The sequence below is a fragment of the Chitinophaga sp. genome (genome assembly GCF_017745275.1).
Classification (GTDB): Bacteria; Bacteroidota; Bacteroidia; order Chitinophagales; family Chitinophagaceae; genus Chitinophaga.
This window is the reverse complement of the sequence record NZ_JAGHZS010000007.1, coordinates 658,448-705,158: the sequence shown is the minus strand read 5'-3', so window position 1 is coordinate 705,158 and position 46,711 is coordinate 658,448. Positions and strand designations below refer to the sequence as shown.

Below are 46,711 nucleotides of genomic sequence, written 5' to 3'. Positions count from 1 at the left end.
GTAATCCGCTGGTGCTGGTAGCATTGAGTGTAAACGCTGCCGCACCGTATGTTTTACCCGTAATAGCCGGGAAGGTGATGGTTTGAGCCGTTTGGTTAGCCTGTCCAATCGTTAAGGTACCATTTACCAGTGTGAACTGGTAGTTAGTAGCGCTCAACGAGCCAATAGCTACTGTGATCGGATAAGTGCCTGGCGTGCTGTTGGTAGTAGCGGTAGTGCTAAGTGCAGCCGTACCAGTTACCACGCTGTTATTTTCCCCATTTACAAATCCGGTGATATTATAAGTAAACGCCGGGTTAGGCTGTTGATATACTTTGGAAGCATTCACCGCAGTTACCGTCAGCGTTGCTTTGCCTACGGTGAAGCTTTGTGTTACCTGCGTAGCCGGTAAGTAAGTAGCATTACCTGCCTGGTTAGCCGCGATGGTCACATTGCCAGCACCGGTGATGGTAACGGTGTTACCACTGATGGTAGCTGGTCCGCTTACGATGTTGTAAGTCACCGGTAATCCGCTGGTGCTGGTAGCGTTGAGTGTAAACGCAGCTGCACCGTATGTTTTACCCGTAATAGCCGGGAAGGTGATGGTTTGTGTAGTTGGAGTAACTGTTAAAGTGCCATTCGCCGTTGTGAACTGATAATTAGGGGCGCTTAATGATCCCGCAGCTACAGTAATTGGATAAGTACCAGGTACACTGCTGTTGTCCGCAGTTGTGCTGAAGGTAGGTACACCAGTTACCACGTTGCTGTTATCGCCATTTACAAAGCCAGTGACAGTATAAGTAAATGTCGGGTTAGCAGTACCTGTTACTTTCTGTTTATCATCTGCTTTCACTGTTAATGTAGCTGGTGATACAGTGAAGGATTGTGTTTGCCTTGTAGCACCCTGGTAGTTGCCATTTCCAGCCTGATCGGCTGCAATGGTTACATTGCCAGCACCGGTGATGGTAACGTTATTACCATTGATGGTAGCCGGCCCGCTGAGTACACTATATGTAACAGGTAAGCCTGCACTGCTGGTGGCGTTTAAGCTAAATGCGGCATCTCCGTATGTTTTAGCCGGAATCGGCGTAAAGGAAATGCTCTGTCCGGCCGCTGTTACGGTGAGTGAATTATTCTGGAAGCTGAAGTTGTATTTGCTGGAACTTAATGTACCCTGAGTGATGGTAATCGGATAACTACCCGGAAGGCTATTAATATCAGCCGTAGTAGCAGTTTGAGCGATACCTGTTACAGCGCTGGCGTTATCATTATTTACAAAACCGGCAAAGGTATAGTCCAGTGTTGGATTAGCTTGCTGATATGCTTTGGTTTTGCTGTTCGCTTTTACGGTGAGCAGGGCTTTAGCAACGCTGAATGATTGGTATGCCGAATTTGCAGGTGCATAGTTACCATCACCAGGTTGGATGGCCGTCAATGTCACGTTTCCTGCATCAAGAATGGTAACCGTATTACCATTTACGATGGCTTGACCGTTGAGTACATTGAAGCTCACTGGTAAACCGGCATCGCTGGTGGCAGTAATGGTAAATGGTGCGTCACCATATGTTTTATTTGGAATAGGATCAAAAGTGATCGTTTGTATTGCAGTATTCACATACAGGGTACCGCTTTGGAAACTGAAGGTATAGTTAGGCGACGCAAGTCCACCAAGACTTACGTTAATCGGATAAGTGCCTGTCGGACTGTTGATGTCTGCAGTGGTGCTGATGTCCGGGATACCTGTTACCACGCTTTTGGTATCACCATTTTTGAAACCGCTGATTTGGTAATCCAGTGTCGGATTCGGCTGTTTGTAATTTTTTGACTGGTCAACTGCCCGCACAGTGAGTGTGGCAGGAGCAACAGTAAAGGATTGAGTTTGTTGGGTGGCTGCGCCGTAGTTAGTGTTGCCTGCCTGGTCAGCGGCAATAACCACAGTACCGGCACCGGTAATGATAATAGTATTATCAGCGTTGGTGGCCGGACCACTGACTACACTGTAAGTAATAGGTAAGCCTGCGCTGCTGCTGGCGCTTACCGTAAATGGTGCATCTCCGTAAGTTTTACCCGCAATCGGGGTAAAGGTGATGGTTTGAGCAGCCGGTGTTACTGTCAGATAATCATTCACAAAATCAAAATCATAATTGACAGCGGTTAAATTGCCTGATCCAACAGTAATAGGATATTGTCCTCCGGGGCTGTTAACATCTGCAGTAGTGCTGATTGCCGCTATTCCTGAAACAACACTGCTGTTTTCGTTGTATACATAGCCTGTAATGCTATAATCCAATGTTGGATTAGGTTGTAAGTAAACCTTGGTTTTTGGCTTAGCCGTTACCGTGAGTTTCGCTTTGGCGATGTTGAAGGTTTGTGTGGTTTGAGTAGCTGAATAATCGTTGCTACCTGCCTGGTTAGCGGCGATAGTTACATCTCCGCTACCCGTAATGGTCACGGTATTGCCGCTCACAGTTGCAGACCCGCTCACTATACTGAAAGTTACCGGTAAACCTGCATCGCTGGTAGCGTTAACGGTAAATGGTGCATCACCATATGTTTTACCGGAGATAGCGCTAAAGTCGATAGTTTGTGCAGCTGCAGTTACCTCCAGGCTGTCATTCACAAAAGCAAAGGTATAGTTAGGGGCAGATAATCCGCCTTGTGTTACTTCGATCAGGTATTTGCCTGCAGCACTGTTCACATCAGCAGTGGTGGTAATGGTGGCATTGCCGCTTACGATACTGCTGTTTTCATTCTTTACAAAACCTGTGATCGTATAATCCAGTGTTGGATTCGGTTGTTTGTATACTTTGGTTTTTGGATTAGCCGTTACCGTGAGTGTTGCAGCATTTACAGTAAAGGACTGTGTTTGCTGTGTGGCACCCTGGTAATTACTATTGCCCGCCTGATCAGCAGCAATGGTAACGTTGCCGGTACCCGTAATGGTTACGGTATTGCCATTGATGGTAGCGGGACCGCTTACTACGCTGTAGGTAACCGGCAGGCTGGCATCGCTGCTGGCGTTTACAGTAAAGTCGGCATCACCATATGTTTTATTGCTGATAGGAGCAAAGGTGATGGTTTGTGTGGCCGGCGTTACTTCCAGTGAATCATTTACAAACTGGAAGCTGTAGTTCGTAGCCGTTAAGCCGCCTTGTGCTACGGTGATGAGGTATTTATTTACCGGGCTGTTTACATCTGCTGCGGTACTGATGTTTGCAATGCCGGAAACAACGCTGCTGTTTTCACCATATACATAACCACTGATCTGGTAGTCCAGTGTTGGATTAGGTTGTTTGTATGCTTTGGTTTTCGGATTAGCTGTTACTGTGAGTATCGCTTTGGCGATATTGAATGATTGGGTAGTTTGTGCGGCTGCATAATTACCGTTGCCCGCCTGGTTGGCAGCAATAGTTACCTGACCGGTACCGGTGATGGTGACGGTATTACCGCTCACAGTTGCAGGTCCGCTTACTACGCTGAAAGTAACCGGTAAGCTGATATCACTGCTGGCATTAAGCGTGAATGACGGATCACCATAAGTTTTATCAGGGATAGGACTAAAGGTGATAGTTTGTGTAGCCGGAGTTACTTCCAGGCTGTCATTAACAAAACTAAAGGTATAGTTGTTGGCAGTCAATCCACCCACTGCTACATTGATAGGGTATTTGCCCACGATGCTGTTAACATCAGCAGTGGTGGTGATATCAGCTGTGCCGTGTATCACATTGTTATCTTCATTGTATACAAAACCTGTAAACGTATAATCCAGTGTAGGATTAGGTTGCAGGTAGACTTTTGTTTTTGGATTAGCCGTCACCGTGAGGTTGGCTTTGTTTACTGTAAAGGATTGTGTCGCTTGTCCGGCAGAAGAGTAGTTATGGTTACCATCCGCGTTGGCAGCGAGCAGAATAGAGCCGGTACCAAATATAGTAACTGTGTCACCGCTGATACTGGCTGGTCCCGTGAGTACACTGAAAGAAACCGGTAAATTGGCATTAGTGATGGCGTTTAATTTAAACGGTGCATCACCGTATGTTTTATTAGCAATAGGATCAAAGGTGATCGTTTGCGTGGCTGGCATTACTTCCAGTGAATCATCTACAAATTTAAGGTTGTAGTTGGAGCTGGTAAGAACCAGGGTGCCTTGTGTTACGTGGATGACATATTTGCCGGCGTCACTGTTATTATCCGCAGGGGTGCTTACATTGGCAATGCCGGAGGTTACCTCGTAATCTTTCTCTCCATATACCATTCCTGAGATATAATACCGTAATGTCGGATTCGGTTGTAAATAGAACCTGGAATCAGGTGCTGCAATAACGGACAGTTCTGCTTTGGCAATGTTGAACGACTGTCTCGCTTCAGTTGCAGCATGGTTACCATCACCTGCCTGATAAGCCGCAATGGTGACGCTGTCGGTACCTGTAATGGTGACGTTGCTGCCATCCCAGGTGGCGTTGCCGCGGATTACTGCGAAGGTAACCGGTAAGCCCGTACTGCTGCTGGCGCTGAGTGTAAATGGTGCATCGCCATAAGTTTTATCAGCGATAGGGGAGAAGGTGATGGTTTGTGTAGCCGGAGTCACTTCCAGGCTGTCGTTCACGAAAATGAAAGTATAATTTGCTGCAGTTAATCCGCCCCGTGTTACATTAATGAGATATTTACCTGCATTGCTGTTAATATCGGCGGTGGTATTGATGTTGGCGTTGCCACTTATTACGCTGTTATCTTCATTATTTACAAACCCGGTAATGGTATAATCCAGTGTTGGATTTGGCTGCCCGTAAACTTTTGTTTTCGGTGTAGCCGTTACCGTGAGTATCGCTGAATCTATTGTAAAAGATTGTGTTTGTTGTGTAGCTGCCAGGTAATTGCTGTTACCTGGCTGGTTGGCAGCAATTGTCACATTACCAACACCGGTAATGGTAACAGTATTACCGGCAATGGTAGCGGGCCCGCTAACCACGCTGTAAGTAACCGGCAGGTTGGCATCGCTGGTGGCATTTACGGTAAACGCTGCATCACCGTATGTTTTATTGGCAATCGGGTCAAACGTAATTGTTTGACTGGCCGGTATTACAGTGAGAGAATCATTTACAAAGCTGAAATTATAATTAGTAGCTGTTAATCCGCCCTGGGTTACTGAAATGAGATATTTACCTACAGCGCTGTTGGCATCTGCAGTAGTACTGATATCCGGGATTCCACTGAACGCGCCACTGTTTTGTCCATATACATAACCTGTAACCGTATAATCCAGTGTTGGATTCGGCTGTTTATAGGCTTTCGTTTTTGCATTAGCCGTTACCGTGAGGGTTTTAGGCGCTATATAGAAAGTTTGCGACACCGGTGTGGCGGCAAGCACGTTGCCATCCCCTCCCTGGTAAGCGGTGATTGTCACACTATCAATTCCCTGAATAGTGACGGTATTGCCAAGTATAGTCGCATTCCCGCTGGTTACATTGAAGATGATTGGTAAACCTTCACTGCTGGTGGCATTGATGGTAAATGGTGCATCTCCGTATGTTTTGGCAGGGATAGGCGGGAAGGTGATTGTTTGCGATCCCTTTACAATAGTAAGCGTGCCTGCCTGGGTATTCAGGTGATAGTTAGGCGCTGTGATGCCGCTCACGTCTGGTTGTATCTGGTAAGTACCTGTTCCGCTGTTGACATCTCCGCCAAAGGTAGCTTTTAAGCGTCCTGTAATGACCTGTGTAGAGTCTTCACCATTCACAAAGCCGGTAATGGTAAAGCTGGTGTCGCTATTCGGCGTATGATATGCACGTGTAACATCATTAGCTTTGATAAGCAGATCTTTGGGCTTAACGGTCAAATTCTGCATTTGTGCCGTGGCCGGCAGATAAGCATTCGTGGCCGGCGCATTGGCTGTAATGGTAGTGGTACCTACCTTTTTTATATGAATTTTACCGGCTACGGTATCCGCCACTGTTATATCAGACGAGGAGTAAACGATGGCTGTATCTCCGGTAGTAGTTGCTCCCGGATTAAAATCGGCATCGCCATAGGTCACCGGCGGTATTATAGGGAAAGTGATGGTTTGGGCAATGGCCTGGTATTCGTATGCCCCCAGGTCAATGACTGTATTATTGATACGGGTTTTGCCGGCTAAGTCCAGCGAACCCGCTTGCGGGTTTAACGGGCCAACATTAGTCTGTGGATCGCCATGATTGATGGCGAAATTATTTTTTGTCAATTGCAGATTACCAGCAGCGGCATCTACAAACTCCACAGCCGGTATCGTCTGTGGAGTGAGAACGGAGGTACTATAGTAGCTGGTTCCGACAATAGAATACCTAAGAAAACCTCCTGCACCGCCACCATAATTATAGTCGGGGATGCTTGAAGGGAGGTTGCCATAGAGGATACAGTTATTCCCCCCTATACTACCACTATTAATATATACTGCGGTGGAAGTGCTACTACTTCCAATTAGGGTATTACCTGTTATCGTAACATTGGTCAGCCTCAAATTAGCTAAATTGGTTCCATAGATACCTGCTGCTGAACCTGATTGGTTTCCAAAAATAGTACTGTTGATAACATATACAGACCCATTATTGATACCAATAGCACCACCTCCGGAAATGGCGGAATTGCCGCTGAATTGTGTATTGTAGATTCTTATAAATGCACTATTAACGTCTAAACCACCACCCCGGCCACTGGATTGTCCTGCTGTTATAATTACACCATCCAGTGTATCGTTGCCTACGTTGGTAGCAGTAACTACATGTAAGCTGTTAGTACCGTTAATACCGGAGATATTCAGCAGAACGCTATCAGCGTCATCTCTTCCCAGGTCGCCACTTAGTACTACCCGGTTGGCAGGAATATTCCGGTTAGCAATGGAGGTTTCAAAAGGTTGCCCCTGAAATCCGCCATAGATAGCAATATTAGAAGGCATCACAAAGCTCGCATTGGGGTCTGAGCTGGCAGACGGCGTGTAGGTACCTGCTGCTACCCAGATTTGTTTGATTCCATTGAGTGGATCTGCAGCAGCGGCCAATGCATCTCTTAACTCTGGCAGTGGAGAAGTCCAGCTGCTACCGTCACCCTGCACATTCTTTTTAACATATACAACACCCGCCGTGCTTGGATTTACGATGGTCAAATTACAGGGAGTAGGACTATTCAGGTCAAAGCCCGCGGGTACCGGGAAAGATAAGGTGTTATCCTGGTTCCACTTGGATGGATCATTAATTAAGGCGGTTAATCTTGCACGGGTACCTGCTGTTCCTGATAAACAGTTATACCTGGCGTTAACGGCAGGTATGCTGGGAAACGTTCCTGTACCGGGCTGCATAGATTGGGAAGAAGTAAAGTCGCAGTCATTTAAAGTAGCATCCCAGGTGGTGCGGTTGATGTTAATACCGGCAATGACCGTTGGATTGCTGATGTTAGCAATGGCGCCTGAGATAGCAAAGAGCTGATCACCTGCTTCTCCAATATTGATATAAACATTGGGATCACTGGCAGTAGCTGTTTTATGGCTAATTGTTCCTAATGAAGCAACCGGATTGTATTTACAGGAAATTACTACTTGCTGGCCGGCACGGATTTTACTCCCGGTCGTGTTTCTCCATTCAATCACACCATCTGTTTGCGAGCCGTTGCCAGCACCGCAGGACAGCGATTGAAAATGGTTGGCTGCTGTCCAGCCCAGATCTGTAAAAGTGATGTAGTCACCAATAGGGCAATCCTTGAGCAGCACAAAGGAGAACTTATCGTTCTGTGTGAGCCCATTGGTATTGTCGTCATAGGAGTTAAAACCGGTAAATAAGATGTCGCCTGGTCCCAGTGACTGTGCTTTGGTATAGTGTGCTAAGCCAGTCAATAAGAGCAGCATGATTAAAGTCCTGCGTAAAGGGAGCTTCATATAAGGGGATTATCTTGGGATAAATAAAAATATAAATAACACCCTGTTTCCAGGATGAAAAATGATTCAGTCAATTCTCTGATCTGTTCTAAGCACAGAGATAAGTATTAATCCAACCGGTGGCGACGCCTCTTTTCTCGTTTACAATTTCCTGCCATAGGGGGGCGGTATTATCAATTCCACCAATTACTTCCATCTCAAAGTCTTCATTGGTTTGCACCAGCCAGGCCGGCGTTATCATGTAGTTGGTAGTAGTATCCATCTGTAAGGCACCTCTGGGGCTATCCAGGGTGATATGCTGCAGGGCAGCCAGTATTTCTCTCGCACGAAAACGATGTATATCTCCGGTATTATAAATGTGTTCGAGGATCATCCCGGTATCCCAGCCATGCATGCCGGGTAAATTCACTTCTCTGCCGGTATAATGTGTAAACTGTTCTTTTAACAACAGATTTGCCTTATTGTTGAGGGTAGATACCCAGGGCACATAGCCTGTGATACGAAAAGGTAATTTTAATGAACCGTGTACGCTGGTAATTGTTTCATCCAGCAGCATAGGACTACCGAATATCTGCAGTGGCTGTGAAATATTCGCCTGTTGTAATTGTTGCAGAAAGCAATGCGCCAGTTCACCATTGTAAATAGCCAGCAAGGTTTGTACATCCGGCCGGGTATTTAAAAACTGGTGCAGTGGTGTTGAATTAAAATCACGAACCGTATACTGGCTCACGAAATTATATTCCACCTGGCCGCCAAGGTTTTCGAATGGCTGTACCATCGAATGACAAACAGCATAGCCACCATCATAAAAAGAGGTGCATACTGCTGCTGATGTGGCATGTTTGGCTGCATACGCGCTGGTTAATCTGCATTGAATCACATTGTTCAAGGTATGTGATAATACCACCGGATGCGGCTCCCATTCATGCTGATATTTAGCGCCATTATTTACTACCAGTACAAGCCGGTTTAAAGGTTTGGCGAGATTGGCAATTTTGCTCACTGTTATTTGATCGGCATACACTATCAGTACCTGTACCTGTTGTTCCAGCAACAGCTTTTCGGCCTGCTCCACCAGCAAGTCTTCATCGGTACCGTATCCAATATTGGCGGTGATGAATTCAACGTTGATATTCCTGTATTGCAAATACGCCTGCATGCCTTGCAGGAAGTCGTGTTGCAGTAAAGGATGAAAGGTAGATTTTGGTAATAGTACTCCTGTTTTCATATTTATTTACCCTCCATTATTAGGTTTGTGAAGGGAAAACACCATACAGTGAAATGATAAAGTTGATAACCAGGTAAGGCTGCATATTATATTTAGGTAAGCTTCCACCGGCGCCTTGCACAGTCATCATGGTAGTGGCAGTCGTCTCCACTACTGTTAATGGCGCCAGTCTATGGATAGGGGTAGTAGCAAGGTCTTTCACAGTACTATATACCTTGTTACCACTGGTAATAGCTGGATAGTTACCTTTTGCCGGCAGTTGTGTACCTGGATTAGCGCCCATTACCGGAATAAATACATCTCCTTCTATATTGTGCCTGTGTGGAGGGAGCTGGTTGGCCTGAATCGTTACTTCTTCCAAGCCCCCTGCTGCTGCAAAGGCATATCCATTCCCGAAGTGAAGAGGTACTCTGCCCTGTAAATCGGGCAGGGCAAATGTGGTTTGACCATCTCCTCCAAACTTGTCGCCGATCAGAGCAAAAAGTGTGTCATTCTCTGAGATAGGTAGTATTTGTCCCTGACAAAAAGCCCACCCGGCTGGTGGAAAATCTCCTGCAAATATTCTTATTTCACCTATAAATGGCATGAAGGGGTATTTTAGTGGTTATGTTCTGGGAGGAAATATTCCATATAAACAGATCAGGAAAGTAATAGGAACTGTCGATTGCATATTCGTGAACGATTGCGTTTGATATCCTGATTGAGCTGCCTTCAAGACAGGCTTTATATCCGGTAGCATACCAACATTAGCAGTTTTCAAGGCATAGAGCGGGGTAGTAGCGGCTACGCCCGGATAATGTCCGACAGGATTATGCGTATCATTAGCCACTCCAACAGGAAAGGCTAAATCTCTCTTATTAATAATATGGGAATGAGCCGGCATTTCTCCAATGGTCAACGTTACATCCGTTACACCAGCTGTTTCTCCGAGGTCTCTAGAGGTAAGACCTTGCCCTTGTCCGACGCCTATAGGAACCTTTGCCTGTAAATCAGGCAGCCCAAAGGTAGATTTTCCATCTCCTCCATATGTAGATCCCAATATGGAAAATAAGGCCGTATTACTTGATATCGGAAGTAATTGTCCGCTGCAAAAGGCGAAGTTTTGAGGTGCAAAGTTACCTCCAAACATAATAATTTCACCGACAAATGGATCTCCTGTAGACATTAGGTATAGTTAAGATTGTGAAGGGAATACACCTTGTAATGCAATGATGTAGTTCAGGCCCAGGTAAGGCATCATATTGTTGATCGGTGAATTCGAACCGGTTATTTCTGTTTTCAGCACACCGTTGCCTGGATCCGTTACTAATTCAGATACCGGCACTTTAGACATTTGGTCGTCTGCCTTACTGCTATATCGGGGACTACCACCTGCTGCATCGGCGGGCAATGCATCCAGAGGCGATAATTCAGTAGCTGTTGCACCTACCGGTTGTTGCAACGTAGCCACTACATTGTGGCTGTGGTCAGGCATATTAGCGGGACTGAGCGTGACGGTATTTGTCCCGATATTTTGGCCCTGTATATAGCCGCCTCCCCAATGCATGGGAACACCCCCCTTTAAATTGGGGAGCGCGAAATTGGTTTGACCATTGCCTCCATACATGGTACCCAATAGCGAAAACAACGCCTGATTCTGATTGATTGGTAATAACTGTCCGTTACACTGCGCATAACCTTTTGGGGCAAAATCAAAAGCGACAATTGAAATTTGAGCAAGGAATGGATCTGCCATGACAAATTTTTATCTGGTGTAGTTAGGGATAATAAATGATTCTGTGTTCAAGGAAATTTCGTCAAAAATAAAAATTATTTCTATCTTGACAACAAATTTCAATCAGCAAAACAAAAAAGCGTAGAAATACGCAAGGCAGCAATACATTTTTCTATACCCCCTATAATATGACTACATCACGCCGCTCATTTCTCTGTAATGCCTCACTGGCAACAGGTTTGTTGTTATTACAAAAGCCGTTCAAATCTCTCGGAGCCATTACTGATAATACTACCTATCTATCTGGTAACAACCGGGAATGCATGATCTGGTACACCAATGATATGCATGGACAAGTATCTTGTTTACTACCTGCACAACGGGAAGGCCTGCTCCTGGATGCTGGTGATTTCACCGATCACGCGCATAGCCTGGACATGTCGTTAAACATGATTCACGCGATGAACAAAGCCGGCTATCATGCTGCTACGATTGGTAACCGGGAACTCGCCAATGGTCAGGCTGCGTTAGCCTCTTTGCTGCCTCATATGCAGTTTGTACTGGTGAATTGCAACTATCGTTTTACAGATCCCGTACTTCGTCGCGGGGTACTTCCTTATAAAATAGTGTACGCCGGATCTATCAAAATTGGTATCACCGGCGTAGGCCCGCAACTAGCCTCCAATACCGGTGTTGCCTGTTTACCTCCGGTAGCTGCTGCCAATGCAATTGCCGCCAGTCTTAAAAAAGATCATGGTTGCCAGGTGGTCATCTGTTTGTCGCATCTCGGTGATCAACAACTTCCCGGTAACAAGCAAATGGCGACTGATAGCACACATATTGATTTTGTAATAGGTGGTCATCAGCAACAACTACAAAAAATGATGATCTACCGGAATCAATTAAACAATGAAGTTTACTTTAGCCAGGCCGGATGGGATGGTATGATGGTAGGTCATATGAAGATGTTGTTCAATGAAGACCGTCAGGGCTGCGGTATACGCCCGGGACATATCATGAAAGCCTAAGATTTTTTCGATATGTGGGCTATATTTTCATGTGATGAAATATAGCCCGCTTTTTATGCCATACTCATGGCTGTTTTTCATTGTCTCAATAGAAATCCCTTTTTTCTCTCTGCTAAGAAATATGTCTGTCTTACCTTTAGGTAGATACAATTTGTCTATCTGATGAAAAAATACCTTCTATTATTTATTGCAGCACTGGTCCATGGATTATATGCATTGGCACAGCAGCAAGTAACTTTTGGCCTGAAAGCCGGATTTAGTATTGCCAATTTTTTATTAAAAGACGAGGGCATCACTAAAAAAAGGACAGATACCAAAATATGTCCTGCATTTCAGGCTGGCGTGATTGCAGATATTCCATTGGCTGAACAACTGTCATTACAACCCGGGTTGTTTTTTAGCCAGAAAGGTGCCGTCATAAATGATATTGACAACGGCCTTAGCAATCAGAAGGTCAAATCAAAAGTTCGTTTAAATTACCTTGAATTTCCTGTAAACTTCATTTATAGGTATCAGGCAGGCAATGGAAAGTTATTTGTAGGGCTGGGCGCCTATGTTGCTTATGGTTTGAGCGGGACCATGAAAGTCAGCACAGACACGGGTAGTATTCCCGTTAAATTTAGAGATATGCCAAACTGGACAATCAACGCGCTATTCGTAAAGCCTTTCGATGCGGGTGCCAATTTTATGATTGGATATGAGCTGAAGAAAGGCTTGTTGTTCAATATTAACTATAGCCTCGGTCTCGTGAATACAGATTCTTATCTGGAGGAAACACAAAAGCAACGCTACATAAGCGTGTGCATTGGTTATCTGTTTAAATAATAGTATCTCATTGATATTTTAACAAAAAGCCGGTACTTATCCAGTGCCGGCTTTTTGTTAAAATAAGTCCAGTAAAAGTCACTTATGTTTCAGAACAGTTGCCACGCTTCTCTTACTTTTATTTTTTCGATTTTGTAAAGTAAGATAATCATGAGAACCGTGTTACTCGCAACCCTGCTGGCATGCCTGTATAACTTCAGCCAGGCACAGGTACTGCAACCATCTGCTAAGCCCAATGCTGCACAGCAACGCATGATTCAACGGGGCTACGGTATGTTCATCCATTTTGGCATCAATACCTTTGCAGACGTAGAATGGTCAGATGGTACACTCCCTGTGGAGACCTATCATCCTACACAACTGGATCCCGATCAATGGGTACGTACCGCCAGAGACGCCGGGTTCCGGTATGTATTGCTGATCACCAAACACCACGATGGCTTCTGTTTATGGGACAGTAAATATACGACGTATGATGTAGCTACATCCCCCGTGAAAACCGACGTGGTAAAGGCTGTATCTGATGCCTGTAAAAAGTATGGACTACAGTTTGCGATCTACTATTCTTTATGGGACCGGCATGAACCATCTTACAAAGATCCCGATAAACAAAAATATGTTGACTATATGCTGCATCAGTTAACAGAACTGTTTACCAGCTATGGCAACATCTGCGAACTGTGGCTGGACGGGGGCTGGGACCGCAAGCCAGGTGAATGGGGCATTGACCAGGTATACCAGTTGGTGAAGAAATTTAATCCCAATTGCGCTGTCAGTGTAAACCACACCATCGTAAATGAAGAAGGCAAACGGCAGGCTACTATACCCGGTGAAATGACGGAGGATAATAAATACTTCTTCCAATATTTCCCTTCAGATTTTCGTTTATGGGATCCGCAAATGATCACCCGCTTTGATAAAAAGCAGTACCTGCACAATGGAAAATCTTACTACCTTCCTTTTGAACACACCATTTGCATCAGCGATCGCTGGAACTGGTTTGAAAAATCAGCGCAGTTGCCGGTACGTGAGCTGGATGAACTCGAAGAACTGTTTTACTGGAGCACAGATAATAACAATTGCCTCGTTGTAAATATTCCACCTGATCAAACCGGACGAATCAGGGAGTATACCGCCTTGCAGGCTATCAGCCTGGGAAAACGACTGGGATTGGCCTTGAATAAACCGTTGCCTAAAAATGGCCGTTTTATTTCTTCTCACAAACCAGCTACTGCTACCAGTGTTTATGCCGATCCTAAAAATCAATATGCCGCCGGAGCGGTGAACGATGGAAGCCTGAGCAGTCGCTGGGCAGCCGCAGATAAAGATACTGTTGCTACATTGGAAATGGAATTGTCGCCTGCAGATGCATTCAATAAGATCAGCATCTTTGAATATAAAGATGCCAAAACACTGCCAGATGGTTTCTCCCAGATCAGGGAGCCTCGTATCCGGGAATATGCAGTAGACATACTGACCAACGGCGTTTGGGAAACTATTTTCATGGAAGCAAAACCAATGGGCGATTGTAAAGTGATCCGCTTGCCACGTAGTTATCATGCCTCCAGGCTGCGGTTCCGCGTAATTAAAGCTACTGCGCCGCCATCTATCTATGAAATCAATGTAATAGATAAGTAGGCAAAAAGAAGTTCAACATAGAAAAAGCCCATCAAATGGGCTTTTTCTATGCGTCTAACCCAAAAAAAGTGATAGTTGTAAGTTTATGGATACTTTGTGCAACGAATAGGATAAATCTTTACCATGAACTTACGTGTTGCCCTTATAATAGTTTGGTCGCTTTCTTTTCGTATAGCCGTTGCCCAAACAGAAACGCCTGCCAGTAAATCCGCTATCGCCAGCTTTCAGCAATACTACAACGCAGGCGCATACGACAGCATTTTCGCCCGCTTTTCTGAAGCCACCAAAACCGCGCTGCCACTGGATAAAACCACTGCATTCCTGAGTCACCTCAATAAACAGTTTGGAACTATCAGGAACACCGCGTTTATGTCTTACAAAAACGGGTTTGCCGTGTATAAAGCAGCCTTAGAAAAAGGTACCATTTTACTACAACTGGCCACCGATCAAAATGATGCGATTACTGGCTTGTTTGCCCAACCATATGCACCGGATACCCTGCGGAATAAAACCCCCATGCACCTGCCTTTTAAAGGCGAATGGACCGTGTTTTGGGGCGGTGATACCCAGGAACAGAATTATCACGTGGTGGTGCCGTTTCAGAAAAACGCCTTTGATATCGTCATTAATAACAAAGAAGGTCGCAGTTATAAAACCGATGGCAAAACCAACGATGACTATTACGCATTTGGTCAGCCCATACTGGCGCCCTGTGATGGCGAAATTGTAATGGCTGTAGATGGTGTGAAAGACAATGTGCCCGGCGTTATGAATGCCCTCTATATTCCCGGCAATGCGATACTGCTGAAAACAAAAGATGAAGAATATATCCTCCTCGCGCATTTTAAACGAAACAGTGTAAAAGTGAAGCAGGGGGATGTGGTGAAACAGGGACAACTGCTCGGCCTTTGCGGTAATTCAGGTAATTCATCTGAACCACACCTGCACTTCCATATACAACATGTCGAAGACTTCAGTCACGCAACTGGCATAAAGTGTTACTTCGAAAAGCTCACCGTTAATGGTGTCTTAAAAAATGATTATTCGCCGGTGAAAGGGGATAGGATTATGGGAGATGAGTAACGCCGCGGGCAAGCTGTGCTAAAAAAATCCGGCCATGGTAGCTTTACTGTTAAAAGCCATCATGGCCGGTTTACGTAAAGGCAACAAAAAAGGCGGTGGCGCTTAAATGATTAAGTCCTAATTTTGCCGGGAACGAATCAATAGCTACTTAAAAATGACTACCAGCACAATTACGACCCGGCCCATCAAAGAAGGAAATATCTGGATCGCTACTTTACTCGCCTTTGCGATGATACCTATGTCAGGTCTTGCTACCGACATCTACATACCTTCTTTACCCGGAATGGCCGCCGATCTGGGCGTTACGGGCAGCCAGGCCCAGTTGACCCTGAGCCTGTTCCTGATCAGCTACGGTGTTTCCCAGTTGTTTGTGGGCAGTATCCTGGATAGTTATGGCAGATACCGCCTTGCTATGTGGTCCATGTTGATTTTTTGTATTTCCTGTGTGGTGATTGCCAATACGCATAGCATCTATGTGATCTATGCCATGCGGATCATCAATGGTATTACTGTTGCTACCATGGTAGTGGCGAAGCGGGCGCTGTTTGTGGACTTATATTCCGGAGATAAATTAAAAAGTTATCTCAGCATTTTTACAATTATCTGGTCTACAGGCCCTATAGTAGCACCTTTCATTGGTGGTTACCTGGAAGTGAGCTTTGGATGGAGTGCTAACTTTTATTTCCTCGGTGGTTTCGCCGCTATTTTATTTATACTGGAACTTATTTACAGCGGGGAAACGATTAAGCATAGCACTGCTTTTCACCCGGGAAAAATCCTGTCCATTTATGTGAATATGCTGCGCACCCGGAGCTTTACATTGGGCATTTCTATGTTGGGACTGGCTTACTCCATGGTGATGGTGTATAATATGTCGGGGCCGTTTATCATCGAGCATTACTTTAATTTTTCACCGGTGGTAACGGGCTATTGCTCGTTGGTATTGGGATTTGCCTGGATGGTAGGTGGTTTTCTGGGAAAGTCGCTGATTAATAAACCCCTGCTTGGAAAAATGAGTGTGAATGTGGCCCTGCAGCTATTGTGTGCGTTGGGGCTGGCCGTTGCTTTTTATATATTCCGGGAGATATGGACCGTATTGTTGTTTGCCTTCCTCGTGCATGTGTGCGCGGGTTTTACTTACAATAACTATTTTACTTTCTGCCTGCAGCGCTTTCCCAAAAATGCGGGTATTGCCGGCGGATTAACCGGTGGTTTGGTGTATGTGATGGTTTCTATATTGAGTTCCCTGCTGCTGTACCTGTTGCCCGCAAAAGATGGGATGAACCTGGCCTTTAGCTATACCACCCTGATCCTGGTCAGTGGGGTAGTGATGTACCGGGTATTTGTGCTGAGCAAAAAAGAAGGGCCGGAAATGGCAGGATAAACGGGATCGCATATACGTTGTGGCCATATTTTCAGATCCCGGAAAAGGGTTGTCGTAATCCCCCCGCAAATTGGCGTTTTGACAACCCTTCCGCCTCGAAATTCCGGAGTAAGTTTGTGGCTCAAACAACGAATTTATGAAGTACAGATTAATTTTATTGCTATGTGCTATCCTATGTACCTCACAACTGGTAACTGCGCAACAGAAAGGGCACTATGCTGCAATCAATGGCCTGCAACTATATTACGAAATCCATGGCAGCGGTAGCCCGCTGGTATTGATTCATGGAGGAGGGTCAACTATTGAATCCAGCTTTGGACGTGTTTTACCGGAGCTGGCTAAAACGCACCAGGTAATAGCGGTGGAAATGCAGGCGCATGGCCATACCCGTGACATCGATCGCGAAATGACTTTTGAACAGGATGCCGATGATATTGCAGCCTTGCTGCAGCAACTTCACATTGCCAAAGCCGATATTCTTGGATTCAGTAATGGCGGCACTACGTCGTTACAGGTGGCCATTCGTCATCCGGAAGTGGTGAATAAACTGATCCTCTGCTCTACACTGTATAGCCGTGCCGGCACACCTCCCGGCTTCTTCGATGGATTCGCCCATGCTACACTGGACGTAATGCCGAAAGAATTAAAGACAGCCTATCTCAAAACCAATCCCGATCCTAAAGGATTACAGGCAATGTTCAACCGGGACGTTGCCAGGATGAAAGCCTTTAAAGATATCCCGGAAGCAGCTATTAAAGCGATACAGGCGCCGGCACTGGTGATAAATGGCGCGGCGGAACTGATATTACCCGAGCATGCGCTCGCGTTGTCCCGTACGTTATCACACGGACAGTTGGCTATTTTCCCAGGCGGTCATGGGGAGTATATGGGAGAAGCAGGTGCGCCGGATAAGAGTAGTAAAGAACCGGAAGCATTTCTGATCGTCGTGAATGAATTTTTGGGTAAGTAAGCGCAAGTGGTTTTTCACGCAAAGCAGCAAAGAGGCAAAGCTATTTTAATCTTTGCTGCTTTGCGTAAAAATCATTCGTCATCTAATCCTTTTCCGGCAAGGATGTGATCTATATATTTCTCCACCCTGGATTCACGGGTTTTGGCTTGTTTGGCGCCACCAAAAAAGAGGAGATAGCCTCTTTGTCTGCCGGGTGTTAATGCTTCAAAAGCCTTTTTCAGCTTAGGCATTTTATCCAGTTTGATTTGGAACTCTTCCGGCATGTGGAACTCCGCTACTTTTTTATACTTCACGGTCAGGCCGGCTTTTTCTACTTCTATGGCTTCATAGATATAAGCTTTAATTACGGCCTGCATAGCGGTTATTTCCTTTGCACTGGTAAACCGTATTTGCCGCGTTGCCTGCGTGTTTTCGGATTGTTGTACCAGTATCCCTTCCGGGTCATGGAGCAGTGCACCTTTGAAAAACAAGATGGCACAGTATTCTTTGAACACGTGTATTAACACGATGTTATTGTTGTTATACGTGTAACAGGGAGAGCCCCATTTTACTTCTTCGGTGAGTCCGCAGTCCAGCACAATGCTTCTGAGCTGAATGGTAGCCTTCTCCCATTGTCCGGCTTTGTCGAAATAAAAATCTGCTTTTGGATTCATACGATGGAATTATTAAAGTGAGCAATGGAAAGTTTTCTGTCGGCCGGGCGGAAGTACCAGGAGGTCACCGTCAGCAGCACTAACAGGATGGAGGGAAACATATCTTTGAAGGCGTCGTGCGATATCACATGCGATGCCAGTGCACCGGAGGTCACAAAGAAGAAACCGGCGTATGCCCATTCTTTCAGCAATGGAAATTTAGGCAGGAGGATGGTAATGATGCCGAGTAATTTCCAAGTACCCAATATCTTTAAAAAATAAAGGGGGTAACCCAGGTGGGTGATGAAATCATTTTCCGCTTTTAAACCCAGCAGTTGTACGATTGCGCTGGAGCCCATTCCCAGTGAAAGCCAAAGGGTAGCAATCCAGTAAATAATTTTGTTTCTCTTTGTCATAACGAATTACTTTAGTTTGTTAACAGTTTCCTGGAGTCGGTTATGTGCCATGTTTATGCCTTTGGTCATGCCCATTTTCAGCATCAGGTCCCGGTGGTCGTTGGATTTATAGATGATGTGCATCGTGAGTTTGCTGGTGTCTGCGCTGAGAGATTCAAACTGAAGGAATTCCAGTTGCACTGAAAATGGACTGTTGGCCATTTCAAATGTCCGCGTGATGCTTTCGTTCTGGCGGAATTCGTGGATGGTGCCGCTCATTCCAAACGTGTTTCCTTTAGGATCCGTGGTTTCAAAAGAAAAACCACCATACTTTTTATTTTCCAGTTTCAATACTTTGGTACCCATCCATTGTTCTACTATCGCAGGTTCTTCATAGGCTTTAAAAAGGAGTTCTACCGGCAATTCAAATTCACGGGTAATCGTGAGATCCTGTTGCCCGTCTGCGGCGTCTATTTTCGTTTTCAGTTCCATGGTCAATCTTTTTTCTTTGCCTGGTAGGTTTTCATAATTGTTTCCAGTGCATTAAATCTGTCATCCCACAATTTGCGGAATGGTTCTATAAAATCGGCGACTTCTCTCATTTTTTTTGCGTTGATATGGTAATGAATTTCCCGACCGGTTTGTTTTTGCTCCAGCAGCTCACACTCAGTGAGGATCTGGAGGTGTTTGGAAACGGTGGGCCTGGCGGTGTTGAAATTAGCCGCAATAGCGCCTGCCGTCATAGCCTGTGAAGCCACCAACAGGAGTATCGCCCGCCTGGTGGGGTCTGCGATGGCCTGAAATACGTCTCTTCTTAAATTCATTATGTAGCTATTTGACTACACAAATATATGTGTAGTTATTTGACTACGCAAATTTTTTTTTTGAGCAGAAAGCAGAAAGCATAAAGCTATTGAAGCGAATGATATGAGCGAGTATTTGATTACTTATTTGCGCTTTTCATTCGCTTCAATAGCTTTATGCTTTATGCTTTCTGCTTTCTGCTCAAAAAGATGTGTGTAGCGGGCTATTGAGCCAGTATCTGCGAAGCAGGCGCGCGGCAGTATTTATTTTCGTTATGCTGACCCTGGCCACAGTGGTCGTCTACCTTACTCTTGCCGGCGCCGGTACCTTTGTTTTTTATGGCATACGCCTGTTGCTGGGATTCGCCATCGGCTACTGGGCGTTATTTGTAACCATTGCGGCAGAACAATTCGGTACCAATATGCGTGCTACGGTGGCTACCACTGTACCTAACTTTGTGCGGGGCAGTGTAAATATATTTACGCCATTATTCCTGTTGCTAAAGGTACATACCAGCATCGCCATGGCTGCGGGCATTATTGCATTGGGAACTATTATACCGGCACTGCTGGCATTGTGGCGCATGGAGGAAACGTTTTCGAAAGATCTGAATTATATGGAGTAAGCAGTAATTACGGAGGAGTGAGGTGTGACGAAGAAATAGAAATGCACCTCGTCAAATCCGCTGCAACACTGAATTAGCGTAAAAATAACACGTTTCCGTTCATACCAAATAACTGCTCACTTCTCCATTATTTTATTATTTTCCAGCCTGACCAATATTTTTTTCGGTGTATGGCTAACTTAAACCTTAAAGCAAAAGGGTTAAATACATTTGATGCAATTGTAGTAGGCTCCGGCATTTCAGGCGGCTGGGCGGCAAAAGAATTATGTGAAAAAGGCCTGAAAGTATTGTTGCTGGAACGTGGCCGGCAACTGGAGCATGTGAAAGATTATACCACCGCTTTGAAAGCTCCCTGGGAAGTAACACACCGCGGATCCACCACCATAGCGCAATCCAAAGAACATCCTTACCTGGTCCGGGACCGGGTGTATACAGAGTTTAACGAAAGCTACTGGGCTAAAGACACGGAAAGTCCGTATACCGAAAAGAAACGTTTCGACTGGATGCGGGCGGATATTGTGGGTGGACGCTCTATCATGTGGGGCCGCGGTTCCCTGCGTCTCAGCGACCTCGACTTTGAAGCCAATATCAAGCAAGGTATAGGAATTGACTGGCCCATCCGGTATAAAGACCTCGCACCCTGGTATGATCATGTGGAAGCATTTGCCGGCATCAGCGGACAGAAAGAAGGGCTGGATCATTTACCAGACGGCGTTTTTCAACCACCCATGGAGATGAATTGTTTTGAGAAGCAATCCAAGCAACGCATCGAGGCCGCATTTCCCGGCAGAAAAATGACCATCTTCCGCACTGCTAATCTTACACAACCTATCGGCGACAGAGGCAAATGTCAATACCGGGATCGTTGCGCCCGCGGATGCCCTTTCGGCGCTTACTTCAGCTCACAGTCGTCTACACTGCCGGCTGCCGCCAAAACAGGTAATCTCACGTTGGTATCAGATGCTATTGTGAACAGTATCATTTACGACGAAAGTAAAAATAAAGCGACCGGCGTGCGGGTCATCGATAAACATACCAAAGAGATGCAGGAGTTTTACGCGAATATTATTTTCCTGAATGCGTCTACACTCGGCAGCACTTTTGTGCTGATGAATTCTGTGTCTAACCGTTTCCCGCAAGGTATCGGCAACGATCACGGTGTACTGGGTCATTACCTCATGGATCACCATTTTCATGTAGGTGCCAGCGGAACTTCCGATGAGTTTAAAGATAAATATTACTACGGCCAGCGGCCTGCAGGCTTCTATATTCCCCGCTTCAGGAATGTGAATACCGACGATAAACGCGGCTACATCCGTGGCTTCGGTTATACCGGCTACAGCAGCCGTTCCGGTTGGGCCAGGGGTATTGCAGAACTGGGAATCGGCAATGCTTTCAAAGATTATTTATCGGAACCCGGACCCTGGCAAATGGGCCTGATGGGCTTTGGAGAATGCCTGCCTTATGAAGATAACCAGGTAATACTGGACCACAGCACGAAAGATGCCTGGGGCCAACCTGTACTCCAGTTCAATTGTGAATTTAAAGATAACGAAAAGCAAATGCGGAAAGACATGGCCGCAGATGCAGCAGCCATGCTGGAAGCAGCCGGGCTAAAAGACATACAGACATTTGACCGCGATTCCTACCCGGGTATGGCCATCCACGAAATGGGAACCGCCCGCATGGGAAGAGATCCGCGTACCTCCGTACTCAATGAATGGAACCAGGTGCATACCGTAAAAAATATATTCGTTACCGACGGTGCCTGCATGACATCTTCCGCCTGCCAGAATCCTTCACTGACCTATATGGCCATTACAGCGAGGGCAGCGGATTACGCCGTAAAAGCGCTGAAGCGACAGGATTTATAACAGGCAGAAAGCTGAAAGCATAAAGCAGAAAGCTATTGTAGCGGATGATGAACCTGAATATCCGCTAATGTCATCCGCTGCAATAGCTTTCTGCTTTATGCTTTCAGCTTTCTGCTCAAACAACAAAACACAATAATATGTCTGGATCAATGAAACCTATTCGGGTATTAGTAGTAGGGTGTGGTAATATGGGCGCTTCTCACGCCACTGCTTATCATACGCTGGATGGATTTGATATCTGCGGTATAGTATCTACCGGCAATAGTAAGCAGGTATTAAACGACAAACTGGGTGGCGGTTATCCTTTGTACAGTGATTACGAAACGGCGTTGACGGCCACACAACCGGATGCTGTATGCATTTCCACCTATCCGGATACACATGAAAGCTTCGCGATCATGGCGCTGGAAAAGGGTTGTCATGTATTTATCGAGAAACCATTGGCCGACTCAGTAGCAGGAGCGGAGCGGGTAGCCGCCGCTGCGCGCAAAGCCGGTAAAAAGCTGGTGGTAGGATATATATTGCGCCATCATCCTTCCTGGCAGCGGTTTGTGGAGCTCGCACAACAACTGGGCAAGCCGCTGGTGATGCGCATGAACCTCAACCAGCAAAGCCAGGGCAGCAAGTGGACGGTACACCGCAACCTGCTGCAAAGCCTGAGCCCTATTGTGGATTGCGGTGTGCATTATATTGATGTGATGTGCCAGATGACCCGCTCTAAACCCATACAGGTATACGCTATCGGCGCCCGTCTTTCTGACGACGTACCGGCAGATAATTATAACTACGGTCAGTTGCAAATACGTTTTGAAGATGGCTCAGTGGGTTGGTATGAAGCCGGCTGGGGCCCCATGATGAGCGAAACCGCCTTTTTTGTAAAAGATGTTATCGGGCCGGAAGGCTCCGTTTCTATCGTTGCCAAAGATGCAGGCGCCACCGGTAACTCTGATAACGTAGACGCACATACGAAAACTGAGTCACTCCGTTTTCATCACGCAGCATTGGATGCCAACGGCAAGTTTGCGAAAGAAGATACCTGGATTACCATGGAAGGAGAACCGGATCACCAGGGCTTATGTGACCGGGAACAACTGTATTTCCTAAATGCTATCCGCGAAAATATAGACCTGACTGATCACGTTGAAGACGCCCTGAACAGCCTGCGCATCGCCTTTGCCTGCGACGAATCGGTGCGCACGGGGAAGGTGGTAAGCCTATAGTAGCTTCTAGCCATTAGCTTTTAGCTTTTAGCAAATGCAGCGAAGATTATGTTATTTGGGTCTTCGCTGCATTTGCTAAAAGCTAAAAGCTAATGGCTAAAAGCTTTCTCACAATTTATCCCGAAATGTTTTAGGCGATAAGCCCATTACTAATTTAAATGACCTCGAAAAAGTATACTGGTCCGGGTAACCCATTTCTCCCGCAATTTCTTTCACAGATAAATTTGTTTCTCTTAGCAGCTGACTGGCCTTCTGCATACGCAGGGAGGTAAACAACTGTATAGGTCCGTAGCGCGTTTTTTCTTTGAATAAAGCGGAGAGGTAAGAAGCGGATAACCCCATTTCTTTGGAAAGATCTGCCAGCGTGAGATGCTGATCCAGGCGTTGTTTCATTAACTGGATACACTGTTCTATAATATTATCTGCCCCATGTTTCATATAATTAAAAACACTGAGGCGGAAAGTGCCCAGAAAACTATAGAAGCGAAAGTTAGCGTACAACAGGTTTTCAATATTATTCATCAGGTCCAGGTGATGCAGGATATCATCGAACTGTGCGTTCCTGCCTACCAGCGGCGGAATGGTGCGGGGCTTGTCGGTGGTGTCCAGGTACTGGTAGATGGCTGCCGCCAGTTGCCCGGAAAACTGTACGGTATAGAGCTGCCATGGATCGTCAGGTGCCGCGCCGATGCGAAAAGCGGTGTTGGCCGGGATTAGCAGGTACTGGTTAGGTTTGATGACCGTTTTTTTATCGCGTGTTTCTATCCAGCCTTTGCCATGTGCTGCATATAACAGCGTATATACCGCGCTCCCTTTTACTTCTACCGGTTCCCTGGCAGTATTTTCAGGATAGCGTCCTATATTGGTAATAAAAAGGTTTCTGCCAAGCGGATGTTTTTCCAGCTTGCGTTTCAGGTGGTCCGGTAAAATCCATGTACTGGGCGTGTTGGTGGCAAGGTGATTCATGGTAATAGTAATTTAAGCCATTCTTTTCATAACCTGCAACATTGTTTGATCCAAAAAAAAGGGCAACCTTAGTAGTAGCAAGTAGCACAACTGTTTTATTTTCCACGTATGAAATTATCAACCAATAGCGAATTTTTATGCACCAAATGCCTTTAATTGATCTGGCTGTGATTGTGATGTACCTGCTTTGTATGATTTTAACGGGGTTGTGGTTTTCCAGGAAAAACAAAAATGCCGCGCAGTTTATCACCGCTTCCGGAACCATCCCTGGTTGGGCATTGGGGCTATCATTGTACGCTACTTTTTTGAGCAGCAATACCTTCCTGGGTGTACCCGGGAAATCGTTTGGCAGCAACTGGAATGCTTTTGTTTTCAGTTTGTCGATGCCGCTCGCTGCATTTATTGCAGCTAAATATTTTGTACCGTTTTACAGGCATAGTGGAGAAGTAAGTGCATATACCCATTTGGAGCGCCGCTTTGGGCCATGGGCCCGGACTTACGCCACGGTCTGTTTTATATTAATGCAGTTGGCCAGGATGGGCACTATCTTTTTTGGGGTGGCGCTGGCATTACAGGCGCTTACGGGCCTGGAAATGCGTACTATCATGACCGTTACTGGTATCTGTATTATTATTTATACTGTGCTGGGAGGAATGGAAGCGGTGATCTGGACGGAAGTATTACAGGGCATTATCAAAACAGCCGGGGCATTGATTATCCTGGGACTGGTGATTGCCGGCATGAAAAATGGCATCGCGGATATTTTTAGTATTGGTAGCAGTGAAGCAAAATTTTCGCTGGGTAGTTTTAATCCAACGGATTTTAATACCCCTACTTTTTGGGTGGTACTATTATATGGGTTCTTTATTAACCTGAACAACTTCGGGATGGACCAGAATTATGTACAACGTTATCACACGGCGCGTTCCCGGAAGGAGGCCTCGCGTAGTATCTGGTTATGCGTGTATTGGTATGTGCCCGTGAGTATGGTATTCTTTTTTATTGGTACGGCATTGTTTGCCTACGCGCAGCAGCATCCGGAAGCGTTGTTAGCGGTAAAGCAACAGGTGGCGGCGGAACGGCATGTGCCCGTAGCATCCCTGGTGCCGGCTGATTACGGCGATAAGGTGTTGCCCTGGTTTATGGTGACGAAGGTGCCAAAAGGATTACTGGGCTTAATTGTAGCGGCCATTTTATCTGCTGCAATGAGTACTGTGAGTAGTGGAATGAATAGTACTGCAACTGTTTTTTTGAAAGATATCTACCAGCGCTATATCCGCCGGGAAACCAGTCCGCAAAAGGAGATGCGGGTATTGTACATTGCTACTACGGTGACTGGTTTGCTGGCTATATTTTTTGGTATCTCTATGATAGGGGTGAAGAGCATCCTCGATATCTGGTGGGAACTATCCGGCATTTTCGCCGGGGGAATGCTGGGATTATTTCTCCTGGGCATTGTATCTAAAACAAAGAATGCGGCGGCAGTTGCTGCTACGGTCATAGGTTTGCTGGTCATTCTCTGGATGTCGCTTTCCAAATACCTGCCTGCTGCCTGGGAACAGTGGCGTAGTCCTTTACATGTGCATTTGATTATTGTGGTAGGCACTTTATCTATATTCCTGGCGGGCATGCTGTTTACCCGGTTGCAACGCCGCACACTCCCTGAATCTTAAACCTGTTTGTTATGCAAAAGAAATTTGTTCCGGTGATGATCACGCCGTTTAATCTGAAAGCACAGATAGATCATGATATGATAGAACAGCTGATTGATTTTTACCTGGAAGCCGGGGTGAAAGGCTTTTTTGCCAATTGTCTTTCTTCTGAAATGTACAGTATCAGTGAAGATGAGCGCCTGGAGCTGACACGTCATGTGGTGCGTTATGTCAATGGTCGCGTGCCGGTAGTGGCTACCGGGTCCTTTGGGCTAACCATCCCTGATAAGGCACTGTTCACGCAAAAAATGTACGATACCGGCGTAGACTCTGTGATCATGATTACCGGCCACTTTGCCAATATCGATGAATCAGATGAAGTGCTGCTGCAAAGATTTGAGCAATTGTTTTCGCTGACCGGTAGTATTCCGCTGGGATTATATGAATGTCCGGCGCCATATAAAAGAGTGATTAGTCCGGAAATTTTAGGTACCTTACTGGCCACCAACCGGCTGATTTATCATAAAGACACGTCCTGTAATGTAGAGAATGTACGCGCAAAGCTGGCCGTGACAGCCGGGAGCAGGCTGGAGTTTTACGATGCGCACACTCCTAACGGTGTCGCCTCTATGAAAATGGGTGCTGCGGGGATGTCTTCCATTTCCGGAAATTTTTATCCTGAGATATTGGTCTGGTTATGTAATCATGTAAACGATGAAAGTAAGCAAACAGAAGTAGAATGGATACAATCGGAGCTGCAAAGGGTAGATCCGCTGATCCATATGGCTTACCCGTTGAGTGCCAAGTATTTCCTGCAGCAGCGGGGACTGCCGGTGCGGACTATCAGTCGCGCGCACGCACTGGAGCTAACACCAGAACAGAAGACGACTTTACAACAGATTTATCGTGATTTCAAGGGGTGGTGCGACCGGTTACAGATCAAAGAGGTAGCTACCGGTACTTTGTCGGCACATTAAATCGTTGTTATTTTCAGGCAGGAAATTATGATGGCAACCGGCCAATGTGTAGTTTAGAGAAATCTTGTTCCTAATTCACATAATAGATGTCAACCAGCCTTTATAATTCGCAGCAAGATGAGATGTTCCTGTGGCGCCGGCTTTGTGACGGGGATAGAGATGCTTTCGGGGAAATATACCGCCGTTATTTTCCGCTGTTATTCCGGTACTGTATCCGGTTTACCACGGATCGTAGCCTGGTAAAAGACATGTTGCAGGACTTCTTCTCACAGTTATTCCTGCAACGTGCCGGCCTGTCGGCGCCGGTGAACCTGAAAAGTTACTTGTTGGTTGCCGCCAGGAGAAAGTTGTTCCGTTATCTTGGTAAGTCGGCCAAAATAACCGGCATGCCGGACGAACAGGCAGCCTCCCTTTTCGACCTGGAGCTGTCGCCTGAAAGTATTTTAATCAATCGCCAACACAACGAACACGCTGCACGCCTCTTACAGCAAAAACTGCACGCGCTCACCCTCCGCCAGAAAGAAGCGGTATACCTCCGCTTTTACGAAAACCTTACCTACGAAGAAATTGCAGAGATTATGGGGTTGAAAGAAGTAAAATATGCCCGTACCTTAATATATCGTGCTATCGCTGAACTAAAAGAGTTGCTGGCGCCTAATGAATCGGCTTTAATGCTCCGCTAAAAAATAATTTAAAAAAAGTCTGATTTTCCTGAGGGTATTTTCCCGGTTCCTGTCTCTACTATAAGTACAAGGTACTTTTTTATGAACTATGGTGGATACGATGCAGCAGATTTTGCTGCAGATGCCGACTTCCGGGCATGGGTACTGGAAAATACAAATGCCGCCTTCTGGATACAGTGGCAGGCCGCACATCCTGAACAGGAACCTGTATTGCAGGAAGCACGCGCCATGGTGCTGGCACTACGGTTCCGGACCAACGAAATAAGTACAGAGGAGATGGCCGCTGTCAAGTACCAGGTAGATGAGCTACTGAATGATGCCGCCGTTAAAAAAAATAACGGACCATCGCGCAGAAGATGGCTCTATACCCTGGGCGCCTCTATCGCCGCTGCCACACTCACTTTGCTGGCGATTACCTGGTATCGGACCAGTCATACTACACCGCAAAAAATAATCGTACAAACAGGTTTCGGTGAAACCAAAATCATACATCTGCCGGATGGTTCCGTGGTACAACTCAACGCCAACTCGACGGTAGCGTATCCCGCCAAATGGGAGCAGGATAAAATAAGAACAGTAGCACTACAGGGCGAAGCCTATTTTAATGTCTCTAAATCGCCTGCAGGACTGCATCCTAAGTTTAGGGTGATGATGCCGGCGGTCACCATCGAAGTAAAAGGAACGGCCTTTAATGTATATCATCGTCACAACAAAGTGATGGTATTATTAGAAGAAGGGAAGATCGTAGTAAATGATAGTTTACAGATGAAGCCGGGAGACATGATGCTGTTTGCATCCGGTACTTCTCAACGATTAACAGGTAATGCCGCACAACTAACCGCCTGGAAACAACACCGGTTGGTGTTCCATGAAGAAACACTGCTGAATGTAGCCCAGCAGTTATCGGATATATATGGGTATCATATTGAGTTTAGGAATAAGAGGATGGAAGGCCTGCTCTTTACCGGTTCAGGTCCTGCTGCTGATCCTGCCTTGCTGCTGAAAGCAATGACCACTGTGCATCAGCTGAAAATGACACAGCACAATTCAGTTATCATTTTTGAATAAGGATCTTAAAATTTACAGTTATGCAAAAGAGCTTTACGAAGCTTTATGCTCCATGGAGCGCCATGCTGCTGTTATTGTTAACACTGGGCACCCACACCAATGCGCAGCAGTTAATGGTAAGTAGCGGAAACTCTTCAGGGGAAGCAGGTTCCATCTCCCTACGCCAAATGCTGACCGACCTGGAAACCAGGCTGATGGTCAGCTTCAACTACTCACCTGCACAGGTGGCCAACAAATTTGTGACCACCAAACCTGGACGGCTAAACGCTGAAAATCTCGATGTGCAACTCGCCAAAATGCTCACGCCATTGGGATTGCAGGCAGTAAAACTCAGTGAACACGATTACGCGATCCGCGCCACTACCGCCACCAAAGCTATTGCAGCGGCGGCAGACGTACAGGTGAAAGGTACCGTCACTGATCAAAAAGGTACGCCATTACCGGGTGTAACCGTGCATGAAAAAGGAACGACTAACGGTACGATCACCGATGCAGACGGACACTTCACCCTTCGCGTGGCTGATGCCAACGCGGTGCTGTCGTTCCGCTTTGTAGGCTATGTAGCACAGGAGCAGAAGGCCGGGAATGGCAACATACAGGTACATTTGGTACCCGACGTACGCAGCCTCGATGATGTGGTAGTAACCGCACTGGGTATTAAGCGCCAGGAGAAAGCATTGGGTTATTCTATTGCCACGATTAAAGGTGATCAGGTAAGTACCGTAAAAGAAGTGAATGTAGCCAATGCGTTATCAGGTAAAGTAGCAGGGGTGAATGTAAGAGCGACGAGTTCTGATCCTGCTGGTACTGCCCTCGTAACCATCCGTGGTCAAAGCGGTTTCCAGGGTTATAACCAACCTTTGTATGTACTAGATGGCATTCCGATTTCTTCCGGTGTGCGCGCTCCCAAACAAACCGTAGGACAGGTAGTGGTGGATTACGGCAGCACCATAGCAGATATTAACCCGGATGATATTGCCAGTATTACAGTGCTGAAGGGCGCCAGTGCATCTGCCTTGTACGGCTCCCGTGCCATTAACGGGGTGATACTGATCACCAGTAAATCAGGCTCAGGGCTTACGAAAGGTCTCGGTGTTTCTGTGAACTCCAGTGCGATGTTCGACCAACCCTGGTTGTTTCCCAAGTTCCAGAATGAATTCGGTTCCGGCGACCGGGAAGGATCTGATGAAACTATTTCTGACGCCAGTTGGGGACCACGACTGGATGTCGGCACCAAACATGTACAGTGGAACAGCCCTAAGGATGCCAATGGACAGCCTATTCCGACAGACTGGGTATCTTATCCGAATCGCCATAAGGATTTCTTCCGTACAGGATCTACTTTTACCAATAACATTGCCGTTACCGGTAATAACAAAGATGGTAGCTTCCGCCTGTCTTTCACCAACCTGAAAAATGAAGGTATTATTCCAAACACAGACTTAAAAAGGAATACCCTGAACCTGGCTGCAGCCTACAATCTCAAGCCGAATATCAAGGTGAGCACCAATGTTGGCTATACGAAAAATGTCAGCGACAATCGTCCTACATTTAACCGGGGCAGTGTCAGTAATATTGTATATACCACTACGCCAAACGTAGATATCAGGCAACTGCGTAACTACTGGCTGCCTGGCAGAGAAGGACTGCAACAGTTTTCTCATGTGCCGGGGTCTACTGATAATCCTTACCTGGTGGCGTATGAATTCATTAACGGATTTGATCGTGATCGTATGACTGGTAACGTGCAGATTGATTTCCAATTCACAAAAGAATTGTCACTCATGGTACGTACAGGTATGGATCTTTATTCTGAAACCCGTGAAAGTAAACGTCCTTTTAGCGCAGTGAAGAATAAGACAGGTGCTTATGCTTTGGAAACAGAATACTTCCGTGAGCAGAACACAGACTTCCTGTTGAGCTATAAAAAGAATATCAACAAAGATTTCTTTGTTTCTGTATCTGGTGGTGCTAATCGCATGAACCAATTTGGAAAAGGTTCTTCCCAGAAATCTGAAGCGCTTGTGATTCCTCAACTATATACCATTGCCAATGCGAAAGCAGGTACAGTCGTAAACAACTCTTATAGGTCCAATCGAAGGATCAACAGTGTGTATGGTATGGGACAGGTGAGTTTCCGGAACTATGCGTTCCTGGATCTTACTGCACGCAACGACTGGTCCAGTACACTACCTATGGCGAATAACTCCTATTTCTATCCATCCGCTTCATTAAGCCTGATTGTGTCAGATATGTTGGCACTCAAATCAGATGTATTATCTTTTGCTAAGCTCCGGATCAACTGGGCGCAGGTGGGAGGAGATACAGATCCTTACCAGCTGTTCAATACCTTTAACTTTGGGCAGGATTGGGGAGATGTGAAACAAGCTAACATCAGCGACATACTGAAAAATAACGAGTTGAAGCCATTGATCGCCACCTCACATGAATTTGGCGCCGACCTGCGTTTCCTGAAAGGACGTTTAGGGCTTGACTTTACTTACTATAATACCGTTAACCGTAACCAGATTATTAATATCCCCGTTACCAAAGCTACCGGCTATTCCAGTATGATTACAAATGCAGGTAAAGTTCAGAACAGGGGTATTGAAATTGGCTTAAATGCTACCCCGGTGGCTGGGCCATTCCGTTGGGACCTGCAATTAAACTATACCCGTAACCGTAACAAAATAATTGAACTCAAAGAAGGCCTTACCAATTATATGCTGGGTGGTGCAGAAGGCGTTCGCTTCCTGGTAAAGGAAGGTACAGAAATGGGAGATATGTATGCACAGACATGGCTAACCGTACCTGATGGTGAATTTAAAGGGCAGCCTTTACTGAGCGATGAGGGAGGCTATCAGAAAGTGAATGATTATGTAAAGATAGGTAACTATAACCCTGACTTTATGCTGGGAATCAGCAACTCATTTACTTACAAAGGCTTTACACTGAATGTACTGATCGACTGGCGTCAGGGAGGACAGTTCTTTTCTTACGTGGCAAAGAACCTCCTGAGTGATGGCCGTACATTAACTACAGTACCAGGCCGTGATCCGAAAACAGGTGGTCTGGCATGGACAGACGCTGATGGAAACAAACGTAACGATGGCATGATCCTCTTTGGATATGTGAGCGATGGCAACGGAAAATACAAACTCAATGATGTAGTGACCGATCCGGAAAATTACTATGGCGAATACTATTGGGACTTCCCTGGCCGCTCTACTTTCGATGCCAGCTATGTGAAATTGCGGGAAGCTTCGCTGACCTACGCTTTTCCAAAGAAAATGTTAGGTAAAGCACCATTGAATAATCTGACTATTTCATTGATCGCACGCAATCTCTTTACCTGGACGGCGGCTGAATCCGGATATGATCCTGAAACAGCCATGACCCTCACCAATGGTAGCTTCTCGCCGGGTGTTGCCAGCTGGGGGCTGCCTTATACCCGTTCTTTTGGTGCTAAAATAGGTTTCAATTTCTAAACCAAAAATTGTATGGTTATGCAACGCATACCTTTTAAATATTATGTACTGGGACTCAGCTTGCTGCTGGCATCCTGCAGAAAGGGATTTGAGGAGATCAATACCAATCCCAATGAATCAGAAGTGATCAGCCCGGAATTCCTGATGTCTAACGTGATCATTAATACTGCGTATGGTTATCAGAAGGAAGCGTACTTCGATAAACCCGCTTCTGCCGGCCGTTATATTACAATGGTACGCAATGAGGGAAATGATAAATTCGACTGGGGACCGCAAAGCTGGGACGACTACTACGGAAGACTCTCTGCTAACCAGGAGATGATGGCCCTTGCTACTAAATTGAATATGCCTCAATATCTCGCGATAGGTAAGGTCATGGCAGCTTTTAATTTTGCCTATATCTCCGACCTCTTCGGTGATATACCATATACAGATGCGCTGCGCCTGAAACAAGACAGGCTTATTCATCCAAAATATGATCAACAGCAAACAGTATATCCTGCTTTATTACAAACGCTGAAAGAGGCCAATAACGACCTGTCAAATCCGCCGGGTAGTATTGATCCTAAAGCGGATGTACTATACGGTGGTGTGCCTTTACAATGGCGAAAATTTGCCAACTCCCTGCGCCTTCGGATGCTGCTCCGTATTTATAAAAACTATTCGCCTGCCTTTACAGAAATGCAGGAGATCCTGAACGACAAAACGAAGTATCCCATCTTTGAAAGCAATGCAGATAATGCAGAAATTATTTATCAGGGTACGGTAAGCGCCAATAGCTGGCCTGGCAGTCCACAGGGAAGTTCAGCAGACGAATTTGATAAACGGAAGCCCAGTAAGGAAATTGTAGATGCATTGCTGCAACGTAATGATCCTCGTTTAGCGGTATGGATTGCGCCGGTGGATTCTGCCAACGGATGGAAAGTAGACCCAAATACTTATGTAGGTGTTCCTAATGCTATTCCCGCGCCGTATGACTATAACGGTGGTAAAACTCATATTTCCCGTTTATCCTCATTGTTCAGTAAAACCAATGCGGCGATGCTGAAGGCCAGCATGCTTACCTACGCAGAAGTATGCTTCATTCTCGCGGAATGTGTACAGGCAGGGAAAGTAACGGTACCCGGTAAAACAGCCGAAAGCTTGTATTACGATGGTATTCACGCCAACATGAAGTTTTATGGCGTAGAACAGACGGCTATTGATGCGCATTATTTTGATCAGCCACTGGTAAAATATAACAACACGCTGGAGCAGCTGATCGGCCAGAAATGGATTGCCGGCTTCCTGAAAGGAGCAGAGGCCTGGTTCGACAACCGTCGTACCGGTTTCCCAAAATTTGTCCTGGGGCCGTTGTCCTCTACATCGGTGTTGCCTAAACGCTATGTTTATCCAACCGGTGAACGTGATACTAACGAAGCCGAATACCAAAAAGCCGTTGCTGTATTTGGCGCCGATAACCAAACTACTCTTATGTGGTATTTAAAATAGCTGTTAGCCATTAGCTTTTAGCTTTTAGTAAATGCAGCGAAGTATATATTATGCTGACCTTCGCTGCATTTACTAAAAGCTAAAAGCTAGCTGCTAAGAGCTTTCTTGTCCTGCTATTCCTTTTTTGTTAAGCCGATTCAAATGACATGATGAAAGGATTTTTAGCTATAGTTTTTTTTATTCCCCTTTTATGTACTGTTTACGCCAGGGCACAGGTAATAATTGTTACAAAAGATAAACAGGTGGCCGCCCAGGTGTTACAGGAAGAAGTACAACGCCGTACCGGCATCACCTGGCCAATCACCGACAAAATGCCTGGAAAAGGGCAGGTGATTGTATTTGCCAGTATTCCCTGCGCTGCCGAATCTTATCATATCCATACTGTTTATGAGAAAAACAGGCAAATCATTAAAGTAGAAGGCGATGGTACCCGTGGGCTGTTATATGGCGCGGGCTATATACTCCGCAATGTGCAATACGACCGGCAGCAGGTAACGTTGGCGGATATACGGGATATTGACGCTGTTCCTGAAAAGGCCATACGCGGCCACCAGATCGGCTATCGTAATCTCGCTAACTCGTACGATGGATGGACGGCGGAACAATACGAGCAATACATCCGTGACCTCGCCATTTTTGGGGCCAATACTATTGAGGCGATTCCCTTTATGCCACCATCTCCCCATTTTCACCTTCCTTCCCTGGACATGAACCTGCGTATCAGCGGTTTCTGTAAAAAGTATGACCTGGACTTCTCCGTCTGGACGCCCGCCACGTTTGACCTGAAAGACATTGATAAAAGAAAACATTATCTGCTGCAATTTGATACCCTGCTCCGGCAGGCGCCACGCCTCGATGCCGTATTCTTTCCCGGCGGCGATCCCGGTGACAATCCACCGCAACAAGTCATCCCGTTGCTGGAAGATTTATCCGTTGCCTTAAAAAAGTATCATCCGAAAGCACGTATCTGGCTGTCGCTGCAAGGCTATACCCCAGATCAGTGTGCGTTCGTTTATTCCTATATCCATCAACATCAGCCAATGTGGTTAAGAGGGATCGTTGTAGGTCCCTCCAGCCCTTCGCTGGAAGACACACGGGCGGCCTTGCCTGCAAAGTATCCTATCCGCCACTACCCGGATATCACACACACCGTTCGTTGCGATTACCCCGTGGCCTGGTGGGATCCGGCATTTGCGTATACCCTTGGCCGTGAGCCGGTGAATCCGCAGCCGCTATACTACGCGGCTATCTATCGCTTTATTGCACCCACCATGGACGGCTTTGTCAGCTACTCCGATGGTGCGCACGACGATCTCAATAAAATGGAATGGAGCATGCTGGGCTGGAATAGCCAGTCTAATGTAAGAGACATGCTCATTCAATATTGCCGTTACTTTTTTGGCAGCACCTTCGCAGAAGAAGCCGCCGACGGTATACTGGCGCTGGAAAAAAACTGGGAAGGCCCCATCGCGGATAATGGCGGTATACCCGCCACGCTTACCCTGTGGCAAAAGCTGGAACAGCAACATCCGGAACTGGGAGGTAACTGGCGCTGGCAGATGTGCCTGCTCCGGGCTTACTATGACGCCTATACGAGACAACGCGCTATTCGTGAAGCAGCCCTGGAAGCCGATGCCAATCGTACCCTGCTGGAGGGCGGCGATGCCATGGGTCGCGCTGAAAAAATATTACAACAGGCCGATAGCATCATCATGCCCCACTGGCATGACCGTATCATCGCCCTGTGCGACGACCTTTTTAACTCGGTGGCTTTACAAACCAGCGTCGCCAAATATAAAGCCGCCGGCCCTGAAAGAGGTGCAGTACTGGATTTCCTCGACCATCCATTGAATAACCGCTGGTGGCTGGAAGATAAATTCAAGTATATCCGTACACTATCGGAAACGGATCAACGAAAAGCACTGGATACCATCGCCCGCTGGGAAAACCCCGGTCCCGGCAGTTTTTACGATGCCGTGGGCAATATTGGGAAGTCGCCGCACGTAGTGCGTACAGAGGACTTACACACCGATCCGTTGATACGCCGCAGCGATGCGCCGGGATTCGATTGGTGGGAGAGTGGCCGCAGCCGGAAACGGATGTCGTGGATGATCAGCCTGCGCTGGCCTTCCGCCATGCGCTACGAACATCTCGACTCCACTGCTAAATATGTTGTACAGGTAACCGGCTACGGCGAATGCCTGCTGCGGGCCAACGGCGTATTATTAACGCCCGGCCGCTATGATAAAGGCATCGGCGAACGCAAGGAGTTTGCAGTTCCCGCGGCATTGATTAAAAACGGCACTCTCGTACTTACCTGGGATCCAATAGATGAAGAACACCTTAACTGGCGCCAACATTCAAGGGTCACCGAGGTGTGGCTGATTAAAATATAAAACAACTGGAATGAAGAAATTATCAATCCTCGCAGCAGGCCTGCTGCTGTGGTGTACTTCCCATGCCACGCCTGACCAGCCTTTCACACAGGCTGTGTCTGTGAAATACCAGGTTCCGGCAGGACTGCAACTGCTCAAAGTAATCACTGATTACAACGATAATGTACAGGTACTGACCTCGCAGGGGTTCTACCGCCTCAGTGGGAATGATCTTGTACGGGATGTCCGCTTCCGTCCATTGGCACAGAAGATACCGGTAGACGTCACCACACAGGAAACCACCGGGCACCTGTATTACCTGTATGCAGATAAATGTTTGACCAACGGCTACGCTGGCATCCCTTATATCAATTTACCACTGAATAAATTTAACCGCGTGGCAGTAGACGCTTCCGGCCGCATGTTGCTGAGTGGCAACAACGCCCTGGCGTTAGGTGTTAACGGTAAGCTACAGGAACTGCCTGCATTGCCGGAGCATGTGCAAAGCATGGCCGCCTATGCCGGCACCTTCTTCATCCTCACCAACAAAGCGGTGTATCGTTTGGAGGGTGATCAGTTCAAACCTGTTCATACGGTTAAAGACGCCACTGCCATGACCTTCAACGGCAACGACGTTATACTCGGTACACACAACGGCTATTACGCCATCAACAGCCGTAATGGTGATACCACTTTATCACTGCAGGTGCGTGTACCCGTTCCCGATATCAACACGTTACTGGTGGTGAAGGGCCATATCTGGGCAGGCACGCCACAGGGTGCCTTCATGAAAACCAGCGGGGGCGACTATCGGTATTTCGCCTCCCGCCGCTGGCTGGACCAGGACGGTGTAAAATCCTTAGCAGCCGATAGTAACGGTGACGTATATATCTTAACTGCTACCGGTCTGAATAAAATCGCATTTATCCAACAAACATTCGCACAGAAAGCCGCATATTTTGAACGTAAGATCCGGGAACGCCATATCCGTTACGGCTTTATCTCCAATGTACACCTCCTCACGCCCGGCGATATTGCTACTGCAGAAATGGCGGATACCGACAACGATGGCCTCTGGAGTAGCTTCTATCTGGGCAGCCAGGCTTTCCGTTATGCCACTACGCATGAACCGGTAGCCAAACGCTACGCCTGGGAAGCTTTTGAAGCCTTCGAAAGAATCCTGTCTATCAACCAGCTCACCGGGTTTCCTTCGCGTACCTTCGAAAGAAAAGGCTACAAAAACTCTGATCCCGAAAGATGGCGCGATTCTCCGGACCCTGAATGGGAATGGAAGGGACATACCAGCAGCGATGAATTTGTAGCCTACATCTGGATTACAGCAGTACTGCATGAAATGGTGGCAGAAACCCCGGAAGAAAAGCAACGAGTCACCGCTTTTATTGATAAGATCATGACGCATATCCTCGACCACAAATACACGCTGGTGGATATCGATAATAAACCTACACTATGGGCCCGCTGGGGACCGGAATACATCAACTGGTATCCCGAAACCATTGGGGATCGCCGGCTGGGAAGTACCACAATCATTGCGGGGCTGCAGTTGGCGTATGCCCTCACCGGCAAGGAACGTTATAAAACCGAAGCGTATAAACTGCTGAACAAATATGGCTATCTGAAAAATATCCAGATAGATTATCACAAAATAAAATCTACTCCCGGCTACCTGCACATGGGCATTGATATGGGTACCGGCGGCTGGAATCACTCTGACGATGAAATGGCCTTTCTTACCTACTGGGTATTAAATAACTATGCCTTTACCGATGAGTTAAAGCAGCAGTATAAAGGAGCTATCCGTAACCACTGGGAAATGGAACGTCCTGAAAAAAATGGACTCTGGAACCTGATCACCCGCGCCACTGCCGGTGATTACGATGCCGATGCAACTACCTGGTGGCTGCAAACCTTCCCGATGGACCAGGTCACCTGGACCATCAAAAACGCTCACCGGAAAGATATCACGCTGTTGCCGGCCAACTTCCGCAACCAAACCACGGAAGTACTGTTGCCGTTGGATGAACTGCCGGTACATCGTCATAACGCTAACGCCTTTACGCTGGATGGTGGCCACGATGGTGATTCCGAACTGGCAGGAGATGAATATTTGTTACCCTACTGGATGGCGCGCTATCTGAAAGTAATTGAATAAAATTCCATGTTAGAAAAAGGATATTATCACTCATCGCTGCCAGCATATGTTTGCTGGCAGCGATGAGTGGTGTTATTTCCCTTTCAACGCCAATCGTTCTATCTTACGCAGACATTTTTCAAGTGCTTGTGGCGAACGCAGTTTTATTTTATCCAGCACTGTTACTTTTACAGGAGATAAGCCACAGAATGCAAGCGTGGCAGTTTTCATGGCACGAATACCAGCCCGGCCGTACATCATGTAATCGTACCAGGCCGGTGAATCCATGGTAACGATCATACGGGCCGACTTATGCTTAAGCAGTTTATCCCAAAACACCGATTTTTCACTGCGGTACTTAAACGTTTTGCCAGGGAGAAATACACGGTCTATGAAGCCTTTTAACAGGGCAGGCGCCGTTCCCCACCAGATAGGGTATATCCATACCAAATGATCGGCGGCTTGTATTTTAGCCCATGCATCGTGCAGGTCTGGTTCCCATTCTGTTCGTTGCCGGTACCCGTGACGCAGGCTCAGGTCAAAATTTAAATCATATAGATGGATCAGCTCTGCCTGGTGTCCTGCCAATCCCGCTGTTTGCTGATAGGTGGTGGCTAAGGCGCTGCAATAACTTCCCGGATGTGGGTTCCCCTGTATTATCAATATTTTCTTCATGTTGTATGTCTGTTACGCTGCGAAATTGCAGGATACAGACGCCTCATTTTTTGATATAAATCAAAAAGTGCAATTACTAATACCGGGCTCGCAAACGGCTAAGGGTTTCGGGAGTAATGCCCAGGTAAGAAGCCACATGACCAAGGGGGGCACGTTGTAATAATTCAGGTTGGAGGTTGAGTAAAGTTTGATAACGCTGTTCTGACGATTGAAACCGGATCGCCTTCAGCTCTTTTTCCTGGTCAAGATAATATTGCGTAATCATCATTCTTCCTAATCTTTCCAGGTCATGATGGGCATCATATAATGCTTCCATGGCGGCAAACTCCATGTAGAAAAGTTCACTTTCTTCCAGCGTTTCTATACTATAAGTCGCCGGCTCATACGACAGCAAACTACTCATGGCACACACCATACATCCCGGCGTACCAAAAGACGCGGTGATTTCTTTGTCGTTGTGCGTATAGAAACTCCGTACCAGTCCTGTATGTACAATGAAAATATGTTGCGCCGGGCGGTGCTGCTGTTGTATCATTGTTTTCTTCGGGTAGCGCTCCAGGTACAGGCATTGTTTTAAAGCTGCCTGTGCAGCAAGCGATAACGGCGTGATGGTATTGAAGTGCTGAAGGAGTGTTTGAACTGGCATAGACCCTGAATAAATGGCGAAGGTAGGGTATTGTAAGAAGGAAGTATTGTTGTATTTTTCAGTAAATCAGATATCATGGCCACCAGGTTATATTCGAGGCATTTGCCAGCGGCGAGTATCTGACATGGAAAGTAAGATCGGAAAAGGACAGTAGTAGTTATCGCCCTAAGCATATATTTTCTTCATTTTCCTCTTGATCCATATCGGCTGAATATTGTATTAAAGTAAAAAAATGATTTCTGCAATCATAGCATCAGTGCAGTACAACAAAGCGGCTGCAATCAGGTTTATTAGCCTTGTAACTACATAAGTATAAGAGAGACCTGGAGTTATTTCTAACCCGATACCCCGACGCTTAAATTTTGCTGTTATTGACAATGAATCTATAACTCAAAAAATTTATGAGAAAAACCCTATTTATCGTTGCTGCCATTGGAGCCATTTTCTGGGCATGTAACAAAAAGGAAGCTGCCCATCCATCTAATGACGAATCCGAAACAAAGCTCATTGACGAAGCATTTGATTATTTTACCGCAACCATTAATTCAGCAACAGATAAAATCCACCGCCCGGATAAGTTTCCACTATGGGGTGGCGCAAATGTTACTCAGGACATCAATGGCTCAGTGGTTACCGTTACTGCAGATGCTAAAACATTGCCCGGAGGCTATTATCCTAATGCTTACTCAAGAATAATTCTTAGTAACACTTTACAAAGAGACTAACTGGAAGCGAGCAGCCCCTGGTGCAGGACCAAACTTTGAAGTTTATCAACCCTTTGTCTACTATTACTATTATCTCATCCCATGCCCTGATTCTATTCCGGATAGCCGGATGAAAAAAATGTTTTTGGAGGACGTAAGTAAGAACGCAACAAAGATTCCGCAATTTCAGATCCTCCCAATGAGACTCAGGGCATATCAAATTCTTCAATAGTTATTCTCAGTACTTGCACTCAAATATTGAATTGAAAATCAGATTAAAGCAAAGCAATAATCAAGTGCGGCTACCTCTTCATGTTAAGGTAGTCGCATTTTAATATCGAATGCATAGTCTTATGCTGCTATCAGAGGTCGGATAAGTTGGCATCTAACCAGGCTTTCTTCATGCCTTGGCGTAACCAATGGCATTCGATATGGATTATCGCCGCCATTATCGATAGCACGCATAATTGGGTTGGCTGATCTGATTGAAATCGACAAAGTTTTCGGGTAATTAACCGGATGGTGAGGTGCAGCTGCGGAATAATCGTTGAGGGTTTTCCCGCAATTTAACCGTTGCGTACTTTTCCGGTTTTATTTTTTTGGGGAGATAATAACCGCTATGATAGCGCATTTTAACCGGTTTTGGTAAAAAGGAATCCTGACTTACAACGTTTGTAATAGGGAAAGTTTATTTAATGGATTTTGTATTGTAATTTATTTTGTCTAGTTTCATGTCTGGAAATAATCGATGCCCCAAAACCCCAATGTATCGACGATTTAGAATTGTAATTGTAACTCCCAAAAAAAATCACAAATGGTCACGTTGATGTTATGAACTTCGGAAGAGGTCATTTTTCACAGCTGAAATAGTTGCCGCTTTGCCGCGTTGCAGTTACTATTCCCTGTGTTTATCGGTTGTGAACTGTATAGGTTAACTATATAGTGTCGCATGTCTTCATGATGCCCTTGCATGGTGTGTCTCCCTATTTGACATATACATGCGAATGGAAATTTGTTGCCCTAAAATCAACATATATTATGATTGATCTATTGCTTGCAGAGATGGTAGCAACGCTGAATCTCTATTTTAGTCTGCGATCAAAAGGTGGCCCCGGCGATTTATTTGAGTGCATGATCGGAGATGTATCTATCCACGATAAAAGCGCCGAAGGCGGCGGAGAAGAACTGTTTCACGATAAAGTAATTCTGACGCTGGCATCAGTGGAAGAAGAAAATGCATTGAGAAATAATTATCCGCTACGTGAAGTAGGAAGCAGCTTCGTCCAAGAAAAAAGCGCTGTATATATTAATGCCTACCTGCTCTTCTCAGCGAAGTATGATTCTTATGTGACCAGCATGCAGGCTATCAGCCAGGTGATCGGTTGCTTTCAGGCGAACCGCCGGATAAGCATCACCGTTAATGGCGAAGAGCAGGATGCGATTATCAACCTGCACAACCTCGGCTTCGAAAATCTCAATAACCTCTGGACCGTGATGGGAGGCAGGTATCTGCCCTCGGTGATTTATAAAGCACGCGTATTAATGTTCCAGCAGGCACCTCCTGTAAATGGCTCACTGATCACAGATATCCATGGCGATGAAACTGTTTAACTGATGTTACATTTTAAATACACCCCACTGGTTTCCCTCGAGATAAAGCATGCATTCTATAGCAATGCACATGCAACAGATGTCCTGTTTATCCCTACACCATCTGCGTTGGCAGTATTGGATGCGTACGGAATGAAATTCAAACAATCAGATGGTAACCTGAAGATATACCTGAAGCGGGACGAAGCCGGAGATCCTTTTGTACAGCTGGACACCGTGATTGACCTGTTTTTCGGGATGCGGATAAAAACAGATCTCCTCAATATTACGCAAAGCTTTGGCAAAGGGCGTTATTGGTTTTCCAACCTGAAAGAAGACGGCACCTATCAACAACAACTGGTGCTGTCTGCCACCAACGAATTACCCGATATGGCTGGTCAGCAAACCATGTTGAATTTCCCTGCTGGTACAGTAGATAGCGTAACGCTGAAACGCCCGGCAGCCAACCCTTCCGGATGGGTAACCGTGGGTACCAACGCGGTGGACAAAAACAGCGGCGCTATAAAAATTGTGCTAGCGGATCCTGGTCTTTATTTGCTGGAGAAAAACCTCACAGGCGGTGGCACCGCTACAGCAAAAATGGTGCTGAGCGATGAGCTGATGAAACAAAGTAATAACTGGGCAATATTGCATCTGCAACTGAAACCGGGAGATGATAACCTGGTATTCAGTTTAACCCTTGGTGCCCGCGCTTCTAAATGGCAATATTACCTCGTGGAACCCGTGGATCGCGGAGGCGCAAAGGTGGACCCTACCAAACTTACGATCGCCTATAGCGCGTCAAACAGTTCCCGGTATCCTCCCAATGTAGACATTCAGAAACGTTCGCCTTTCCCCACAGAAAAAGCATATATCGATGGCCTCAAAGCGGATGGAAAAATAAAAGAAGTATATCTCTTCGAATCACTCATTCCTATTGTATTGGCAGATGGAGAACAGCCCGTGGTGAAACTCAATAAAGACGCCGGTGTAGAAGTAGGTCCTATTGCTATTCCGGATAGAAGCATGAAAAATACAACTATCATTTATAAACTCTAAAAGCAAATAACATGGCAGCTTTGCTAGATTTAAGAATGCCTGGCGTCTACACCCAGGAGATTTCTACGCTTCCTCCAACGGTGGGCGTGGTCCCCAGCGCCGTACCGGTTTTCATTGGCAACACCCAAAAGGCCGATAAAAAAGGGGTAGACCTGAGCGGGAAACCCACCCGGATCAAGTCGATGAAAGAATACGAAGATTTGTTCGGCACCGCGCCGTTGCAAAAACTCAAAGTAACCATCGACGAAAGCACCGGTACGCCCGATGTACAGGTGGCTGATCCAACAGATTTCAAATACAAAATGTATCATTCCCTGCTGTTTTATTTTGCGAATGGCGGAGGCCCATGCTACATTCTCTCTGTTGGTAAATTTGATACAGATCCGGATGCCAACGCTATTAAAACAGCGATCGGTAGTTTAACAAAAGTACAGGAAGTAACCATCCTCGTATTTCCTGACGGTACCTCACTCACCGAGGAACAATACCAATCCGGTGTAATTACTACTGCCCTGCAACATTGCAGTAAAATGAAGGACCGCGTTACCATCATCGACCTGCATTCCGCAAATGGGGATAGCATCGACACTATCGAAAGTGGCTTCCAGACAAGGATGCCATCTGATATCGAATTCAAAAAATATGGGATGACTTACTATCCCTACATTAAAACCATCTTCAGCTACAATTATGCAGAAGCTGATGTAGCAGTTACCTCCCACGTACAATCTATACCCGGAGATGCCAATACCGTAGCAGACCTGAAAGCGAAGGCCAAAGCTTACCTGGATGCTAACGCAGCAATACCGGCAGCCCAGGGGAAAGTGGATGGTCTCACTGCAGAAAAGAAAGCGCTGACCTACCTGAAAACAGCCCTGGACGCATGGGTACAGGCTACCCCTGGTGCCAAGGATGCAGACATGCTGGTACAATTACTGAAAATATCTGCTGATTCCGGTGTAGCCATACCCGCCGACGTTGCTACAGAATTAGATAAAGCCAACCCGGCACCTCAAACAATATTGGGGAAAGCACAGACCGATACAGATACCGCACTGGGACTGGCCACTACCGCCCTTACCAATGCACAGGGCCTGGTAGCCTCCACGCTCGCCACGCTGAAAGCTGCTGTAAAGGCGCTGGGCAGCGGCGTGAGTATCCCGCTTACCAACTTCACCATGGATGTCATCAAAGACGTTAATAACCTCATCTATGGTAAGATCAAAGATGCCATTTCAAATTTAGCAGTAACACTGCCTCCCTGTGGTGCCATTGCGGGCATCTATGTACGCACCGATGCTACCGCCGGCGTATGGCAGGCTCCTGCAAACGTCAGCGTATTCGGCGGCATCAAACCCGCATTGGATATTGACGACGACTTACACGCTAACCTGAATGCACCTTCCAATGGTAAAGCCATCAACGCTATCCGTACTTACCCTGGCCGCGGACTGTTGGTATACGGCGCCAGAACCCTTGCAGGCAACGATCTTGAATGGAGATACGTGAATGTGCGCCGCACCTTCTGCTTTATAGAAGATTCTATTGCACTCGCCATGCAGGACTTTGTATTCGCTCCTAATAACGAACAAACCTGGATCAAAGTACGTGCTATGATCAGGAGCTTCCTCAACAGGCTCTGGAAAGCAGGTGGCCTCTATGGTAATACACCCGATGACGCATACGCCGTGATTTGCAGCGCACCGGAATCCATGAGTGATGACGATGTACTCAATGGTATCATGCGCATCTTCGTTAAAGTGGCGGTAGCAAGACCAGCAGAGTTCATCGTATTACAGTACGAGCATAAGTTCGAACTGGCGGAATCCTAACAGTACATTTTTAAAAGCATTTAAACTTTTATAGCAAATGGCAAAGAGTTATCCTTTCCCCAAATTCTACTTCAAGGTATCACGCCCGGAACAGGAATTTAATAGTGCTGACCAGATCGGCTTCACAGAAGTGAGCGGACTGGACTACCAGGTAGACCTGATAGAATACCGCACGGGTAATGACCCCAACTTCTCGAAAATTAAATTACCGGGACTGCGCAAGTTCGCTAACGTTACCCTGAAGAAAGGCCTGATCCAGGGCTTCAAAGACGCTAATTCGGATTTCTACAGCTGGATCGGCGACGGCAGCAAAGCAGGGACCGTGCGTAAAAGAGTAGACTATCGCAAAAACATAGTGATTACCCTCAACGATGAAGAAGGTAACCCGGTGGTAGCCTGGACACTGACCAACGCTTTCCCCGTGAAGGTAGCTTTCACAGATATGAAAGCAGATGCCAACGAGGTAGCAGTAGAAACACTGGAGCTGGCCATAGAAGATTTGTCAGTAGAATATAAATAAATCGTATGCCGGTAATTGGAAATAGTTATCCGCCCGTAGGTTTTTACTTCAAAGTAGTGATCGATGGTATGCCCGACAGCGATTCGGAATTCCAGGAGCTGTCGGGACTTTCCATGAGCATGGAAACGCAGTCTGTCAAAGAAGCGGGCGAAAATCGCTTTACCCACCAGCTACCACTGCCTGCAAGGGCAGAACCACTGGTGCTCAAACGGGGACTGAAAGTAAGTTCACCGCTGGTAGAGTGGTGCCGTAAAGCCATCGAAGACTTTAGCTTTTCGCCCAAAAATCTGCATGTATTCCTGCTCGATGTGGAAGGCGGTTCTCAGGGAAGCCCTAAGCCACTCATGGCCTGGCACCTGGTGAACGCTTTTCCTACCAAATGGGAAATCACCGGGTTTAATGCGGAGAACAGCGACATCGCTGTGGAAACAATACAGATCAACTACAATTATTTCACTAAATCTTCTTAAATCATTTTCATCATGCCCATTATTATCAGGGAACTGGTGGTGAAAGCCAACGTAACGGCCACCAATCAAAGCGCGGCCACCAACACGGGGGCACTCCCGCAGGCAGGCATCTCTGAAGATGTGAAGACACGCATCATCGAGGAAGCCGTGCAACAAGTGATGGAGATTTTAGAACGACAAAAAGATCGCTGACATGGACGGTTCAATTAGTAAACTACGCATCGTTTCCCTACCCGGACCGGATACCTCCGGTAAAGGCGGGCTGGGTGGCCTGAGCAGCCTTAGTGCCAGCACCGTTTTGACTACGCTCACCACCAAAATATTCGAAGTACAGATCAATCCCGAATCGATCAGCAGAAGCTTTAGTATCAAGTACAATGAACCTGATACCAAAGGCACACCGGGCACTGAACTGCAATTCGATAAAGTGAATCCCGAAGAGCTGGAGCTACGCTTTATATTGGATGGTACCGGTGTGGTAGCACCAAGCACCATGCCTTCTGCAGATCTCATCGGCAGCGTGATGAACCAGCTACCGGCAGAAGCGCAAGGCGCCTATGTGCCGATCAGGGTAGCACAACTGCAGGCCGCTGTATACGACTTTAAAGACGAAAGCCATCGCACGCCCTTCCTGCTGGTGCAATATGGCAAACTCGTATTCATGGGACTACTCCTGAATATGGACATCAACTACAATCTTTTTAGTCCCGACGGCATTCCGCTCCGCGCAGAAATAACATTGAAAATAAAAGCCTATACACCGTTCAAGGATAGCATGGCGTTATTGTCGCTGTTATCACCCGACCTGAGTCGCCATCACATGGTAGTGGCAGGGGAGAACATCCTGCGCATCTGCGACGATGTATACGACGACGAAAAATATTACCTGGAAGTAGCCAAGGCGAATCAGCTCACCAACTTCAGACGCCTGCAACCCGGTACGCAGTTGATTCTTCCACCCATCGATAAAACCACGAAAAAATGATCCTGCCACAAACAGCGGAAACGCAAAACAGGGAAACACACAACGTAGCCGTTACCGTTAGAGCCGACGGCAAAGAAGTGAC

38 protein-coding genes (1 of these 38 only partly in view) are annotated in these 46,711 nt (G+C 46.4%); 26 read left to right on the top strand and 12 right to left on the bottom strand.

The features are described 5' to 3' along the window. From J7623_RS22430 to J7623_RS22410, 5 genes are all read right to left on the bottom strand, one after another. Positions 1-7,876 (bottom strand): MBG domain-containing protein (locus J7623_RS22430; protein WP_291924589.1); only part of this gene is annotated, 7,876 nt, incomplete at its 3' end. Positions 7,877-7,964: 88 nt separating this feature from the next. Beyond that, positions 7,965-9,104, bottom strand: coding sequence for an ABC transporter substrate-binding protein (locus J7623_RS22425; RefSeq protein WP_291924587.1), 1,140 nt, complete (start codon positions 9,102-9,104; stop codon positions 7,965-7,967). A gap of 19 nt (positions 9,105-9,123) precedes the next feature. Then, entirely contained in the window at positions 9,124-9,690 is a 567-nt protein-coding gene (locus J7623_RS22420) for a tail fiber protein (protein WP_291924585.1), read from the bottom strand. Positions 9,691-9,708: 18 nt separating this feature from the next. After that, entirely contained in the window at positions 9,709-10,269 is a 561-nt protein-coding gene (locus tag J7623_RS22415; protein WP_291924583.1) for a tail fiber protein, read from the bottom strand. A 9-nt stretch (positions 10,270-10,278) separates the two neighbouring features. Further along, positions 10,279-10,839: a tail fiber protein gene (locus J7623_RS22410; RefSeq protein WP_291924581.1), complete on the bottom strand. Its 561-nt coding sequence runs from the start codon at positions 10,837-10,839 to the stop codon at positions 10,279-10,281. A 167-nt stretch (positions 10,840-11,006) separates the two neighbouring features. Here J7623_RS22410 and J7623_RS22405 point away from each other — a divergent pair, with 167 nt between their 5' ends. The 6 genes from J7623_RS22405 (at position 11,007) to J7623_RS22380 (ending at position 17,746) form a co-directional block, all read left to right on the top strand. After that, complete coding sequence (locus J7623_RS22405) at positions 11,007-11,846, top strand: hypothetical protein (protein ID WP_291924580.1); 840 nt, start codon at positions 11,007-11,009, stop codon at positions 11,844-11,846. A 162-nt stretch (positions 11,847-12,008) separates the two neighbouring features. Continuing rightward, positions 12,009-12,671, top strand: a complete 663-nt coding sequence (locus J7623_RS22400; protein WP_291924578.1) for a porin family protein — start codon at positions 12,009-12,011, stop codon at positions 12,669-12,671. Between the two features lie 150 nt (positions 12,672-12,821). Beyond that, entirely contained in the window at positions 12,822-14,309 is a 1,488-nt protein-coding gene (locus tag J7623_RS22395; protein WP_291924576.1) for an alpha-L-fucosidase, read from the top strand. 123 nt (positions 14,310-14,432) lie between these two features. Beyond that, on the top strand, positions 14,433-15,392 hold the full coding sequence (locus J7623_RS22390; RefSeq protein ID WP_291924574.1) for a peptidoglycan DD-metalloendopeptidase family protein: 960 nt from the start codon (positions 14,433-14,435) through the stop codon (positions 15,390-15,392). Between the two features lie 154 nt (positions 15,393-15,546). After that, the gene (locus J7623_RS22385; protein WP_291924573.1) at positions 15,547-16,776 is read left to right on the top strand and encodes an MFS transporter; all 1,230 of its coding nucleotides are present in this window, start codon (positions 15,547-15,549) and stop codon (positions 16,774-16,776) included. 136 nt (positions 16,777-16,912) lie between these two features. Beyond that, positions 16,913-17,746 carry an alpha/beta hydrolase gene (locus J7623_RS22380; protein WP_291924571.1) on the top strand — a complete coding sequence of 278 codons (834 nt, stop codon included), beginning with the start codon at positions 16,913-16,915 and terminating at the stop codon, positions 17,744-17,746. A 71-nt stretch (positions 17,747-17,817) separates the two neighbouring features. Here J7623_RS22380 and J7623_RS22375 read toward each other — a convergent pair whose 3' ends face one another. The 4 genes from J7623_RS22375 to J7623_RS22360 are packed head-to-tail and all read right to left on the bottom strand — an operon-like array spanning position 17,818 to position 19,597. After that, positions 17,818-18,399, bottom strand: a complete 582-nt coding sequence (locus J7623_RS22375; protein ID WP_291924570.1) for a DUF1801 domain-containing protein — start codon at positions 18,397-18,399, stop codon at positions 17,818-17,820. Continuing rightward, on the bottom strand, positions 18,396-18,794 hold the full coding sequence (locus tag J7623_RS22370; RefSeq protein ID WP_291924568.1) for a DoxX family protein: 399 nt from the start codon (positions 18,792-18,794) through the stop codon (positions 18,396-18,398). The genes J7623_RS22375 and J7623_RS22370 overlap by 4 nt, the downstream gene beginning before the upstream one ends. Positions 18,795-18,800: 6 nt before the next feature. Continuing rightward, the gene (locus tag J7623_RS22365; protein WP_291924566.1) at positions 18,801-19,265 is read right to left on the bottom strand and encodes an SRPBCC domain-containing protein; all 465 of its coding nucleotides are present in this window, start codon (positions 19,263-19,265) and stop codon (positions 18,801-18,803) included. Positions 19,266-19,267: 2 nt separating this feature from the next. After that, positions 19,268-19,597, bottom strand: coding sequence for a metalloregulator ArsR/SmtB family transcription factor (locus tag J7623_RS22360; RefSeq protein WP_291924564.1), 330 nt, complete (start codon positions 19,595-19,597; stop codon positions 19,268-19,270). Between the two features lie 254 nt (positions 19,598-19,851). On the opposite strand from J7623_RS22360, the gene J7623_RS22355 reads away from it, so the two are divergent. The 3 genes from J7623_RS22355 to J7623_RS22345 all read left to right on the top strand — a co-directional run bounded on the left by J7623_RS22355 (position 19,852) and on the right by J7623_RS22345 (position 23,296). Beyond that, positions 19,852-20,202 carry a hypothetical protein gene (locus J7623_RS22355; RefSeq protein ID WP_291924563.1) on the top strand — a complete coding sequence of 117 codons (351 nt, stop codon included), beginning with the start codon at positions 19,852-19,854 and terminating at the stop codon, positions 20,200-20,202. Between the two features lie 170 nt (positions 20,203-20,372). Beyond that, positions 20,373-22,076, top strand: a complete 1,704-nt coding sequence (locus J7623_RS22350; protein ID WP_291924561.1) for a GMC family oxidoreductase — start codon at positions 20,373-20,375, stop codon at positions 22,074-22,076. 149 nt (positions 22,077-22,225) lie between these two features. Beyond that, complete coding sequence (locus J7623_RS22345) at positions 22,226-23,296, top strand: Gfo/Idh/MocA family oxidoreductase (RefSeq protein WP_291924560.1); 1,071 nt, start codon at positions 22,226-22,228, stop codon at positions 23,294-23,296. Between the two features lie 108 nt (positions 23,297-23,404). Here J7623_RS22345 and J7623_RS22340 read toward each other — a convergent pair whose 3' ends face one another. Continuing rightward, positions 23,405-24,262 carry an AraC family transcriptional regulator gene (locus J7623_RS22340; protein ID WP_291924558.1) on the bottom strand — a complete coding sequence of 286 codons (858 nt, stop codon included), beginning with the start codon at positions 24,260-24,262 and terminating at the stop codon, positions 23,405-23,407. A gap of 137 nt (positions 24,263-24,399) precedes the next feature. Between J7623_RS22340 and J7623_RS22335 the strand changes: the two genes are divergently transcribed. The 8 genes from J7623_RS22335 (at position 24,400) to J7623_RS22300 (ending at position 38,169) form a co-directional block, all read left to right on the top strand. Next, positions 24,400-25,935 (top strand): sodium:solute symporter, encoded by a 1,536-nt coding sequence (locus J7623_RS22335; RefSeq protein ID WP_291924556.1) that lies wholly within the window; start codon positions 24,400-24,402, stop codon positions 25,933-25,935. Between the two features lie 11 nt (positions 25,936-25,946). Beyond that, on the top strand, positions 25,947-26,891 hold the full coding sequence (locus J7623_RS22330) for a dihydrodipicolinate synthase family protein (protein ID WP_291924554.1): 945 nt from the start codon (positions 25,947-25,949) through the stop codon (positions 26,889-26,891). Between the two features lie 86 nt (positions 26,892-26,977). After that, entirely contained in the window at positions 26,978-27,574 is a 597-nt protein-coding gene (locus J7623_RS22325) for a sigma-70 family RNA polymerase sigma factor (RefSeq protein ID WP_291924552.1), read from the top strand. 81 nt (positions 27,575-27,655) lie between these two features. Beyond that, complete coding sequence (locus J7623_RS22320; protein WP_291924551.1) at positions 27,656-28,642, top strand: FecR domain-containing protein; 987 nt, start codon at positions 27,656-27,658, stop codon at positions 28,640-28,642. A 20-nt stretch (positions 28,643-28,662) separates the two neighbouring features. Next, positions 28,663-32,130 carry a SusC/RagA family TonB-linked outer membrane protein gene (locus tag J7623_RS22315; protein WP_291924549.1) on the top strand — a complete coding sequence of 1,156 codons (3,468 nt, stop codon included), beginning with the start codon at positions 28,663-28,665 and terminating at the stop codon, positions 32,128-32,130. Between the two features lie 18 nt (positions 32,131-32,148). Further along, positions 32,149-33,621 (top strand): SusD/RagB family nutrient-binding outer membrane lipoprotein, encoded by a 1,473-nt coding sequence (locus J7623_RS22310; RefSeq protein ID WP_291924547.1) that lies wholly within the window; start codon positions 32,149-32,151, stop codon positions 33,619-33,621. 146 nt (positions 33,622-33,767) lie between these two features. After that, entirely contained in the window at positions 33,768-36,017 is a 2,250-nt protein-coding gene (locus tag J7623_RS22305) for a hypothetical protein (RefSeq protein WP_291924545.1), read from the top strand. A 10-nt stretch (positions 36,018-36,027) separates the two neighbouring features. Then, a complete protein-coding gene (locus J7623_RS22300) occupies positions 36,028-38,169 on the top strand; it encodes a hypothetical protein (protein WP_291924543.1) in 2,142 nt (713 codons plus the stop codon). A 72-nt stretch (positions 38,170-38,241) separates the two neighbouring features. On the opposite strand, the gene J7623_RS22295 is transcribed toward J7623_RS22300, so the two are convergent. Both J7623_RS22295 and J7623_RS22290 read right to left on the bottom strand, forming a co-directional pair. Continuing rightward, positions 38,242-38,823 (bottom strand): NAD(P)H-dependent oxidoreductase, encoded by a 582-nt coding sequence (locus J7623_RS22295; RefSeq protein WP_291924541.1) that lies wholly within the window; start codon positions 38,821-38,823, stop codon positions 38,242-38,244. 76 nt (positions 38,824-38,899) lie between these two features. Then, positions 38,900-39,469, bottom strand: a complete 570-nt coding sequence (locus J7623_RS22290; RefSeq protein ID WP_291924539.1) for a Crp/Fnr family transcriptional regulator — start codon at positions 39,467-39,469, stop codon at positions 38,900-38,902. A gap of 401 nt (positions 39,470-39,870) precedes the next feature. Here J7623_RS22290 and J7623_RS22285 point away from each other — a divergent pair, with 401 nt between their 5' ends. From J7623_RS22285 to vgrG, 9 genes are all read left to right on the top strand, one after another. Continuing rightward, positions 39,871-40,194 (top strand): hypothetical protein, encoded by a 324-nt coding sequence (locus J7623_RS22285; protein ID WP_291924538.1) that lies wholly within the window; start codon positions 39,871-39,873, stop codon positions 40,192-40,194. A 1,017-nt stretch (positions 40,195-41,211) separates the two neighbouring features. Beyond that, a complete protein-coding gene (locus J7623_RS22280) occupies positions 41,212-41,784 on the top strand; it encodes a DUF4255 domain-containing protein (RefSeq protein ID WP_291924537.1) in 573 nt (190 codons plus the stop codon). A 3-nt stretch (positions 41,785-41,787) separates the two neighbouring features. Further along, the gene (locus J7623_RS22275) at positions 41,788-42,822 is read left to right on the top strand and encodes a hypothetical protein (protein ID WP_291924536.1); all 1,035 of its coding nucleotides are present in this window, start codon (positions 41,788-41,790) and stop codon (positions 42,820-42,822) included. Between the two features lie 11 nt (positions 42,823-42,833). After that, complete coding sequence (locus tag J7623_RS22270) at positions 42,834-44,654, top strand: phage tail sheath C-terminal domain-containing protein (protein WP_291924534.1); 1,821 nt, start codon at positions 42,834-42,836, stop codon at positions 44,652-44,654. A gap of 37 nt (positions 44,655-44,691) precedes the next feature. Continuing rightward, entirely contained in the window at positions 44,692-45,174 is a 483-nt protein-coding gene (locus J7623_RS22265; protein WP_291924533.1) for a phage tail protein, read from the top strand. A gap of 5 nt (positions 45,175-45,179) precedes the next feature. Further along, a complete protein-coding gene (locus J7623_RS22260) occupies positions 45,180-45,644 on the top strand; it encodes a phage tail protein (RefSeq protein ID WP_291924532.1) in 465 nt (154 codons plus the stop codon). Positions 45,645-45,656: 12 nt separating this feature from the next. Further along, entirely contained in the window at positions 45,657-45,836 is a 180-nt protein-coding gene (locus tag J7623_RS22255) for a DUF5908 family protein (protein WP_291924530.1), read from the top strand. 1 nt (position 45,837) lies between these two features. Then, a complete protein-coding gene (locus J7623_RS22250; RefSeq protein WP_291924529.1) occupies positions 45,838-46,629 on the top strand; it encodes a hypothetical protein in 792 nt (263 codons plus the stop codon). After that, positions 46,626-46,711 carry the start of a type VI secretion system tip protein VgrG gene (gene vgrG / locus J7623_RS22245; protein WP_291924527.1) on the top strand. It continues 1,612 nt past the right edge of the window, so only the first 86 of its 1,698 coding nucleotides appear in the window; it begins with the start codon at positions 46,626-46,628; its stop codon lies beyond the right edge, outside the window. The genes J7623_RS22250 and vgrG overlap by 4 nt, the downstream gene beginning before the upstream one ends.

Coding starts and splice junctions, on each gene's coding strand:
- J7623_RS22335 (WP_291924556.1), top strand. CDS start 24,400: ATGCACCAAATGCCTTTAATTGATCTGGCTGTGATTGTGATGTACCTG.
- J7623_RS22385 (WP_291924573.1), top strand. CDS start 15,547: ATGACTACCAGCACAATTACGACCCGGCCCATCAAAGAAGGAAATATC.
- J7623_RS22290 (WP_291924539.1), bottom strand. CDS start 39,469: ATGCCAGTTCAAACACTCCTTCAGCACTTCAATACCATCACGCCGTTA.
- J7623_RS22340 (WP_291924558.1), bottom strand. CDS start 24,262: ATGAATCACCTTGCCACCAACACGCCCAGTACATGGATTTTACCGGAC.
- J7623_RS22325 (WP_291924552.1), top strand. CDS start 26,978: ATGTCAACCAGCCTTTATAATTCGCAGCAAGATGAGATGTTCCTGTGG.
- J7623_RS22390 (WP_291924574.1), top strand. CDS start 14,433: ATGAACTTACGTGTTGCCCTTATAATAGTTTGGTCGCTTTCTTTTCGT.
- J7623_RS22405 (WP_291924580.1), top strand. CDS start 11,007: ATGACTACATCACGCCGCTCATTTCTCTGTAATGCCTCACTGGCAACA.
- J7623_RS22400 (WP_291924578.1), top strand. CDS start 12,009: ATGAAAAAATACCTTCTATTATTTATTGCAGCACTGGTCCATGGATTA.
- J7623_RS22350 (WP_291924561.1), top strand. CDS start 20,373: ATGGCTAACTTAAACCTTAAAGCAAAAGGGTTAAATACATTTGATGCA.
- J7623_RS22375 (WP_291924570.1), bottom strand. CDS start 18,399: ATGAATCCAAAAGCAGATTTTTATTTCGACAAAGCCGGACAATGGGAG.
- J7623_RS22255 (WP_291924530.1), top strand. CDS start 45,657: ATGCCCATTATTATCAGGGAACTGGTGGTGAAAGCCAACGTAACGGCC.
- J7623_RS22420 (WP_291924585.1), bottom strand. CDS start 9,690: ATGCCATTTATAGGTGAAATAAGAATATTTGCAGGAGATTTTCCACCA.
- J7623_RS22320 (WP_291924551.1), top strand. CDS start 27,656: ATGAACTATGGTGGATACGATGCAGCAGATTTTGCTGCAGATGCCGAC.
- J7623_RS22410 (WP_291924581.1), bottom strand. CDS start 10,839: ATGGCAGATCCATTCCTTGCTCAAATTTCAATTGTCGCTTTTGATTTT.
- J7623_RS22310 (WP_291924547.1), top strand. CDS start 32,149: ATGCAACGCATACCTTTTAAATATTATGTACTGGGACTCAGCTTGCTG.
- J7623_RS22270 (WP_291924534.1), top strand. CDS start 42,834: ATGGCAGCTTTGCTAGATTTAAGAATGCCTGGCGTCTACACCCAGGAG.
- J7623_RS22360 (WP_291924564.1), bottom strand. CDS start 19,597: ATGAATTTAAGAAGAGACGTATTTCAGGCCATCGCAGACCCCACCAGG.
- J7623_RS22345 (WP_291924560.1), top strand. CDS start 22,226: ATGAAACCTATTCGGGTATTAGTAGTAGGGTGTGGTAATATGGGCGCT.
- J7623_RS22380 (WP_291924571.1), top strand. CDS start 16,913: ATGAAGTACAGATTAATTTTATTGCTATGTGCTATCCTATGTACCTCA.
- J7623_RS22300 (WP_291924543.1), top strand. CDS start 36,028: ATGAAGAAATTATCAATCCTCGCAGCAGGCCTGCTGCTGTGGTGTACT.
- J7623_RS22355 (WP_291924563.1), top strand. CDS start 19,852: ATGCTGACCCTGGCCACAGTGGTCGTCTACCTTACTCTTGCCGGCGCC.
- J7623_RS22280 (WP_291924537.1), top strand. CDS start 41,212: ATGATTGATCTATTGCTTGCAGAGATGGTAGCAACGCTGAATCTCTAT.
- J7623_RS22285 (WP_291924538.1), top strand. CDS start 39,871: ATGAGAAAAACCCTATTTATCGTTGCTGCCATTGGAGCCATTTTCTGG.
- J7623_RS22395 (WP_291924576.1), top strand. CDS start 12,822: ATGAGAACCGTGTTACTCGCAACCCTGCTGGCATGCCTGTATAACTTC.
- J7623_RS22365 (WP_291924566.1), bottom strand. CDS start 19,265: ATGGAACTGAAAACGAAAATAGACGCCGCAGACGGGCAACAGGATCTC.
- J7623_RS22305 (WP_291924545.1), top strand. CDS start 33,768: ATGATGAAAGGATTTTTAGCTATAGTTTTTTTTATTCCCCTTTTATGT.
- J7623_RS22425 (WP_291924587.1), bottom strand. CDS start 9,104: ATGAAAACAGGAGTACTATTACCAAAATCTACCTTTCATCCTTTACTG.
- J7623_RS22315 (WP_291924549.1), top strand. CDS start 28,663: ATGCAAAAGAGCTTTACGAAGCTTTATGCTCCATGGAGCGCCATGCTG.
- J7623_RS22330 (WP_291924554.1), top strand. CDS start 25,947: ATGCAAAAGAAATTTGTTCCGGTGATGATCACGCCGTTTAATCTGAAA.
- J7623_RS22370 (WP_291924568.1), bottom strand. CDS start 18,794: ATGACAAAGAGAAACAAAATTATTTACTGGATTGCTACCCTTTGGCTT.
- J7623_RS22295 (WP_291924541.1), bottom strand. CDS start 38,823: ATGAAGAAAATATTGATAATACAGGGGAACCCACATCCGGGAAGTTAT.
- J7623_RS22265 (WP_291924533.1), top strand. CDS start 44,692: ATGGCAAAGAGTTATCCTTTCCCCAAATTCTACTTCAAGGTATCACGC.
- J7623_RS22415 (WP_291924583.1), bottom strand. CDS start 10,269: ATGTCTACAGGAGATCCATTTGTCGGTGAAATTATTATGTTTGGAGGT.
- J7623_RS22250 (WP_291924529.1), top strand. CDS start 45,838: ATGGACGGTTCAATTAGTAAACTACGCATCGTTTCCCTACCCGGACCG.
- J7623_RS22275 (WP_291924536.1), top strand. CDS start 41,788: ATGTTACATTTTAAATACACCCCACTGGTTTCCCTCGAGATAAAGCAT.
- J7623_RS22260 (WP_291924532.1), top strand. CDS start 45,180: ATGCCGGTAATTGGAAATAGTTATCCGCCCGTAGGTTTTTACTTCAAA.